Source organism: Peribacillus muralis (assembly GCF_001439925.1).
Taxonomy (GTDB): domain Bacteria; phylum Bacillota; class Bacilli; order Bacillales; family DSM-1321; genus Peribacillus; species Peribacillus muralis.
On record NZ_LMBV01000014.1, the window covers coordinates 1 to 57,671 of the forward strand.

Annotated in this window: 54 protein-coding genes and 1 pseudogene (1 of these 55 running past the window's edge); 14 read left to right on the forward strand and 41 right to left on the reverse strand. The window is 39.7% G+C overall.

The window, feature by feature from the left end:
• Positions 1–423 precede the first annotated feature (423 nt).
• Entirely contained in the window at positions 424–1,530 is a 1,107-nt protein-coding gene (mutY, locus tag ASU00_RS16150) for an A/G-specific adenine glycosylase (protein ID WP_057914511.1), read from the reverse strand.
• Positions 1,531–1,737: 207 nt separating this feature from the next.
• Here mutY and ASU00_RS16155 point away from each other — a divergent pair, with 207 nt between their 5' ends.
• Positions 1,738–2,715 (forward strand): metal-dependent hydrolase, encoded by a 978-nt coding sequence (locus ASU00_RS16155; RefSeq protein WP_057914512.1) that lies wholly within the window; start codon positions 1,738–1,740, stop codon positions 2,713–2,715.
• A 64-nt stretch (positions 2,716–2,779) separates the two neighbouring features.
• Here the strand turns inward: ASU00_RS16155 and ASU00_RS16160 are convergent, their stop codons facing one another.
• Positions 2,780–3,046, reverse strand: coding sequence for a YfhJ family protein (locus tag ASU00_RS16160; protein WP_057914513.1), 267 nt, complete (start codon positions 3,044–3,046; stop codon positions 2,780–2,782).
• A gap of 113 nt (positions 3,047–3,159) precedes the next feature.
• On the opposite strand from ASU00_RS16160, the gene ASU00_RS16165 reads away from it, so the two are divergent.
• A complete protein-coding gene (locus tag ASU00_RS16165) occupies positions 3,160–3,315 on the forward strand; it encodes a small, acid-soluble spore protein K (protein ID WP_057914514.1) in 156 nt (51 codons plus the stop codon).
• Positions 3,316–3,356: 41 nt separating this feature from the next.
• On the opposite strand, the gene ASU00_RS16170 is transcribed toward ASU00_RS16165, so the two are convergent.
• Both ASU00_RS16170 and recX read right to left on the reverse strand, forming a co-directional pair.
• Complete coding sequence (locus ASU00_RS16170) at positions 3,357–3,668, reverse strand: YfhH family protein (RefSeq protein ID WP_057914515.1); 312 nt, start codon at positions 3,666–3,668, stop codon at positions 3,357–3,359.
• A gap of 75 nt (positions 3,669–3,743) precedes the next feature.
• Positions 3,744–4,541: a recombination regulator RecX gene (gene recX, locus ASU00_RS16175; protein WP_057914516.1), complete on the reverse strand. Its 798-nt coding sequence runs from the start codon at positions 4,539–4,541 to the stop codon at positions 3,744–3,746.
• Between the two features lie 125 nt (positions 4,542–4,666).
• On the opposite strand from recX, the gene ASU00_RS16180 reads away from it, so the two are divergent.
• The 3 genes from ASU00_RS16180 (at position 4,667) to ASU00_RS16185 (ending at position 6,064) form a co-directional block, all read left to right on the forward strand.
• Positions 4,667–5,587 (forward strand): TIGR01777 family oxidoreductase, encoded by a 921-nt coding sequence (locus tag ASU00_RS16180; protein WP_057914609.1) that lies wholly within the window; start codon positions 4,667–4,669, stop codon positions 5,585–5,587.
• 54 nt (positions 5,588–5,641) lie between these two features.
• On the forward strand, positions 5,642–5,764 hold the full coding sequence (locus ASU00_RS24615; RefSeq protein ID WP_100533519.1) for a YfhE family protein: 123 nt from the start codon (positions 5,642–5,644) through the stop codon (positions 5,762–5,764).
• Positions 5,765–5,881: 117 nt separating this feature from the next.
• Positions 5,882–6,064, forward strand: a complete 183-nt coding sequence (locus tag ASU00_RS16185) for a YfhD family protein (RefSeq protein WP_057914517.1) — start codon at positions 5,882–5,884, stop codon at positions 6,062–6,064.
• Between the two features lie 360 nt (positions 6,065–6,424).
• On the opposite strand, the gene ASU00_RS16190 is transcribed toward ASU00_RS16185, so the two are convergent.
• The 6 genes from ASU00_RS16190 to ASU00_RS26835 all read right to left on the reverse strand — a co-directional run bounded on the left by ASU00_RS16190 (position 6,425) and on the right by ASU00_RS26835 (position 11,798).
• Positions 6,425–8,008, reverse strand: a complete 1,584-nt coding sequence (locus tag ASU00_RS16190; RefSeq protein WP_057914518.1) for a fatty acid--CoA ligase — start codon at positions 8,006–8,008, stop codon at positions 6,425–6,427.
• A gap of 117 nt (positions 8,009–8,125) precedes the next feature.
• On the reverse strand, positions 8,126–9,277 hold the full coding sequence (locus tag ASU00_RS16195; protein WP_057914519.1) for a thiolase family protein: 1,152 nt from the start codon (positions 9,275–9,277) through the stop codon (positions 8,126–8,128).
• Between the two features lie 30 nt (positions 9,278–9,307).
• Entirely contained in the window at positions 9,308–10,453 is a 1,146-nt protein-coding gene (locus ASU00_RS16200; protein ID WP_057914520.1) for an acyl-CoA dehydrogenase family protein, read from the reverse strand.
• A 100-nt stretch (positions 10,454–10,553) separates the two neighbouring features.
• Positions 10,554–11,321 carry a 3-hydroxyacyl-CoA dehydrogenase gene (locus tag ASU00_RS16205; protein WP_057914521.1) on the reverse strand — a complete coding sequence of 256 codons (768 nt, stop codon included), beginning with the start codon at positions 11,319–11,321 and terminating at the stop codon, positions 10,554–10,556.
• Between the two features lie 70 nt (positions 11,322–11,391).
• The gene (locus ASU00_RS26830) at positions 11,392–11,556 is read right to left on the reverse strand and encodes a hypothetical protein (protein ID WP_330219548.1); all 165 of its coding nucleotides are present in this window, start codon (positions 11,554–11,556) and stop codon (positions 11,392–11,394) included.
• Complete coding sequence (locus tag ASU00_RS26835) at positions 11,520–11,798, reverse strand: MerR family transcriptional regulator (RefSeq protein ID WP_330219549.1); 279 nt, start codon at positions 11,796–11,798, stop codon at positions 11,520–11,522. The genes ASU00_RS26830 and ASU00_RS26835 overlap by 37 nt, the downstream gene beginning before the upstream one ends.
• A gap of 169 nt (positions 11,799–11,967) precedes the next feature.
• On the opposite strand from ASU00_RS26835, the gene ASU00_RS26700 reads away from it, so the two are divergent.
• The 4 genes from ASU00_RS26700 to ASU00_RS16225 all read left to right on the forward strand — a co-directional run bounded on the left by ASU00_RS26700 (position 11,968) and on the right by ASU00_RS16225 (position 13,943).
• Positions 11,968–12,174, forward strand: coding sequence for a universal stress protein (locus ASU00_RS26700; protein WP_269085326.1), 207 nt, complete (start codon positions 11,968–11,970; stop codon positions 12,172–12,174).
• A 68-nt stretch (positions 12,175–12,242) separates the two neighbouring features.
• The gene (locus ASU00_RS26705; protein WP_269085328.1) at positions 12,243–12,392 is read left to right on the forward strand and encodes a universal stress protein; all 150 of its coding nucleotides are present in this window, start codon (positions 12,243–12,245) and stop codon (positions 12,390–12,392) included.
• 130 nt (positions 12,393–12,522) lie between these two features.
• Entirely contained in the window at positions 12,523–13,407 is an 885-nt protein-coding gene (gene cidR / locus ASU00_RS16220) for a cidABC operon transcriptional activator CidR (RefSeq protein ID WP_057914522.1), read from the forward strand.
• 167 nt (positions 13,408–13,574) lie between these two features.
• Positions 13,575–13,943, forward strand: a complete 369-nt coding sequence (locus tag ASU00_RS16225) for a hypothetical protein (protein ID WP_057914523.1) — start codon at positions 13,575–13,577, stop codon at positions 13,941–13,943.
• A gap of 61 nt (positions 13,944–14,004) precedes the next feature.
• On the opposite strand, the gene ASU00_RS16230 is transcribed toward ASU00_RS16225, so the two are convergent.
• The 6 genes from ASU00_RS16230 to ASU00_RS16255 form a co-directional block, all read right to left on the reverse strand.
• Positions 14,005–14,727, reverse strand: a complete 723-nt coding sequence (locus ASU00_RS16230; RefSeq protein ID WP_057914524.1) for an amino acid ABC transporter ATP-binding protein — start codon at positions 14,725–14,727, stop codon at positions 14,005–14,007.
• Positions 14,724–15,380: an amino acid ABC transporter permease gene (locus tag ASU00_RS16235; protein WP_057914525.1), complete on the reverse strand. Its 657-nt coding sequence runs from the start codon at positions 15,378–15,380 to the stop codon at positions 14,724–14,726. Before ASU00_RS16235 ends, ASU00_RS16230 begins: the two co-directional genes overlap by 4 nt.
• Positions 15,381–15,458: 78 nt before the next feature.
• On the reverse strand, positions 15,459–16,277 hold the full coding sequence (locus tag ASU00_RS16240; RefSeq protein ID WP_057914610.1) for a basic amino acid ABC transporter substrate-binding protein: 819 nt from the start codon (positions 16,275–16,277) through the stop codon (positions 15,459–15,461).
• A 333-nt stretch (positions 16,278–16,610) separates the two neighbouring features.
• The gene (locus ASU00_RS16245) at positions 16,611–17,630 is read right to left on the reverse strand and encodes an AI-2E family transporter (protein ID WP_057914526.1); all 1,020 of its coding nucleotides are present in this window, start codon (positions 17,628–17,630) and stop codon (positions 16,611–16,613) included.
• 178 nt (positions 17,631–17,808) lie between these two features.
• Positions 17,809–18,039 (reverse strand): excisionase family DNA-binding protein, encoded by a 231-nt coding sequence (locus ASU00_RS16250; protein WP_057914527.1) that lies wholly within the window; start codon positions 18,037–18,039, stop codon positions 17,809–17,811.
• 206 nt (positions 18,040–18,245) lie between these two features.
• A complete protein-coding gene (locus ASU00_RS16255; RefSeq protein WP_057914528.1) occupies positions 18,246–21,473 on the reverse strand; it encodes a family 43 glycosylhydrolase in 3,228 nt (1,075 codons plus the stop codon).
• A 438-nt stretch (positions 21,474–21,911) separates the two neighbouring features.
• Here ASU00_RS16255 and ASU00_RS16260 point away from each other — a divergent pair, with 438 nt between their 5' ends.
• Together ASU00_RS16260 and ASU00_RS16265 are read left to right on the forward strand one after the other, a co-directional pair.
• A complete protein-coding gene (locus ASU00_RS16260) occupies positions 21,912–22,832 on the forward strand; it encodes a glycine-rich domain-containing protein (protein WP_057914529.1) in 921 nt (306 codons plus the stop codon).
• 39 nt (positions 22,833–22,871) lie between these two features.
• Complete coding sequence (locus tag ASU00_RS16265; RefSeq protein ID WP_057914530.1) at positions 22,872–23,120, forward strand: hypothetical protein; 249 nt, start codon at positions 22,872–22,874, stop codon at positions 23,118–23,120.
• 415 nt (positions 23,121–23,535) lie between these two features.
• On the opposite strand, the gene ASU00_RS16270 is transcribed toward ASU00_RS16265, so the two are convergent.
• The 5 genes from ASU00_RS16270 to ASU00_RS16290 form a co-directional block, all read right to left on the reverse strand.
• Positions 23,536–27,498: a hypothetical protein gene (locus ASU00_RS16270; protein ID WP_057914531.1), complete on the reverse strand. Its 3,963-nt coding sequence runs from the start codon at positions 27,496–27,498 to the stop codon at positions 23,536–23,538.
• Positions 27,499–27,698: 200 nt separating this feature from the next.
• Entirely contained in the window at positions 27,699–28,895 is a 1,197-nt protein-coding gene (locus ASU00_RS16275) for an MFS transporter (RefSeq protein WP_057914532.1), read from the reverse strand.
• An 813-nt stretch (positions 28,896–29,708) separates the two neighbouring features.
• Positions 29,709–30,503 carry a DUF4097 family beta strand repeat-containing protein gene (locus ASU00_RS16280; protein ID WP_057914533.1) on the reverse strand — a complete coding sequence of 265 codons (795 nt, stop codon included), beginning with the start codon at positions 30,501–30,503 and terminating at the stop codon, positions 29,709–29,711.
• Positions 30,496–31,050 carry a DUF1700 domain-containing protein gene (locus ASU00_RS16285; RefSeq protein WP_057914534.1) on the reverse strand — a complete coding sequence of 185 codons (555 nt, stop codon included), beginning with the start codon at positions 31,048–31,050 and terminating at the stop codon, positions 30,496–30,498. Before ASU00_RS16285 ends, ASU00_RS16280 begins: the two co-directional genes overlap by 8 nt.
• Positions 31,043–31,369: a PadR family transcriptional regulator gene (locus ASU00_RS16290; RefSeq protein WP_057914535.1), complete on the reverse strand. Its 327-nt coding sequence runs from the start codon at positions 31,367–31,369 to the stop codon at positions 31,043–31,045. The genes ASU00_RS16285 and ASU00_RS16290 overlap by 8 nt, the downstream gene beginning before the upstream one ends.
• A 227-nt stretch (positions 31,370–31,596) precedes the next feature.
• Here ASU00_RS16290 and ASU00_RS16295 point away from each other — a divergent pair, with 227 nt between their 5' ends.
• Entirely contained in the window at positions 31,597–32,655 is a 1,059-nt protein-coding gene (locus ASU00_RS16295) for a DUF2157 domain-containing protein (RefSeq protein ID WP_057914536.1), read from the forward strand.
• Positions 32,648–33,184, forward strand: coding sequence for a GDYXXLXY domain-containing protein (locus ASU00_RS16300; protein WP_057914537.1), 537 nt, complete (start codon positions 32,648–32,650; stop codon positions 33,182–33,184). The genes ASU00_RS16295 and ASU00_RS16300 overlap by 8 nt, the downstream gene beginning before the upstream one ends.
• A gap of 86 nt (positions 33,185–33,270) precedes the next feature.
• Here the strand turns inward: ASU00_RS16300 and ASU00_RS16305 are convergent, their stop codons facing one another.
• The 9 genes and pseudogenes from ASU00_RS16305 to ASU00_RS16340 form a co-directional block, all read right to left on the reverse strand.
• Positions 33,271–33,753 (reverse strand): C40 family peptidase, encoded by a 483-nt coding sequence (locus ASU00_RS16305; protein WP_057914538.1) that lies wholly within the window; start codon positions 33,751–33,753, stop codon positions 33,271–33,273.
• A 182-nt stretch (positions 33,754–33,935) separates the two neighbouring features.
• Positions 33,936–34,208 carry a phage holin gene (locus ASU00_RS16310; RefSeq protein ID WP_057914539.1) on the reverse strand — a complete coding sequence of 91 codons (273 nt, stop codon included), beginning with the start codon at positions 34,206–34,208 and terminating at the stop codon, positions 33,936–33,938.
• Positions 34,209–34,445: 237 nt separating this feature from the next.
• Positions 34,446–35,138, reverse strand: coding sequence for an aspartate/glutamate racemase family protein (locus tag ASU00_RS16315; RefSeq protein ID WP_057914540.1), 693 nt, complete (start codon positions 35,136–35,138; stop codon positions 34,446–34,448).
• A gap of 39 nt (positions 35,139–35,177) precedes the next feature.
• Positions 35,178–35,282: pseudogene (locus ASU00_RS26300) on the reverse strand (metallothiol transferase FosB); the annotation flags it as partial.
• Positions 35,283–35,514: 232 nt separating this feature from the next.
• Positions 35,515–37,683 carry a malate synthase G gene (locus ASU00_RS16320; protein ID WP_057914541.1) on the reverse strand — a complete coding sequence of 723 codons (2,169 nt, stop codon included), beginning with the start codon at positions 37,681–37,683 and terminating at the stop codon, positions 35,515–35,517.
• Between the two features lie 620 nt (positions 37,684–38,303).
• Positions 38,304–39,608 carry a uracil/xanthine transporter gene (locus ASU00_RS16325; RefSeq protein WP_057914542.1) on the reverse strand — a complete coding sequence of 435 codons (1,305 nt, stop codon included), beginning with the start codon at positions 39,606–39,608 and terminating at the stop codon, positions 38,304–38,306.
• A 201-nt stretch (positions 39,609–39,809) separates the two neighbouring features.
• The gene (locus tag ASU00_RS16330) at positions 39,810–40,193 is read right to left on the reverse strand and encodes a cupin domain-containing protein (protein ID WP_236712756.1); all 384 of its coding nucleotides are present in this window, start codon (positions 40,191–40,193) and stop codon (positions 39,810–39,812) included.
• 129 nt (positions 40,194–40,322) lie between these two features.
• Positions 40,323–41,087, reverse strand: a complete 765-nt coding sequence (gene allE / locus ASU00_RS16335) for a (S)-ureidoglycine aminohydrolase (protein ID WP_057914543.1) — start codon at positions 41,085–41,087, stop codon at positions 40,323–40,325.
• 342 nt (positions 41,088–41,429) lie between these two features.
• Positions 41,430–42,803, reverse strand: coding sequence for an allantoinase (locus ASU00_RS16340; RefSeq protein ID WP_057914544.1), 1,374 nt, complete (start codon positions 42,801–42,803; stop codon positions 41,430–41,432).
• Between the two features lie 352 nt (positions 42,804–43,155).
• On the opposite strand from ASU00_RS16340, the gene ASU00_RS16345 reads away from it, so the two are divergent.
• On the forward strand, positions 43,156–44,811 hold the full coding sequence (locus tag ASU00_RS16345) for a PucR family transcriptional regulator (protein ID WP_057914545.1): 1,656 nt from the start codon (positions 43,156–43,158) through the stop codon (positions 44,809–44,811).
• Between the two features lie 158 nt (positions 44,812–44,969).
• Here ASU00_RS16345 and ASU00_RS16350 read toward each other — a convergent pair whose 3' ends face one another.
• The 11 genes from ASU00_RS16350 to ASU00_RS16400 form a co-directional block, all read right to left on the reverse strand.
• On the reverse strand, positions 44,970–46,217 hold the full coding sequence (locus ASU00_RS16350) for an allantoate amidohydrolase (protein ID WP_057914546.1): 1,248 nt from the start codon (positions 46,215–46,217) through the stop codon (positions 44,970–44,972).
• 143 nt (positions 46,218–46,360) lie between these two features.
• A complete protein-coding gene (locus ASU00_RS16355; RefSeq protein WP_057914547.1) occupies positions 46,361–47,299 on the reverse strand; it encodes a sugar phosphate isomerase/epimerase family protein in 939 nt (312 codons plus the stop codon).
• Positions 47,300–47,441: 142 nt separating this feature from the next.
• Positions 47,442–49,199 carry a thiamine pyrophosphate-binding protein gene (locus tag ASU00_RS16360; RefSeq protein WP_057914548.1) on the reverse strand — a complete coding sequence of 586 codons (1,758 nt, stop codon included), beginning with the start codon at positions 49,197–49,199 and terminating at the stop codon, positions 47,442–47,444.
• Entirely contained in the window at positions 49,200–50,654 is a 1,455-nt protein-coding gene (locus tag ASU00_RS16365; protein ID WP_057914549.1) for a four-carbon acid sugar kinase family protein, read from the reverse strand.
• 33 nt (positions 50,655–50,687) lie between these two features.
• The gene (locus ASU00_RS16370; RefSeq protein WP_057914550.1) at positions 50,688–51,635 is read right to left on the reverse strand and encodes a transketolase family protein; all 948 of its coding nucleotides are present in this window, start codon (positions 51,633–51,635) and stop codon (positions 50,688–50,690) included.
• Between the two features lies 1 nt (position 51,636).
• Positions 51,637–52,461 (reverse strand): transketolase, encoded by an 825-nt coding sequence (locus ASU00_RS16375; protein WP_057914551.1) that lies wholly within the window; start codon positions 52,459–52,461, stop codon positions 51,637–51,639.
• A gap of 235 nt (positions 52,462–52,696) precedes the next feature.
• Positions 52,697–53,452 carry an IclR family transcriptional regulator gene (locus tag ASU00_RS16380; RefSeq protein ID WP_057914552.1) on the reverse strand — a complete coding sequence of 252 codons (756 nt, stop codon included), beginning with the start codon at positions 53,450–53,452 and terminating at the stop codon, positions 52,697–52,699.
• A gap of 161 nt (positions 53,453–53,613) precedes the next feature.
• Entirely contained in the window at positions 53,614–54,996 is a 1,383-nt protein-coding gene (gene allB, locus ASU00_RS16385; RefSeq protein WP_057914553.1) for an allantoinase AllB, read from the reverse strand.
• 47 nt (positions 54,997–55,043) lie between these two features.
• Positions 55,044–56,486 carry an NCS1 family transporter gene (locus ASU00_RS16390; protein WP_057914554.1) on the reverse strand — a complete coding sequence of 481 codons (1,443 nt, stop codon included), beginning with the start codon at positions 56,484–56,486 and terminating at the stop codon, positions 55,044–55,046.
• A gap of 478 nt (positions 56,487–56,964) precedes the next feature.
• Complete coding sequence (gene tpx / locus ASU00_RS16395) at positions 56,965–57,495, reverse strand: thiol peroxidase (protein ID WP_057914555.1); 531 nt, start codon at positions 57,493–57,495, stop codon at positions 56,965–56,967.
• A gap of 118 nt (positions 57,496–57,613) precedes the next feature.
• Positions 57,614–57,671: the end of a class II fructose-bisphosphate aldolase gene (locus tag ASU00_RS16400; protein ID WP_057914556.1), read on the reverse strand. Its footprint extends 860 nt past the window's final position; the window shows 58 of its 918 coding nt (coding positions 861–918); its start codon lies off the right edge, out of view — the gene reads right to left on this strand; it ends in the stop codon at positions 57,614–57,616.

Genomic DNA, 57,671 nt, shown 5'->3' on the forward strand with positions numbered 1-57,671 from the left:
AGTATATAAAAAAATACCTGTATATAAAACACTCTTTTTCAAGTGTCCTAACTACAGGTACCAGTTTATTGCCGATATCCTCTTTTTTTTACGCAGGCTTTTTATAGAACATAATCACGATTGCACAAATCAAACCAGTACCTAAAAATGTTAACGCATAAACGGATGGAGACACGACCGTACCGAAAGATACTACGTTTTGCAGCGCTCCAGCATGGTTCCAAGCATTAACGACGTCTGGTTTATTGGCTTGTTTTTAAGAATCCAATCAGCATCATACTGCAAATATATAAAGCATGAATGAAGAATGATGCGACGAATGCTTGAATAACAATCTTCATGATTCCACCTCCCCGACACCCTAATATTACCATACAGTAAAGAATGTTTGGTAGGATGGAAAAAACGCCTTTATCCCATATGTTATTTTTCTTTATAGGCCTTCATCATCTTTTGATGGGAGACCGGAAAAGCAAACTCAGCCATCTCAGCTTCACTTACCCACTTGAGCTGGTTTTCCCGTAAGGTTTCTTCATCAATCGTTTCCTTGACCTCTCCGATATACGTATCCATTTTCCAAACGAGATGTGAAAAAACATGTTCTATTCGAACCAGTGATTGGGTGATTTCCGGTTTGACTCCATACATTTCTTGAAAGCGATTCTCGTAAAACTCCCGCTTGGGCTGAAGGGGTGCATGGTTCTCGAAATTCGGATACTCCCAAAGGTTTGCCAACAATCCTTCAGTTGCTCGCTTATGAATTAAAAATTCACCTTTGTCATTCGTTAAAACGGCAGCCACAATCGGGACATCCCGTGTTTTTTTCTTTTGGACTTTTACCGGCAGTTCGGACTGAACCCCGGATTCGAATGCAAGACAATGACTTTGAACGGGACAGAGCAGGCATGCAGGCTTTCCTGGGGTACAGATTAATGCGCCAAGCTCCATCAAGGCTTGATTGAAGGCAGAGGTATGGTCATGATCGATCAGCTTTCTGACGGCCGCTTCAAATGTTTTTCTCGTCTTCGGCTTTGCAATGTCTTCATATATCATTAATATACGGGATAATACGCGCATGACGTTTCCATCGACTGCTGGCTCCGGCTTACCGTAAGCAATGCTCAGGATTGCCCCGGCCGTATACGGGCCAACCCCCTTCAGTTTGGAGATCTCCCCTGGATGATCAGGCACGATTCCACTATAGGAAGCGCGCACTTCCTGTACCGCACTTTGCAGATTCCTTACACGCGAATAATATCCAAGCCCTTCCCATGCCTTCAAGATTTTCTCTTCATCCGCATCTGCAAAATCCTCAAGCGTGGGGAACCATTCCATAAACCGGTTGAAATAAGGAATCACCGTATCAACCCTCGTTTGCTGAAGCATGATTTCCGAAACCCAAACTCGGTATGGATCCTTATTTTCCCTCCATGGCAATTCCCGCTGTTCTTTCTGGAACCAGGAAACTAAATCTTGTTGAAAACCTTTGATATTGATTTTTTCTATTGTCGGGATCATTATTTCTTTCACATCAGTTCCTCCAAAGATGTTACAGTCTATTCAAAATTGGGAATACCTATAGTAGGCCATTCTTTTTTTACTATCATGTTCATATCCATTTAATTGTATAGGCTCATAAAAATAAGTCAAAATTATATTCATTTGATGGTTAATATATAAATACGGTATGATGAAAGAAGACCATTTTTTTCAAATTGTGGCAGGGAGGTTTGATTTTTGGATACAGGTACTCACTTTGTCATGGGAATTGCTCTTGGAGGTCTTGCCACATTAGATCCTGTCATTGCGCAGGACCCAGTCACTGCAAGTGCAGTCATAGCAGGTACGATATTGGGATCACAGGCACCAGATGTTGACACCGTCTTGAAATTAAGGAATAACGCTGTATATATACGCAACCATCGTGGAATCACACATTCCATTCCCGCTGTTTTACTTTGGCCATTGATAATCAGCGGTACGCTTTTCGCCATCATACCTGAAGCAAATTACCTTCATCTTTGGCTCTGGACCTTTTTAGCCGTGTTCCTTCATGTATTCGTAGACATATTCAATGCATATGGAACACAAGCTCTTAGGCCGATTTCATCAAAATGGGTAGCTTTAGGGGTCATCAATACATTCGATCCATTCATTTTTGGTATCCACGTTGCAGGGTTGATCTTATGGGGCTTCGGATTTCCCCCAGGCTATTTATTCCTCGTCATTTACGGGATACTCGTCATCTATTATGTCTCTCGGTTCAGGGAACAAGCTTTTATTAAGAGGGCCGTTAAACAGCAAATCCCTGGAGCGAGAAAAATCCTCTTATCACCGACGATGCGTTTTCACCGCTGGAAAATTGCGGTGATTACCGAAAAGAATTATTATGTGGCACGAGCCGATAATGGATATGTATCCATCCTGGATACATTCGATCGGGTGCCGTTGCCTGAAAGTGAAATTCTTGAAGCGGCCAAAAAGGATATTAACCTGGCAGCCTTTCTGTCCTTTTCTCCGGTTTACCGCTTTGAAATCGAACAGATAAAAAAATATTATGAAGTCCGCTTCATTGATTTACGGTACCGAAGCAATGGATATTACCCATTTGTGGCAGTCGTCCATCTAGACAGCGATTTAAATATCTTGAATTCGTATACCGGCTGGATCTTTAGCGAGGCGAAACTGCAAAAGAAATTGAATATCATTTTATAGCTGCGGCATAGGGAACATAGAAAAAAGGCTGATTCCAGGATGATAACCCTGGAATCAGCTTTTTTTAATGCAGCCGATTATGCTGATTTAATAAATGTTGATATTTAGGATTTTTTGCGATGAATTCGTGAAATTGTTCACCATAATTATCGATCCAGGTTCTTACGACGCGTGACGTCATTTCTTCCCCGGCATATTCATGTCCGGCTTTTGCATAGGTCGCTTCGAAATCCTCCCATAATAATTCCACCCAAGTCAAAGCTTGCTCATACGTGATGTGCTCATTTTTCTCAAGCAGTATCTTGGTTAATCTTTCATGGTAATCATTCATTAGAAACACCTCATTGCCAATATTTTTACAGAATCAACTATATGGTCCATTACCCATACTAGTCCTAAGCGGAAACGCTTCTTTCATTAAACTGATGCTTGGAGGAGAACAACTTGCGAAATAAACAAAAAGGATTTCCCAACCAAAACAATAATAAATTTCAAGGCGAGCCTCGTGCAAAAGCAAGATATGCTTCAAAGCGTGTAGATGGGAGCATTAATACACACCCTCAAGAACGAATGAAAGCTTCGAATGAGCGCTCGGATTAACGGTGATTTGGACAGGAATCGGGATCATTCCCGATTTCTGTTCATTTTAACATCGAAATCGGCAGCGCCTCTTCCTTCCCACTTCCTCCTAGGCGATAACCCCAGGCGAACACTCCATTCATATAATCAATTTTGAAATAGACACCTGGATCGCCATCAATCTGATATATTTCACCTTTTTTGAAATCATCTGGGTTAAGCAAATAGGCCTTCGCCATCGTCACTTTACGTTCCAATACAGAATATTCATTAACCATTCCCAATTGCTCAGCCTTTCTTGCTCTTTCAGTCAAAGCTGCAATTTCCTGCTGCAGCTCATAGGCCGACAATTTGCTGTATCTTACGTCGCTCATATATAGTGCTCCTTAAATGAAAAATTAATTTACTTCTATATTAAACAAAATTTCTTGTTTTGGCTATTGCTGTACTTATTCACTATCAGAATTGGATAGATATCGATCAATCAATTCTATTGGAAAACCTTTTCGATATAATGCCTGCTTCATTTTCTGATCATATTCGAAGCTTTCAAGGTTTTTATATCGACGCTCGAATTTCTGCGCATGATGGCATAGGGAATTCCATTGTTCATCTTCATCCTTTTCCACCGTCACATCCTCGAGGGCTTCGAGAATGACATCTCTTGGAAACCCTTTTCTTAATAAGGTTTGTTCAACTTTTTGCCTTAATGCCCGTTCCGAAATGTTTTTTTCCTTTTTAATCGATTTCCCGGCAAGTGTTCTTGCATGCTCTACCTGAAGATCAAAGGGGTATTCCTTCATGGCCTCGAAAACTAACTTTTCTTGTATTCCTTTTTCCTTTAACTCGAGCTTTAAGGTAGTCGGACCTTTATTGCCGCCATTCACATGTGTCCGTACATAAGCTTTGGCAAATTCGAGGTCGTCCAAATAGTTAAAGCTGTACAGCTTATATATCGCTTCTTTTATAATCGGCTCTTCTGTCTCCTTCTTTTTCAAGTAAAGGCGAATTTCCGATTCCGAACGCATCCGGTATGATAAATAATGAAGGGCATCCGTAAATGCCTTTTGGATTTCATCATGGAATTGTATTTCAGCTAGCAGCAGGTCATCAAGTGCCGTATCCTTTTTCAATTGAAATTTCAATAACACTTCTTCGTCCACGCTGAAGGCATATTTTTCGTCAACGAATATGTTATAACGATCTTTTCGTTTTTTTTGGGTTGTTATTTTTGTTATCTTTGGCATAAAACTCACCCCCACACCTACTTTACCCCTTTATCTGCCCCATTTCTATAAAAGCATGTCTAAAAATGAAAAAAGAACATCAGCATGGTAAAGTGAAGGGAAGACAGGGAAAGGGAGTGGTTTTCATGAAAATAGCGATTGCTGGTGGAAGCGGATTTGTCGGCACAGCCCTTATTGAGGAATTACTTAAAGAAAATCATGATTTATATATATTGACCCGTCATCCAGAAAAATACAAAAACCAGCCAAAGCTCCAATATATTGGCTGGTTAACCGAGAACGCAAAGCCCGAAGATCATTTGATTGGCCTTGATGCATTCATAAATCTTGCAGGGGAATCTTTAAACGACGGGCGTTGGACTCCTGAACGAAAACGGAGAATTGTCGAAAGCAGGGTTGATGCCTGCAAGGAAATGAACAGGATCCTTTCCTCTCTGACCAATAAGGTGTCTGTCATCGTCAACGCCAGTGCGATTGGATATTACGGGGTTTCTGATGAGGATACCTTTACCGAATCATCTGAATCGATTGGTGATGATTTCTTGGCGAGGACCGTAAAACTATGGGAAAAGGAAGCTGCTAAATCACAGCACTACAGCAACAGACTCGTCCTTACTAGATTTGGTGTTATTCTGGGCGAAAACGGAGGCGCATTGCCCATGATGGTCCTGCCTTATAAACTTTTCGGCGGAGGAAAGCTCGGCAAGGGGAATCAGTGGCTTTCCTGGATCCATCTTCAAGACGTGGTCCGGGCAATCTCCTTTTGCATCAATGATCAGAGTATGGAGGGACCGGTCAACTTCACCGCACCCACCCCCGTACAAATGGATGCATTCGGTAAAACGATAGGAGCTGTCATGCACCGGCCCCATTGGTTTCCTGTACCTCCATTCATCCTGAAAACCGTAATGGGTGAAATGAGCATTCTTGTGGTTGAAGGGCAAAATGTCATGCCCACGAAACTTAAAAGAGCAGGATTCACGTTTACCTTCCCAACCCTTAATGATGCTTTACAAGCTATCTTAAAAAAAGATAATCACGTATGAAAGTGTCTTTTTGGGAAAAAATAGGGATATTAAGGTGAAATGGAGCTGATTTACTTGTCCAAAAAACACGAAAAAGAAAAAAGTAACTTAACGAGCACCCAAGCCATTCTTTATGCACGGGAATTTAAAAATGCAGATCGTGCTGGCGGCTTTAATGAGAAAAGATCCCGCCGTTAACTTTGGGGTATTTTCCCGTACATTTTGATCGTTCGTTCGACACAAAATAAGCTGGAGATGATGAATTGAACTGCTGAAATCATCTCCAGCTTATTCTTTATTTTAGGGGGCGTAAACATGGGACGTAATAGCATACATCATAATCGAGACAAAAATAAACAAAAATTGCCACAGGTTCCTAAAAACCTAAAAAGTGACGGACTTGACGTAGAATATTCTTCCGAACTGGCTGATCAGGAAGACATCGAGGCACAAGCACGGGCAAATGCAGCCGATCGCAGGGCTCATAATCGCCGCTAATAAAAAAACAAGGGGCTGTATATAACAGCCCCTAACACGTTCTTATCCACACCGTTTATCCACATCATTGTTGATATTGTGGATATATTCAGAAAATACTGATAAACAATGGGTATTATGACTCGCTTTACCAACAAGAAAATAATGTTATTTATGGATAACTCTGTGGATAATGTGGATAAAAGCTATATCCCTCTGAGTGGTCAAGATTTCCATTGTGGATAACTTTTCTTTAACCTTCCATAAATTAACGGAAATACTATTTATCATTGAATATCCAGAAGAGTTTGTAAGGATTATTGGTCGTTCTGACAGTCGTTTTTTTTCTCTCACCTTGCACTAACCATTTCATAATCAACTTCAAAAATGGAGATTTCCCAAACCCTTATTATTGGTTTTTCCTTCCAGTTGTTTACGAAGCAGATATTTTTGTATCTTTCCACTTGCATTTCTCGGCAACTCTTCACAGAAAATGTACCTTCTTGGTCGCTTATATTTAGCCAGCGAATCACTGTTCTTACACCAATTTTCTAGTTCGAGCTCCGACAACACTGAACTTTTAGCTACGATAAAAGCCGTAACTGTTTCCCCCCATTTTTCATTTGGTTGACCTAGTACGGCACAGTCGAACACAAGTGGATGTCCATGAAGTATGTCCTCCACTTCCCTTGGGTACACATTTTCACCCCCGGAAATGACCATGTCGTCCACTCGATCCTTGACCCACAGGTATCCATCTTCATCCAGAAAGCCAATGTCACCAGAATGGTACCAGCCTTTGTAAAGTGCTTTTTCCGTCTCTGCATCTTTACGAAAATAGCCTTTCATGATACACGGACCCTTCACAAGAATCTCCCCAGTTTCCCCAGGTTTCAGAATATCGTCGGGCTCCGATGGCCCGTCATCATTTGGGCGGACTATAATGATTTCATGTTCCGGACAAGCCTTGCCGGCAGAGCCCGCTTTCCTTACTTGATCATCTTCCAGCAGAAGAGTAATCGCTGGCCCCATTTCGGTCATTCCATATGCCTGGATGAACTGGATTCCCAGTTTATCCTGACAAGCACGTACAAGCGATGGTGCCATTGGAGCCGCTCCATATAGCCCTAGCTTCAGGCTTTGGAATTTATACTCATCCAGATTTTCCTGAATGAGCATGTTCCACATTGTGGGCGCAGCGAATAACTTGGTAATCCCCTCTGATTCAAATAGCTCCAATACCTTTTTCGGATTGAACTGGTGAAGGATGACATTCATGGCTCCGACCTGTACACGTGGTAAAAAACAACAGTGCAGTTCGGCACAATGAAACATAGGTGCAGTGGTCAAACCGATATCAGAGCGGTCGTAATCTATGGCCTCAATTAAAATCGCTGCTTGTTTAACCATATCCTTATGCAGGTGTATAACCCCTTTTGGACGCCCAGTCGTCCCACTCGTATACATGATGGCATAAACATCATCTTCACTAACGTCCACTTCAGCTGGTTGGGATGAGCTGCTGGCCAATTTTTGGCGGTACCCTTTGGCATAACCTGGCACATCATCGTCAATGTACCAGAAACCCGTTTCCGGGAAACGCTTTTCAATGGCAGCTACAGCCGATTTCAATTCACGTTCGAATAAAACGACTTTTGGTTCTGCATCATTTAATATGAAGGCCAACTCTTCCGGCATTAGACGGAAGTTGATTGGATTAAAGATTGCGCCGATCTTTGCACAAGCAAAGAAGGCAGTGGCCAGCTCTTCATTATTGTAAAGATACGTTGAAACCCTGTCTCCTTTTCGAACGCCTTCAGCCTGAAGGGCAGAAGCCAATCGATTCACCTGGTCATTCCACTGAATATACGTGTAACGGATATTTCTTCTCACGTCATAGATAGCCTCTTTAATGGGGAATTTCTGAACGGTCTGATCAAAGATATTTTTAATCGTTACTGACATATCATTTCCTCCTCAACTAAGCCACCCCTAATTCAGTTTGGCGATGTAAGTCTGTGTCTCTTTTTCGGCTCATCCTTGCGTGCGAATGACCCAATGTTCTTGACCGCAGGCAGCGTTTCAATCCAATCTTTCAATGATGGTGGCATTCGCCATTCCATGTCCCTCACACATTGTTTGCAACCCATAGCGCCCGCCTGTCCTTTCTAGCTCATGGATCATGGATACCATGATTCGCGCACCGCTGCCCCCAAGAGGATGTCCCAGGGCGATTGCCCCGCCATTTGGATTGAGCTTCTTCGGGTCAGCCCCCGTTTCTTTCAGCCAAGCAATCGGAACAGGAGCAAAAGCTTCATTCACTTCAAAAATATCAATATCATCAATGGAAAGTCCCGCTTTTTCCAACGCTTTTTGTGTAGCGGGAATCGGTCCAGTCAGCATCAGTGTTGGATCTGAGCCGACAACGACCCTTGTATGCACCTTAAAGCGAGGTTTCAGTCCAAGTTCCTCGGCTTTACTGCGCTCCATCAATAATAAAGCGGCAGCGCCGTCACTGATCTGGCTTGAGTTTCCGGCATGGATTAGCCCATTTTCTTGAAACACGGGTTTCAACCCTGAGAGGACTTCCAAAGTAGTCCCACTCCTTGGACCCTGATCTTCGGTAACGCCCAGATGATTTCCTTCTTTATCGGTACCAGTAACGGAGATCATTTCACGGTCGAAATATCCTTCTTTCTGAGCTTGTATCGCTTTGCTATGGCTCTCAACGGAAAACTGATCGCATTCCTCCCGTGTAATCCCCCACTTCTCTGCGATCCGCTCAGCAGATATACCTTGGTTGATCACATCGTAGCTGTCTAAATACTTTTGACTGGTTACCGCCCCTTGGTAATTCGATCCCATAGGGACTCGGGACATATTTTCTACGCCACCGGCCACGACTACATCCATATCCCCCGACAATATGGCCTGACAAGCGAAATGAACCGCCTGTTGACTTGAGCCGCATTGACGATCGATCGTCGTTCCCGGCACCTCAATTGGATAACCGGCAATCAATGCAGCAACTCGAGCTATATCTCCGGCCTGCTCACCGGACTGTGAAACACATCCTAAAATGACGTCATCGACAAGGGCAGGATCGATATCAACCTTTGCAATTAGCATCTTCAATACTTCCCCTGCCAGATCATCCGGGCGAATGTCTTTCAAGACGCCGTTCCGTCTGCCGACTGGAGTGCGAATTCCTTCTACGATAACCACTTCGCGCATACAATCTCTCCCCTTCACATCCTGTTTTTATTAAAGACCCAGATTTTTAGCGATGATTTTCTTCATGATTTCATTTGTTCCCGCATAGATGCTAGCTACAGGAATGTCCCGATACCTTCTAGCAATCTTGTATTCCTCCATATACCCATACCCTCCATGGAGCTGCATGCATTCGCTGGATATTTTTCTAGCGGTCTCCGTCAATCGCCATTTCGCCATCGACACTTCTGTGACGACCTGTTCACCCGCCATATGGTCGGCAATCAATTGATCGAGGAAAGCACGGCCCATTTTAATTTCAGTTGCCATTTCGGCAATTTTAAATTGAGTGTTTTGAAATTGACTCACGGATTTCCCGAATGCTTCCCTGCTTTTCACATATTCAATCGTATCGTCAAGCATATCCTCTGATGCCGTTTGAGCACAAATTGCTACGACAAGGCGTTCCTGCTGCAATTTTTCCATTAAATATGTAAAACCCTTGCCTTCTTCACCAAGCAAATTTTCTTTTGGCACGAGGCAATCCTCAAAAATGAGTTCAGCTGTATCCTGACTGTGCAATCCAAGCTTCTTCAGTTTTCTCCCCCTGGAAAAACCCGGCGTTCCTCTTTCAACCACGACCAAGCTTACGCCTTTATGCTTCGGAACCGCATTAGGATCCGTTTTGCACGCCACGATCACTAGATCCGAATGAATGCCATTGGTGATGAACGTCTTTTGCCCATTTAATATGTAATGATCTCCATCCAAAATCGCCGTCGTCTTAATATTGGCCAAGTCAGAACCTGTTCCTGGCTCTGTCATGGCGATGGCCGTAATGATTTCCCCTGTTGTACATTTAGGAAGCCAGCGCTGTTTCTGCCACTCATTTCCGTAGGCTGCAATATACGGAACTGTAATGTCACTGTGGAGCCCGAAACCAATGAAACCAGAACCCACCCTTTCAAGTTCTTCATTAATTATGACCGCAAAGCCCCAATCCCCTCCGGAACCCCCATACTCTTCTTCAAGATCAGGACATAAAAAGCCCTGCTCCCCCATTTTCGTCCAAAATGACCGGGGAATGATTCGTTCTTCCTCCCAGCGTTCATAGTTTGGAATCGCTTCTTTCTCTAAAAACTTGCGGAATGACTTGCGGAATATCTCATGATCCTCATTTAAATATGGATGTTTCATCTCTATTATCTCCTTTGCATGCTTTATCCTTTTTCGCTTCATTTTGATAGGAAGGCTCTTTTTCAAGGGTAATAAGGATCTTCCTATCAATAAGAAATACTTATCTGGGTGACATCCGGATGGCCCCATCAAGCCTGATCGTTTCTCCATTCAGCATCGGATTCGTTATGATGCTTTCCGTAAGTTTTGCGTACTCCTCGGGATACCCGAGACGCGATGGAAATGGAACTGTTTTTCCTAAAGAATTCCTCGCTTCTTCAGGCAATGAGTCAAACATTGGTGTATGGAACAATCCCGGTGCTATCGATACGACACGGATTCCCTTGGTGGCAAGCTCTCTAGCAATCGGCAGGGTCATTCCAACAACTCCTCCCTTGGAGGCACTATAGGCAGCTTGTCCTATCTGTCCTTCAAAGGCAGCTACCGAAGCAGTATTGATGATGATCCCACGCTCTCCCTCATGGTTCGGCCCATTTTCAACCATTTTTTGGGCAGCAAGACGGATTACATTAAATGTTCCGACCAAATTGATTGTCACCACCTTTGAGAACGCTTCCAATTCATGAACACCTTTTCTGCCTATGACCTTCTGTGCAATTGCAATACCTGCACAATTAATCACCGCATTGATTTTTCCAAATTTCTCAACACCTTTTTCCAACGCTTTGCTTACACTTTCTTCACTTGTAACATCCGTTTTGACAAACAGCACTGAATCTCCCAATTCCTGCACCATTTTAACTCCATTTGCTTCCGAGAGATCAAGGATGACTGCCTTTCCACCTTTTTTAATGATATTTCTTACCGCCGCCGCGCCAAGACCTGAAGCCCCTCCTGTCACTGCTGCAATGGTTTCTTGAATATCCAAATCCTCACCTCATTTGCTTCGTCTAGAATATATATTCATCTTTTACCATCATCAAAACCTAATTTCGATATTAATTTTGCCGCCTGCCCAGGTTACCGTTTACCTTCAGGTCATGAAGATGAACGGTAAAGCCTTCGATCATCTGCTCAAAATCCTGTTTCAATTCATTCAGCTCTTTAATGCGCTCATTTATTTCATTTAATTTCCGTCCAGCCTTGTCAATCGTTTTTTCCAATTGCTTAATGCCTGTCCTGTCCTGTCCTTATCGAATAAGAGAACGATATCCTTTATTTCCACTAAGGAAAAACCATATTTCTTACCGCGCAAGATGATTTTGAGTTGTGCATACTCTTTTTTTCCATACACTCTTTTCCCTGATTCGGTACGCATTGGCTTTAGCATGCCTAGTTCCTCATAATATCGTAGCGTCCTTGTCGTCAATTCGAATTCTTTCGCTAACTCAGAAATGGTGTACATGTTAATACCACACTTTACATAGAAATATTTACCTTTATCTTAACATTGACGTTAACGTAACCTTCAACAAATATATCCAAAATTCATACTATGTGAAACTATATCGAAGATGCAATCCGATATACTAGGCGTATATCATTATAGAGAAGGTAGAAGGGAAGGATTAACCTTGCTTTGTTCAAAAATAGTAGTAGCTTATGATGAGTCTGAATTGGCACGTAAATCTTTAGAAAAAGCGATTGAGTTAGCGAAGCTTGATCCAGCTATAGAAGTCCAGGTGCTTCACGCTGTTACACTTCCGATCAAACCGAATATATACGGCAACGCCTTTCAGGAAGTGGAAGAATCGATGCGCAATTATGGCAATGAAGTGTAGGAAAAGCGGAAGCTCTATTATCGGAGGTCCCGAACGCTTCCCAAACATTTGTCGTCGAGGGCTCGGCCATCACGGCTTTATTGGAGCATGTGAATACCCATAATTGTGACCTTATCATCATGGGCAGCCGCGGATTAAGCGGATTCAAGGAATTTCTCGGCAGTGTGAGCCACTACATCGTTCAGCATTCTCCTGTGCCCGTCCTGTTAGTTAAATAAAAAGGGATGGATCAACATATAGTAAGAAGCTGGGTTCCGTTGGAATCCAGCTTTTTTGATCCGCTTGTTTTACAAACCCTTCACCTTACAGGTAAAATGAAAATACTTTTAGAGGATAACAGGTGACGCAATGGATATTAAACATTTGCAATACTTTATTGAAGTAACTAATTTTAATAATTTCACTCGGGCAGCCGATCATTTATACATTACCCAGCCAGCCATCAGCAAGATGATTAAAAATTTGGAAACCGAGCTAGGAGTCGAGCTTTTTGATCGTTCGCGCAAGCAATTGGTCCTTACCGATGCAGGCAGGGTTGTCCTAGAGCAGGCAAAGTTGATCGATAAAGCCTTTCGTAATTTGGAAACGGAAGTCGATAATTTATTAGGTTTGAAAAAGGGGCATATTCGCATCGGGTTGCCACCAATCATCGATGCTTCTTTCTTCCCCCAGATCCTTAGTCGTTTTCATGAGGAATATCCCCAGATTACCTTTCAATTAGTGGAGGATGGTTCAAAGAAAATTGAAGAATCAGTCCAAAAGGACCAATTGGATATAGGCGTGATAGTCCTGCCAACCAAGACCGCACTTTTTCATCATTTTTCCTTTTTAGAAGAAAACATCAACTTGATTGTACATCCTTCCCATCCATATGCCTGCAGGGAAGAAATCGATTTGGCCGAGCTGGAAAACGAGTCCTTCATCTTATTCAACAAAGATTACGTCCTGCGGGACTTAATCATATCTTCGTGCAATGAGGCGGGATTTACTCCACATATCGTCACGGAAAGCTCACGCTGGGATTTCATTGAAGAAATGGTTTATTGTAAACTTGGCATTGCCCTTTTACCAGAAAGTTTATGCCGCCACGATGAGCGTGTGCAGACAGTTAAGGTTAAAAAACCCTCCATTAACTGGAAGCTAGGATTCATTTGGAGCAAGGACCATTACCTTTCATACGCCGCAAAAGAATGGCTGAAATATACGACGGAAGCACTTACCAATAAGGAATGAATGCTTAAAGTGACCTATCCGTTGTAAGCCCTATCATAGATGCAAGTTATGGAAACGATAACATCTAACCATTTTACATGGCCTATCGCCCGGGGGTAGACTTGATAAGAGTTAAAAGCCGTTAATCCCACGGACCTCATATTTCTTAAGGAAGGAGTAAGATATATATGATTTTATCAAGTTTCGATGAGTTACAGGCAACCAAAGCCGCGCTGTGGAAGATTAAATATACATACCCCCATTTATTTAATAAATTGTTTCATGTCGTTGCCTTAACACGGGCCCTGCAATTTAAATATCATTTTATGGGCACATTACTCATGGATGAAAACCATAACGAATACACCCCTGAATTTGTTACGCCCTCCGTTACCGATTTATATAAAGAGGAAGTTCAAAAGCTAAAGGAAGATCCTAATTTCGAGATCTTACTTCAGATTTTCACCAAAAGTAAAAATATTGGGTACGCCAAAATCAGTATGCTTGTGCTCGGCCAAAGTCCTGAATCACTTTTAGGCGCTTCAACCATTAAATGAAAAACTTATTTTCCCCCAGAAAAACCATCCATTCAATGGACGGTTTTTCGGTTACTTTCACTTAGAGGACTTTACTTAAAAAGGCTTTAGTTCGCTCCTGTTGCGGACGATTAAAAATCTCACTGGGGATGTTTTCTTCAATGATGTATCCTTCATCCATGAATATTACCCGATCGCCAACTTCTTTTGCGAATCCCATTTCATGGGTCACAACCACCATCGTCATCCCCTCCCTTGCCAGTTGCTTCATTACCTCAAGCACTTCCCCAACCATTTCAGGATCAAGAGCCGAGGTCGGCTCGTCGAACAACATGATTTTCGGCTCCATCGCCAGCGCCCTGGCAATGGCCACACGCTGCTTCTGTCCCCCCGATAATGAATCGGGATAGGCATTCGCCTTCTCGGCAAGACCCACTTTTTTAAGAAGGTCGATCCCTTTTTGCGCTGCCTGCTCTTTGGAAACCTTGCGGACCTTCAATGGCGCCAGCATAATATTCTCGATAACGGTCTTATGTGGAAATAAGTTAAAATACTGAAAGACCATGCCAACTTCCGTTCGGACTTTATTTATATTGACCTTTTTGTCCGTCGTATCTAGGCCTTCAATGAAAATATGTCCTGCCGTAATCGTTTCCAATTGATTGATACACCGGAGAAACGTTGATTTACCCGATCCAGAAGGCCCAATTACCACAACCACTTCCTGTGGGGAAACGATTGCACTGACATGTTTCAATACTTCGTTATCCCCGAAGGATTTCTTTAGATTCTCGATCTTGATCATCCTGTTTTCAACCTTCTTTCGAGTCTATTTAATACGAAACTTAAAATGAGGGTCAGGAATAAATAAATGAAGGCACACGCAAGATACGGCTCCCAGACTTTAAAATACTGGCTTCCCATCGCTTTTCCCCAATACATTAACTCTGGAGCTGCAATGACACATAGTAAGGAGGAATCCTTTAATAACACGATGAACTCATTACCTAGAGGCGGTATCATCCTCTTGAAGGCTTGAGGCAATACCACATGGATCATCGTTTGGGTATGGGTCAATCCCAAGGAACGGGATCCTTCCATTTGCCCTTTATCAATGGATTGGATGCCCGCACGGAATATTTCCGCGATATATGCGGCTGCATTTAAAGACAACGCAATCACACCGGCGGCTACAGCATTCGTTTCCCCCGTGAATAAGGGCACGATCCCAAAATGAATCAAAAAGATTTGCACTAAAAGCGGGGTTCCGCGAAAAACCGTGACATAACAGTAAAAAGGGAATGCGAGCGCTTTATTTTGCATGATTTTTCCTAACCCGATCAATAAACCCAAAAAAGTTCCGATCAGGATCGATGAAACCGACAGCCCAATAGTAAGCAATGTACCTTTCAATAAGAAAGGAGCATATTCTACAATAATATCCCAGCGAAAACTCATTCCATTCCCCTCCTAAAGGCCAAAAAAACTGCGTAACTTCACACGTAAAGTTACGCAATCTTTTACTATCTACTTTTTTTATTGTTGTGCTTTCAATGTTTCCAAATCCGGATCAGTACCAAACCATTCTTTATATATTTCTGCATATTTCCCGTTCTCATAAACGGCATTCACCGCTTTATCGAACTCCGGTTTCAACTCACTGCCTTTTGGAAACATAAGGCCATAGAATTCCTCTTTGAAGGCTTTGCTATCTTCGACGACTTTCAGTTTCTGATCGGGGTTATTTTTCACATATTCCTCAACAACCGTATTATCAGCTACGACCGCTGCGGCTCCGCCTTTTAACAGTTCCTGGATTGCCAGGTTATTATTTTCGAATTTCTTAATGTTTTTATTGTTTTTTCCAAGGAGCTTCTCCACTGCAGCCTGTCCAGTTGTACCGGTCTGTACAGCAATGACCTTGCCTTTCAGCTCATTGCCTGACTTTATATCACTTTTCTCTGGAACGAGAATCTTGTTTGTTGATAAGAAATAAGGGACGGAAAAATCATACGTTTGTTTTCTTTCGTCATTCACTGTAATGGCAGAAACCGCGACATCCGCTCTTTTCGATTCGATTTCAACGAAAATCGGATCCCAGCCAATACTTTCCACTTTAGGTTCATAACCAGCTTCTTTGGCAACGGCCGTGATGAAATCGATATCGAACCCTACAACCTTATCGCCTTCAAGGAATTCAAATGGAGCATAATTGGCGTCCGTCACGATTCTGAGCGTTTTCCCATCTGACTCTTCTTCTTTACCAGCTGTCGAAACCTCTTTATCCTTGCCGCACCCCGTCAAGATGAGTAACAAAGATAACATGGCAAACATTAAAAAAGAAACCTTCTTCAACATAAATCCCCTTCTCTCTCGTAAACTCTCTTTTTTAAAAAACAGATAAATCTAACTTTAGAGAACATTCAGTATTTTCATTTAAAAGTATTATACGTTTATTTGTTTTTTTATGCAATAAGAAGTCAATAAATAACTTTCCTAAAATAAAATTTTATTCAATTAACTCAGTAAACTAAGTGCGCGAGTATACACTTAGAGGTAGACTCGCGATTTCGCCCCCTAAAAAGCAGGAATAGATATTATATTAAAAACTGATAGGACCCGCGTTTCAAAGCCTAAATAAAAAAAATAAGCAGCGGCCGATAGAGCTTGGCCGCTGCTTACAAGATTTTATGGTTCTTGCTCTTTCACCTCTTCTATATCTAGCATATCCAACAGGAAGATGAATATCGGTATCCCGATGATCAAGCCCCAGATCCCAAGGAAATGCTCGGAAAACAACAAGATGATGAAAGTGAAAAACGTTGGGAGATTTGTCTTTGCCGACATGAATTTCGGGTTCAAAATATAGCTTTCTATCGCATGGATTACAACGATCATGATCAACACCGCAATTACTTTCGGCATGCCGCCGATGCTATAGGCAATCATGCTAAGAGGAACGAGGGAAATGATGACCCCTGCTACCGGTATCAAACCGAGAAAGAATATCATGATCCCTAGACCGAGCAACTGCGGAAATCCAAGAATCCATAAGAATGTCACTGATAGCACTGCATTCGTAATGGCTATCAAGAACTGTACCTCAATTACTTTTCCGAATGAATTAACGAATTTAACGCCAAAGTGCCCCAAGTTTATAAAGAACGATTTAAATTTGGCCCGCTTGAATTTAGAAGTGAAGCGGATGATTTTATCTTTTTCCAATAAGAAGAATAGGCTAAGCAACATGGAAATGAAAATCTGAAATGCCAGTTTACCGAAATCGGATATATAAAGATAGAGTGTATTCATCTGTTTTTGAAGATCGAGCGGCGATTCCAGCTCGTTCATTATATCAATGGCATATTGAATGACCCTACTATCTGGTGGATGTTGAAAGAAGAAAACGATCTGCGTGACTAATTCCGTGAATTGGAGCGTAATGACCGGTAAATATTTGTAAAGAACGATGGCTAAACAGGATACGACAACGACATATAAAAAACTTATAACAACTTTAGAGTTTATATACATTACTTTATTAAGTCGAATCATGATAAATTGCTCCAGCCTCCCCATAAGGAAAGTGAAAACAAATGTGAATAACACAATATTTACCATACTTCCGATACTAACTAAAAAGAGGACCAACACAATTAATGTAATTAACCTAGAAAAACCTTCACTTTGTAAATACTCTTTTACCAATTACCTATCTCCTAACTACCATTCTGCCGTGATAATTCCTTCTACCTCTTATTTTACACGGAATGGAGGGATTCTACTACAATTACCTACCATTGACAACAAATTTTTTTGAATGATCAGTTAGTCCTATGCTAGCTACATGGATTAACTAAAAAAACACCTGCCAATTCGGCAAGTGCTAATCTTCATCCTTCACATCAATATCTTCTGGAATCGGTTCATTATAATAGTCGGCCAATTGTTTCTTATATTTCTCCATTTGTTCAAGATGTGTATTAAATTGCTCTTTAAATATCAAATGCTGCTCACCGTCATGAACGGTGCGAATTTTGTTTTGAGCGACCAAGCTTTCGATATAAGATTCCGGCATCGATAAATATTCCGCAGTCTCTTTTACTGTCAAGTACATGCCTTCACCCCTCTTCCTTCTAACTATACTAGATTGGACGCATTATTTGAAGGGCTGGCATTTTTCCCGTCCATAAAAAAGCTTGCAGCAAGCCTTGCTTATCTTATAAATCAGGAAAAGGGCGTTCCCAAATTGCATTAGGGAACACCCTCCAAAAAAACCATCAATCTGTCAAGTCTATTTCTCGTTTATCCTCGAATCGGATTTCATTTCCATGATAGTAGCAGCGCATTCGCATCTGCATTTAGATTTGCCTTCACATCATCATCAATATGCTTATCATTTTCTTTCTTGTTCAGTTGCTTCAGGAAATCTTTCATTTTCTTGATTGCTTGTTTGTCATGTCCTTTATCAAGTTCTTCCTTGGCCTGATCTAGATGTTTGCTTAATTGATTGGCTAATCGAGTATCGATTGCACTTTCATCTGCATATTTATCAACTAGCTTTTTAATTGATTCGATACTCGTTTTAACAACTATCTTCAAAGCGTTCGAGTTAACGGTATGACCATTCAAGCTAACCTTTACATAGATGATCGCCTTTCCTGGATCATGGGCAGTGATGACTCCTTTCCTTATCGATACAATTTCCTTGTTACTGCTCACATACTTAATAGTAGCTTCGCTTAAATCAGCTTCTTTCCCATCACTATATTTTCCACGAATCTTTAAGTCTGCCGTTTTGGCTCGGTACAGTTTTGTTTTATTTGCCTCTAAGGTAATCGTATCTAACTCTACAACCTTCACCTTATACGTATCCGTTATTTCTGGGTTACTTTCCAATGTGGCTTTTACAACCACCGTTCCCTTTTCCATAGCCGTTACAAGGCCTGTTTTGGATACACTAGCAACTTCTTCCCCTTTTTCCACCGACCACGCTACTGTCTTATCTGTCGCATTATCCGGCAAAACTTTTGCTGATAATTGAAGTGTTCCGCCTTTCGCAGTTATTTTTTTGGCTCCGTCTTTCCCGATGATTTCCAGCGAAACGGCAGCCGACGGTTTTTGAATGGTTACAGTGCTAGATACTTCATGACCATCAATGGTTGCTTTAATAATGGCTTTTCCTACTGCTTTCCCTGTTACCATTCCCATAGAATTCACCACTGCAACATCTGTATTGGTGGATTTCCATTCAATTGAATTTGTATGGTTCGCTGGCTTTACCAAAGCTTTGAATTGATATGTCTCTCCTACGTTCACGATTGCACTCGGCTCCAGAGTAACACTCGTTACAGGCACTGTTGGGGCAATTGGATTTGGTACATCTGCCTTATACATCGATAAATAGTCAATATTCACATTACCGATGCTACCATTATCGATTCGATAACTGATTACGTTTTTGCCTGCTTTTAAAGCTAAGCGTTCGGAACCTGTAAACCATTCCTCCCAGCTGATTGCCGTTTTATCTGGTGTAATGGTTTTTACTTGGATTCCATTTACATATACGTTTACTTTTGCTCTTGCAGGCAATTGCGTCCTCGGTCTATCTGTCGATTCCCCATCCACCTGCATGCCATAGGCATATCTCACACCAACGATATAATCACCGGCTGCTTCTGCATTTACAACGAAGCTTGCTTCAGCCCCCGTTTTTTTCGGCAGGTTGATATAACCTGTTCCTTGATAATTTGCATGGCTATTTTCTCTTTTAATATCACCATAGTGAATCCCATCTTCCGCTTGATATATATCTCCTTGCCCTAAATCACCGGAAGGAAGTTTTTGCCACTCGAAAGGAGAAACAGGTTGGCCAAAATTCGGTGTTCCATCTTCATTCCAAGTGAATTTCTTAATATTCACTTGGCGCCATCCGTTAACTCCAGTATCTTTATATACGCGTGAGTGATACATCATCCAATCCTCCAATCCATCTGCGGATTTTACGAAGGCTGCCCTGCCAGGACTCGATACATCACGGGTGGATACGAAAACATCATTTGTACGCGTCCAAGAATTCGGGTTTAAGATATCCCCATCTGTATTCGTGAAATAAGATAACCGATAATCATTTCCTGCAAAATTACCTTCTGACATGGTGATAAACACTTTTCCGTCTTTCTGTAATACACGAGGACCTTCACCGCCGCCACCTGGTAAAAAGGAGCGATCTGCTGTAATCGTATAAGGGTTATCCATCGGGGCGATGGCCGGCCCGATTGGTTCTCCTGAACCTAAGGTGCCCCATACAGCATATAGCTGTCCATTATAGTCAAATACCGTTAAGTCGTTTGCTTGTTTATTCTCACCATTTTCACCTAGATATAGAGCACCTTTATCCACATATTCTCCTTGCGGATCATCCGTGACCGATTCCAAAACATTTCCCATATGCTTGTAACCGTATTCTTTTAAATCAGCACAGTAATATATATACCATTTCCCATCAAAGAAGAAGATTTCCGGAGCAAAAATACGCGTTTCTGTTCCCTCGGAATCGAATACCATCACCTTTTCCCCTTGGTCTGTCAGGGTACGCGATTTGGAAACATACACCTTATTGTTAGAGTCCAAGTTACTAGAAGATACGAAGTAATAAAATCCGTCTTTATAAGTCACAAACGGATCCTGCCCTTGATACAATGGGTTATTGAATTTGTCAGAAACAGAAGAACTTGTAACGCCCATTTCTTTCATGAAATCGGAACGAGCAGTCGAAACGGTCTTGGTCTCCACCATCAGTAATTCTGCCTTATCTCGATCACTGACCTCTTGATCATCAACCGTGTTAAGCAGTCCTTCGGCCGTTTTTTTCGTTGCCACCAAGTTATTTAAAGCACTTTCTTTTACTTTGTCTGAAAAATTCTCCAACAAATAATCTACCTTTTGAATTTCTGCTGTCAGCTCACCTTTTTTTGTCGAAATGACTTTCTCTATTGGCATGAATAGTGCAGATTCCGGAACGACTTCTTTCACTTGACTTGCACTTTCCCATTTCATCCGAAGCCAAGAACCGCCCCATCCTTGTAAGTATTCAACTTTGATATCATAATGTTTTCCCGCTTCCAAGGATATTGGCGTACTCACTTGTTCTTTATCCCATTCCTGCTTCCAAAAATCGATAATCAACTCTCCATTGACCCACAGCCTGAATCCATCATCGCCTTCCATGGAGAAGGTATAGTCCTCGGTAAATTCCGGTACTATCGTACCTGTAAAACGAGCAGTATTAAAATCTGGTGTTCCTGAAAATTCATTAAAAATGTCGATGAAAGAATCACCATTTAAATTTGCAACCGACCTTTCCCCTCGTTTATCATCGAACTTGAATACACTAATATCATTTCGATCATCAGGATTTTGTTCGACTTTAAAAAATTCACCCAGCATTCCGTGACCATCCATGGTTGGATCTGCAGCACTAACATTCGGTATGTAAAAGGTGCTTGCAAAAAGGATGACAACCAAGAATATTCCTAACATCCTGTTCATATGAATCCTCCTATTTTCATCCCGAGTAGGGAAGTTGGTAGTTTTCTCAAACCTTAAGTTTTGGTTATATCCTATATTTAAAAATCCTTTTGACAAAAACGACAAGCACTTTCCCTATGAACACATTAGATGTATACCTCATTAATACCTCCCGTCATTTACTTAATATAAGAAAACTCTTTAGATGTCTGACTTTCTTCATCATACAAATAATAAAAAAATTTGTATTTATAATAAAACGGACATTTTTGTAATTTTCAGTTTTATATGAATGTGATAATTCTTTATATAAATATGATCGGCATCATCCTCATTGAACGCTTCTCCGCCCATTCACTATCGTGCTGATAATTCGCTGTAATATCTTACAATCCCTTCCAATACGATATAAGATACTAATAAAGCAATCTAGTGGTAGATTTTAGAGGAGTGGACAAAATGACCTTTTTATATGTCGTATTTGCTGCAATTATTGGGGCCTTTCTCGTCACAATTGTAAAACGGCAAAGTGAGCCGGCCAAATTAGAACGCTATCAAAAAGAATTCCGGCAGTTACATGAGGAAACTTTAGATGTAGACGCATCCGAAATCGTTGCCGATACATTGATTGAAAAACTTAACAAGGCATTGGATTACAATTATATGAAAAGAGTCAATACTGAATACAGACTAACGCATCCCAGGGATTCACAAGAAAAGGTCAATCAAGTATGGCGTGAATTGAAGCGCTATTTAATTATGGCCGGCGTATTTGGAAAGGTTGAAATGTTTAATTCAACCATCGATGAGCTATGGCATATCATGCTGAGTCATAAACAAGATTATGAACAGTTTTGCCAAACTTTCATCGGCATGTCCATCTTGCACCATCCCCACCTACAGCCCGTTTTCAAGCCGGAAGAACGGACTCTTTTTGATTTTTACTATGTACAGCTATTTACGGTGGATTCCATCTCGATTCAAACATGGGGCAAGTTCTTCAAACATGATAAAGGGCAAACGTTTCTTCACGATTTTGAAACGATGGAGCTCGAGCAGCTTAAAGCGAAATATATGCGAAAACCGACAAGCAAACACCCGGAAATTACCTTTGAACATTTCACCTCCCACTTTAAAGGAAATCGCCCCCTGGCAAAAATGAATGGGCGGAAAATCTACAATCAGACGGACTACGCCGCTCCCGCCTATTTCACGTATGTCAGCACGGATGATATCGACAAAGATTTCACAGACATTTTCGGTAAAGATCACAACGCAGCCTCGACTCACTCCCATCATGGCGGGGACCATAGCAGCAGCCATGACAGCACGTCCGACTCATCTTCCAGCTGCTCCTCATGCAGCTCATGCTCGTCTTAAGCACAAATGATCAATTATTTTAAGGGAGTTACGACTGATATGGTGGATATTGAGATACGAAAATTCAGACCAGTTTTTGTATATGCAAATTTGGAAAACAAGAAAAGATTAGTACAAGGTTTAACTGAAGATAGAGATAGATTAATTACAGAATTAAATAATTATAGTAATGCCCTTTCTCCATTTTTAATTAATGTGTTGCAATCTAATATAGACCAGTGGAATATTGAAATTTATGATTGGCAAGAGGAAATAAACAAAATGGAAGAAGATAAGAAGCGCGTCTAAGCACTCTCTGTTTGTAGATGATGAATGAGGTGCCGTGCGACTTCGTTTAGGAATACGTGTCCAATGATGGCACCCCACGTGGAAAACAACGGGCAATGTACAAATTCTCCAAACTTTCGGCAATCAGCCTTCTATCTTAGTAGTCACCCAGAGTGGATCGAATCCGAAGGCAAAAAACTAGTCGAGCGCTCTATTCGCGAGTAAAACAAGCAAATTGGCGAGTAAAGTGCTCAAACTCGCGAGTAAACCGCCCAAATTCGCGAGTAAAGCAGCGAAACTCGCGAGTAAGGTACTTAATCAAACAGGCTCAAGGACCGCCTCTGGATAAGGGAGCACCTGCAGTGCAATGAAACGTGCTTAATACAATAAAAAGGCTTGGAATATCCAAGCCTTTTTACTTTGCCACTTTTCTTCATTAATTCCAGCGATTGAACCAATCCTTGATCCTTTGTTTATTTTTCTCAAGCACCTCCTTCGATGTCCGGTTGTCTTTTTGTTTTTTCCATTCAAAGAAAGACGCTATCCCGATTAGCAGCCCTCCGCCAATAATCAAGTACAGCCACCACGGCATCTCGCTCCACATCGAAGTGGTATTGCTATAAATATTGAATAAAATGGTACCCGTTCCGGCGATGAAATAAGATTTGTATTTCATCATGAATCCAATCAGCATCGCTACCAACGATACCGTTCCGATAATGAGCGCATCATATAATGTGTTGCTCGCCATCGCATCAAGAATCAAGTCTAAAAACAAGAGAAAGACAATGCCACTCTCGATATACTGTGTGGATTTGCCTTTAATGAAAATTTTCCTCAGCAGAATGGTGCTGACGAAGAATAGCGGCAAAATGTCTGCCTCTTTTTCAAGGACGGCAGGTATCGTGAATTGATTAGCGATGACCCAATACGGATAGAGACTGAACAATATCGCTGCAGCCAAAGTAATCTTTCTTTCGATGTTTCCTATTGTCGTACTTCTTATGATGATGAAATAGGCCGGAATTAGAACGGCTGACATGACTTCCAAAATGACCTGTTCTGATTCCCCCATCAAAACATCCAAATTCATGGCTAGAAGAAATAGCAGGCCGTAGATTCGATAAAAATCCACTGAAATTCCTGCTTTGCCCTTATTCAGCAGGCTCTTGAAATATTTTCGACTTAGGATCACCATCAAGACCGTACAAGCAAATAAGACTGTTATACCAACAATAGGCAGTAACGAATCCGCATATTGGAAGATGGTCCAATATGGATACAAACCAAGAATTCCCGTCAGCCCAATATAGATGCTCCTTTCTCTTTTATCCTTTGTGAACCGTCCCATCAGGATGACGTAGCCTGGCAAAAGGAGGGAAACAAAAATCGCTAATTCCTCTAAATTGAGATCCCTCCTGAAAACTTCAAAATTCATGGAACACACATATAAAAAGCCAAATATCCGATAATAATCAATCCAACCAACCGTTCCCTCTTGTTTGAACATCCCTTTGAAATATCGACTGCTGACAAGCACCATCACTGCCGTACAAACAAGCAGGAAGATAAGCGCCATAACAATAGGCAATGTGTGTACATACATATTGTAGAAGATGAAGCACAGGCTTAAAGGGACTGCAACATAGTTGTGCCAAATTCCTTTCATAAGGAGATACGAGGCAAGCACGAACTGTACAGTCAGCAGACCAACCCAGGCAACTTCCCAGTTAGGCGGAAAATCGCGGATTGCCGTTTCCAAAATGGATATGCTCATTGTCAAAAGGATGAACGGTATAAGGTAATACTCAATGATTTTTTTCCAGCGTTCATTGGATGCAGCCCACATAATCGTTATGATTGCACCGGTTATCATCAAGCATATGGAGGCGATGAATACGATTTTCTCCACGTTTTCCAAAAATAAATGAACCTGTAGGAAAAGGACGGAAAAACCTAAATACGTATAGACGTATTTTTCCCACTTCCCTTGTGTACGCAATGCACTAACAAGATAAATCAATAGCTGACCAACAAAAAGGATTGGTGCGCTTTCCGTTTGGATGATGAGAAAGTAGCCAACTGGAATTGCAGCTAAATTGACCAGATGGCTGGCGTATACGAAGTACAGTCTCCCATGTTTCGAATATTTGCCTAACACCTCTCCTATCAGGAAGAAGACAAACGGGCCGAACAAGACGAAAGCAAGCTTCATGACCATCGAATCAAAATCAAAAACTTCGTAAAGTGATGCATATAGGGCGGCACTTGTAAGCACGACAGGCAACCAGAATATTGGTTTCCGCTGGATATGAACCGACCAACTGTTTATTGCAACAGCCGCAGCAATCACTCCGCTTGCCTTCAATGGTTGCAGCGCATCGAAAGGAATCCATAGAAAAGCAAGTAAGGAAAGGAATTGGCCGCTATAGCAAAAAACAGGGAAGAAATCCCGACATTTCTTTCTGAACGCATAAGCGCAAGCGATACAAATAAGTGAAACGGCCATTAAATAGAGACTCACCGGGATATTTGACCGGACCCAAGAACCACTTTCCAGCAAATATGGATAGAAAGAAACGAAAGCCAGGATGAGTGTGCTTGGAAATCCGTAAATGGCATTTTCCTTCATGTGCTTGGCATTGTCTTGTAAATATGTGATGAAAAAAAGACCAGATATCGTCGCAAGCAATAGACTTACCGCTAGCCAATCTCTTTCGTTAAATTTACTCGTAAGGACCATGAATACGATTATGGAGGAGATATGCACGATGCTACTTTTGAACAGGCTGTATCTTGGGTGATGATTATATAAATAAAGGCCAAGATATTGAATCACCTGAAGAACAAAAACCAGATTTAAAACGGCTGAATAAGAGATTGGCAAGGCAAAGAATAGATAGACGAAAGCCAAATTGAATACCACGACCGTCGGGTAAGTGAACCGTGTATTCCTCGATTGAAGCGATACATAGGCGAGCTGTACGGCAACAATTAGGAGTGCGATGAAAAGTTGTGCATACTTTTCCTGATACACCATCGCATTTATATAGATAAAAACGATTCCTGTCTCAATCAAACTAGTATACAAGAAGTTCTTGGACAGCTTAGTTCTTTTCACGTTAGCGAGATATTTCGATAGTGCAGTAAACATGATAGGAACAAATGCAAAAGCAATGACCATGAATTCACTTAAAAAAGAATTATAGATAAAATGGATAGATCCGTACGTGAAAAGAGCGCTAAAAGCCATTTCATGATATTTCTTGTCGAATATGACGGCAAAAATGAAAAACGATATAGAAAAGAGAATCAGCGTTAACGAATATGTAAGGCTGCTTGCAAATAACGTCAAAATCACGAATGCTTCGACAATGACCTTAAACTGAAGGAATTGAAAAATATATGGTTTGAATAACGTTAAATGTTCTTGATCATTTAATCTCCGGACATTCAATAATACGATTACATTTAGAACACCGACTACCAAAAACATCCATTCAAGACTAGGCGTTATAAATGCTATACCGAAATAGCACGTAATGCCTGACGTAAATATCGAAATGAAAATGAATATTTTTGATTTAAAATAGTCAGCAACCTTTACATATATGGCTAAGCAGAGCAATCCCCCAAGGAACCCCAGAAGTCCCTGCCCTCCCCCATTAAGTGAAAGATACTCTCCAAAGATCTGATAATAGGAAGCTGATAAAATCGTAATCGGAATAAATAAACTAGCAAGCGTCAGGAATGCAAACGCCGTCTGTTTAATTTTCAGCCTTGAAGCAATGAAAGCCATTCCCATAAAAATGACGGATACCATACCAATGAAGAAAACTTTCAGGAGCGCATTTAAATTTCCCCAAGTGGAAGTTGCCAAGATCATTCCGCCTAACAGAAGCAATATCACCCCTGTGAATAGGACGACCGAAATATTCCGCTCCCTAATTTGTTCAGGTGTTTTCTTTGGTTTTACCGGTTGTGGCGGTTTATCAAGCTTAATTTCCGGCTTTAATTCTGGGGTATTCGCCAGTTCAAGACTCACGGATGCTGATCCGATTGGCACTTCCTCGTGCTTCCTGTCGTTCATTATTGGTTCGGCCGCTCCACTTGCTTCTTGTAATTCCCATGAAGCCTTTTCTTCAATCAAGCTTTCTTGAACCTTCTCGATCTGATTCTCACCCAGGATCTTTTCTGGTTCAATCAGCGATTGCTCATGTTCATGTTTTAAGCGTTTTTGTTCATAAAGTTCCTGTTGGTAATGCCGATCGTATACCCCGCTAATCCGAATATATTCTGATTTAGGAATGAGCCGCCTTTCCCTTAAAGCATCCAGCTCTTCTTGGAAAATGCGCTTCCTTTTTTCCAATGTCACTTCTTCGCTTGAAGAATCATTCATCTAGGATTCACCGTCCTTCACTAAGACCTTTAATCATCGTATGTATATGCCCCTTACGATAATAACAAATTTTTACCATTTTTAAAATATTCAGGATGATACTTGTTAAAGCGAACGGATTAAAAAAAGGATGACTTCACTTGAAGTCATCCAGAACTGTAGGCAAACTCGATAATCCCGTTCCTTTTCACTGCAGGAGCTTACTGGGAGTTCAGCTTATTCTCGCTTCTGATAATCAATAAATAAACGATCATGGAGATGAAAATCGAGATCGCTGCTGTAATATAGATACTCCTATAGCCAAACAGAAAGCCTATCTGTCCAAACACGATGGCTCCTATGCCCACTCCAAGATCAAAAAACGAAAAGTACGTTGCATTCGCCATCGCCTTCCGATTGGGTGCCGTTTTTTCTATTGACCAAGCCTGCAGTGCCGGCTGAACGGAACCAAACCCAAATCCATATAGTACTGCCGCCAGATAAAGGACAGCTTCACTTGGCATCCATGCTAAAAGCAGCATCCCAGCCATTATGAGAACTGTTGAAGGTAAAAAGATTGCCCGATGCCCCCTTCGGTCATATAAACGGCCTGAGAATAATCTCGTGACCATAAGGGCCATTGCATACACGAGAAAATACCACTGGATTCCAGCTACACCTTTTTCCGCTGTATAAAGGGGAAGAAAGGTTGCGATTCCACCAAATGTGACGGATATGAAGAAAATGAGCAAAGATGGCTGGATCGCACTTTTTTCATAAACATCAAACCTTTTGGCTGCCACCGCCGTTGCAGGATCTCTTTCCACTTTTTGATATCGAATAAGTGATGCTGCAACGATGGCCAATAAACCTAGTAACGAACAGATCAGGAACAACTCCTGAAATGGTAAAACCGTAGCGAGGAAAAGTCCCAGAGATGGACCGAAGGCTAATGCTAAGTTTCCCGATAAACCATAATACCCCATCCCTTCACCACGTCGTTTCGCAGGGATTATATCAGAAGCGATCGTCCCTGAGGCGGTTGATGAAAATCCCCACCCTACTCCCTGCACAATCCGCATCATGAATAATAAGCCTATGCCCCCCATGAAACCAAAGGAGCCAACCGACAATGCGAAAATGGCTAGACCAACAACAAAAACGATGCGTCTCCCCTTTGTCTCCAATAATCTGCCGGCAATGGGCCGAACAAGCAGGGCGGAAAAAGTGAAAATGCCAAGCACAGCCCCCACAAGGCGATCGTCCCCGCCAAGCTGTTCAACAAACAGCGGGAGGGTTGGCATCGTCATTTGAAATCCCATGAAAATGCAGAGGTTTGCCAAACAAATCATGATAAAGTCCCGTGTCCAGATCTCACCAGTACCTCTTACCCGTTCATCCGCCAGACTTTCCCTCATATCCCTTCACCTTCTAATTAAATAGTCATTGCCAGTTTACTAAAACTGGTTGCAAGAAGCCAATGATTTATTTCGTGTAACTAAATATATATATATATAAGCCCAATATGACAAAGATTTCGTTTTGCCCCTTCAGCAGCTGAAAAACATGGGCAATATCCAGAAAGCTCTCTGGATATGATGTGTGTTTCGAGAAAATTCACGCATGAATTCCAATGATCCTTAAACTATTTTATAATGTAAGTAACAAACTTTTAGGGGAGAGTGTACATGAAACTCCTATTAAACATGATTCTGGGTTTAAGTATAAGTGCAGGGTTATTCCTTCTCTTACTATTTGGCTTTGAAGATTCGGGCCCGTTCTTCATTATTGTGATACTGATTGGTTGTATCTTAGGCATGCAAATCACGATATATCAGATTATGAAAAAAATAAAGTAGGGGGAAAAATCAGTAATCGCCCTATTTTCCTCAGAAAACGAACAGCATCTTTTATGTCGCACCGGACTTCAAAGCTTCTACATCAAAGTAATCTAGCTGGTCATCATGGTCTATACGATTCCCTTTTACGGTTATCCCTTATCCTCGATGGCAGGTTAATGTTTGAAAAGGAATATCATTACCTATACGCAGATGCCGCCCTTGCCTTTGCAGTTCCCTTCATTCACGTCACCCTGCATCTACGAATATTGGCTCCGTCTTTCGTTCTTTCTTAAAACCGGCATTACCATAAGCCAAAGTCTATTCAGGAAGGTAAACGTGGGCATCGTTAAAAAGCCGACCTCATTTTGGCCGGCTTTTTAGCTTTCAGTATTATTTCTTTATTTCGATTTTGCCGTTATCCGTTTCCAATTTCACTAAGTTTTCACCTTTGCCAATGACAGTACTGCCCTCGTACTTACCAAGGATATCAATCTTTCCGTTATCTACTGAAACATCGAACGTTGTATTGGTCGGTTCAGTTTCCGTTTTGATCATGATTTTACCGTTATCACTTTCGAGGTCGATCATCCTATCCAAGTCTTTTGTGATCAGCACGATTTGACCATTATTTGAGGAGCCGACCAGGTTTCCTTCTACATGATCGAGCTCCACCGCTCCATTCGAAGAATTCACTTCTACTTTTTTCGCAAGTATCTCACTTAATTCAATTCGGCCATTTTCTGATATCACTTTCACATGTTCACTTTTCAAATCCGATATTTGCACTTTTCCATTATCGGATTTGACCACAAAGGATTTATACGCTCTCTCAGGTACATAAACCTTTAGATGTAGTGATTGATTATGAAAACCAAAGCTAAAGTTAAGCTGTTTTTTCAATTTCACCGTTAGCTGCTTACCTTCCACATCTGCAGAGAAATCCAACTTGGAAATATCCACGCCTTTTGAAACCAGCTCTACCTTGGTTTCCTTAGCCTGCGTTGGAAGAATCTCGACGGTACCATTGTCAGCGTCGATGTTTATGTCCGTCACGACATCCGAAATCGTTTTTTCCTCTGTCGCCGCTTTCTGATTCGTCACTTGAGAAAACGTAAATGCACTTCCTATCACTCCGACCAATAACAGTCCGAGTGCAAGGATCGATAATTTTTTAACATTAATCATTTTTCAAACCGCCTTTCACAAGGGAAGCGTTGAATTTCAAATAACGTATGAACCCTTTCGTTAATGCTCTCGTAGCGACAAACATCCCCATGGCCATGAAAATACCGATCCCGCATAGTCCCAATGCGAAGAACAAATCAAATAATTGAAAGCTGCTCACTATAAGGTTGAGCAGTGCGAATACCGGAGCAAGAATGAATGCTATCGCCGATGCCCAGCCTGCAATCACGACTCCAACCAGTGCTATAAAAGGCCCCAATACAATCACCAGATTAAAAAATCCCAAGCCAATGACGGCCCAAACGGCCCTCATTACATTACCGGCAGAGGTCGTTTGTTCGACTTGGCCGAGATGATAGGATGCCAGCAGTTCCTTGGCAATCTGTTTAGGACTCCCAAGCGATGTGGATATTTCCTGATCCGTTTTTCCTTGTTCCATCCCTATTGCGAAATACTCTTCGTAGTCTTGCAGGATATCCTGACGTTCCTCTAATGAAAGCCGTGTTAAAGAGGCATTCAACTGGTTTAAAAACTGTTCTTTATTCATTGGCACACACACCCTCCTTGATTAATTGATTGACCCCATCGGAAAATTCATTCCATTCCGTCAACAACTCGTGAAGGTATTCCCGGCCTTTGTCTGTTAGCTTATAATACTTACGCGGAGGGCCTTCCGTCGATTCTTGCAAATAAGTCGTGAAATACTCTTCCTTGGTCAACCGCCTTAATAGTGGATATACGGATCCTTCCGATATCTCGATCCGATCTGAAATTCTCTGTACAAGCTCATAGCCGTAGCGATCCTGCTTTTCCAATAAAACGAGAACACACAGCTCCAGAACTCCCTTTTTAAATTGTACATTCATAGCCCCATCACTCCTCATTTAGGAATCTTAAGGTATAGTTCAATAAACAGTACTGAACATCAAACAATACATCTTATGTAAATAATTTATCATATAGTACTGTTCATTGCAAGGTACTGTTTTTTGTTATATTCATTTCATTGAGGGTATAAGGAAATTATGAACATCTATTCGAGGGTGAGAGGGAATACATTGTATAATAGTAATAAGTGGAAGGGGGAATTATTTTGGTCAATAAAGAAATTACGAAGAAGCAATTCGATTTTTTAAAGACTGAGTTCAATTACCTTGAAAAAGGAGGAGTCATCTCCGAGCAGGAAAAAGAGAGGATGTTAAGTTCCTATGCTGTAAAAGGGAATATGAGCTTCATCACCATTCTCCTATCCATCGGGGCATTGCTATTAGGTTTGGGCGTATTGACCTTCGTAGCCAGTAACTGGATGTATTTAAGCAAAGCCGTGAAATTCTTACTTATCATTGCCTGCTTGATTGGCGTGAACTTTGCTGGTGTGAAATGGCAGGTTCGCTTTCCGAAGACAGCAAGAAGCCTTCATTATGTAGGTATTTTAATTTTTGGTTCAGGGATTTTCCTAATTGAACAAATGTTCAATATAATCATCAATTTCAATAGTTCCTTCTTACTGTGGGCCATCGGAACGGTATTCATCAGCTACTACTTAAAGGATGTTTTCATCCTCCTTTTTACTACGTTCCTGCTGTTCATTTATATTAACGGAAGTATTTTCCTTGATGAAACATCATATCCGATAGCCATCATTTTGTTTTTACCGGCTTTATACATCTTATTGAAAAAATTCGATTACGCTAAGTATCCGGCCTTTTTCATTAACGCATTAGCGATCAATACCGTCGCCTTATTTCTGATGGAATTCGTGCCTAAGCTAAATACGGAAAACTCGAATACGATCGTCCTTTCCATCCTGTTTGTGCTTGGGATCCTGTTGGCTTATGTCCCAGTTACACCTAAATTACAAAACGTCATCCACCTCCAAGGGCATCTCTTACATGGTATTACAGCACTTTTCCTTACCTTTGAGTTTTCAATCTGGTTTCCTTTAGCTTATTTTATTTTTCTGTTATATCTCATTCTAAGAGGCAGTTTGACGAGCATCGTGATTATATGCGCGTTGATCTTCAGATACTATCTAGATTCCTTTGATTTTTTGCCAAAATCGCTTACATTCATCATTGGCGGCATCATGCTTATCGGGTTTGGCTTCTTCTTTGAAAATCAACGAAAAAAAGGAGGCGATCTCCATGGTTAATTCAGCATTCCGGCCATTCATCGTTTTTTCCATACCGGTCCTGATTCTATTAATTCTGGCCTTTCCTCCATTCTTGACAACAATGATGGGAGATGAAATCAAAATCAAAACTACTCCCGTCGATCCGACAGACTTATTTCGCGGCAGCTATGTAGCTCTCGATTATGAAATTGAAACGGTTCAGCCTTCCCAGATCGCCGACTCGATCAAATCCGAATTCAAAACAACAAATATGGGCGATTATAAAAAGGTCTATGTGAGCTTGAAACAAAACGAAAACGGACTATATGTAGTCGATTCTGTCACGAAAGAGGAACCGAGCGAAGGCATGTACTTAAAAGGGGAATTGGAGGTCCCTTATGAACTGAAAAACGCTAAAACCGTTCATATCAGATACGGCCTCGACAATTATTTCGCATCAGAGGAAAAGGCAAAGGAAATGGAGTCCAATGCATTGACTAGTCCTTCAATGGCGGTAATAAAGGTTCGCAATGGCCATGTTGTCTTAACCGATATTATCATAGAATGAATTCCTTCCCGATACGAAAGGAAAAAGAGCATCGGACTTTTTTCCGATGCTCCTTTTACTGGTGGTAAATCAATCATGATACATTGTTACTGCTTGATAACCCTTTTTGCCCCGATATATTTTTCCTTCCAATACGTATCGCTCATTTTGACTTCCTTTACTCCTTTGGAGGTAGCTCCGACAAATGTGCCATTTCCATAATAGATTCCGACAAAACTAACCTGCCCTTTCTTACCCGTGGCAAAGAAAACCAAATCTCCTGCTTTTAAGTCTTTTTGTTGTATGGTTTTACCTGTTTTATATTGATCGCGGCTTGTTCTCGGAATCTTCAATTCTGTCACTGCATTTTTATATACATACTGAGTCAGACCGCTTGCATCGAACCCTTTTGGTGTCGTCCCCCCATATTTATAAGAGCTTCCCACCTGCTTCTTTGCCATGGCGGCAACTTCATCACCATAATTGATGGATGCTGAAGCATTGGCAGGGCTTAATATGAATGCGCTCAATAAAGCCAATAGTAAAGCGATGGCTGCAAGCCATCTTGTAACGGGTAAACGATAACTCATCTTTTTTCCTCCCCAAACTGAAAATGAAACACAATTTTAAATGTATGCCACATATCGGTTTTCATACCGAAATTCATTTATCATTCGACCAAAAAGTAAAAACCAGCTAATACCGTCGTGTAACTAAACGGTGTTAGCTGGTTTTTTACTATTTTTTCAGTTCAATAAAAAATCAAGATCACTTATTTGGGTTCCTCGTAACTTTGAGCAGCTTCGCTGTCGCTCAGACCTTTCGTTGTATGATCGATCACACCGCCGATTCCAAAGAACGTAAGCGCTATGAAGTTGATGATGCCCAGAGCCCCGTTCAATGCATCATCAGAAATGGTAAAGCCGATTGGATGAATGAAATTGTTTATGAACGCCGCAACCATTTGCGCCGATAATAAAAGCCCAGGAAGGAGTACAGTGAATATAAACGTCGGATTCTTAAGGCGCACTTTCCAGTTGATCATTGCCATGCCTCCCTATCTATCATATTCAGTCCTTTCATTGAAAAAAGATACGGACTTGCTATATAGTATGCGTCTTGTCCTTTTTCCGTTACGTATTTCTATGAATTAATAACCGGTCTAGTTTCCATACCTAAAGAAAGGTCCACCATAGGATGGACCTTCATAATCAAAAAACATAGATTTTAAAAAAACGGTAGAGCGGGACTTGTTAGTTTCTTATTGTTATTCATGATCACTTCATTTTTCTAATGACATATTAACGGAATCAATGGCATGTATGACAGCCGTATCAAATAACGGCATTTCTGAATCCTCTGGTTTTACTAGCAATCCAATTTCCGTACAGCCTAGTATTATTCCTTCCGCTCCATCATCAATTAACCTCTTGATGACCTTTTTGTAATAATTCCTTGATGATTGCTGGATTTTCCCTAAACATAATTCTTCATAAATGACATTATTGATTACTTTTCTATCCCCATCATTGGGTACCAAAACCTTAATACCATTAGACTCAATCCGCGTTTTATAAAAGTCTTGTTCCATCGTATATGTAGTGCCAAGTAAACCAACTGTACTGATATTGGACTGTTGAATTTGTTTTGCTGTTGAATCAGCTATGTGTAAAATTGGCAAACTGACTTTTTTTTCAATATATCCAATCACTTTATGCATCGTATTGGTACAAATTACAATCATTTCGGCACCTGCCTTTTCCAAAGACAGAGCTGCATCGCCTAATAATTCACCGGAGGTTTTCCAATCCCCGTTAGCTTGATAGCGTTCGATTTCTTCAAAATCCACGCTATATAAAATGCACTTCGCTGAATGCAATCCACCCAGTTTGGCTTTTATTTCTTCGTTAATGATTCGATAATATTCTAAAGATGACTCCCAGCTCATGCCGCCAATTAGGCCAATTGTCTTCATGAAAATTCCCCTTTTCAGTGATGATAGCTTACTAGGTAGCTAAAAGTAATCTATTCTATTTCGTAAAGTACCTGTATGATGATCAACTAGATCAGTGATATAAATAGATTTCTTATCATTTTCATCTCTTGGACGTCCTGACAAGGTGGGTATTGAATAGCTTTACTATCTCGTACATGTACTTTGGAAGGTAATTTGGAATACACAAATTTAATATAGCATGAAAGATTTTAGGAGTTCATTGGGTATTGTCGGCAAACTTAACGAACCAATGAATACCTTAATCATTTTTTCTAGCGAAAAAACCATCCGTTAATAAAGAAACAGAATTTGATATCAAGGCAGCCTGATTGGTCTGAATGTCATAAGCAAGCACTTATCGCCACAGCTTATTTTCCTTCGCTTCGATGCGTCGTCTATGCAGGATAGGCTCAGTATACCCACTTGGTTGGTTATAGCCTTCAAATACTAGATCGCATGCCGCTTGAAACGCCACTGAGTTGTCGTAATCTTCAGCGATACAGTGATATGCTGAATCTCCAGTGTTTTGTTCATCCACTACTTTAGCCATTCGTTGTAAGGTCTCCAAAACCTGTCCTTTTGTACAAATTCCGTGGTGAAGCCAGTTAGCCATATGCTGACTCGAAATTCTTAGTGTAGCACGGTCTTCCATCAACCCTACATTGTCGATATCTGGTACTTTAGAACAACCTATTCCTTGCTCTACCCAACGTACAACATATCCGAGGATACCTTGAGCATTATTATCCAGCTCTTGCTGGATGTCTTCCGGACTCCAGTCGGGGTTTTGAGCCACTGGGATTTCTAAAATATCATCACGTAAATTCACTGGATTTTTTTTCAACTCATCTTGTACCTTTTTTACATCCACTTGATGATAATGAAGAGCATGCAATGTCGCTGCAGTTGGTGAAGGCACCCATGCTGTATTCGCCCCTGCTTTCAGATGGCCGATCTTTTGCGTTAGCATTTCCGCCATCCTATCAGGTATTGCCCACATTCCTTTACCAATTTGGGCTCGACCTTGAAAGCCGGTTGCTAGACCTACATTGACATTCGATTTTTCATAACCTTGCAGCCATTTTGATCCTTTCATGTTACTTTTAAGAATCATAGGTCCGGCTTCCATGGACGTATGAATTTCGTCTCCCGTTCGATCCAAGAACCCGGTATTAATAAATGCCACTCTTTCTTTAACTTGCCGGATACATGCTTTCAAGTTTAATGAAGTTCGTCGTTCTTCGTCCATAACACCAATTTTCAGTGTATTTCGCTGTAGACCAAGCATGTCTTCCACTCGATCAAAGAGTTCATTGGCAAATGCCACCTCTTCGGATCCATGCATTTTTGGCTTAACGATATAAACCGATCCTTTAGATGAATTTTGATATTTACCATTTCCCAACAAGGAATGTTTGGCAAGTAAACTAGTCATCACTGTATCCATAATCCCTTCAGGAATCTCCTCACCATTTGCATCCAGGACTGCGTTTGTGGTCATTAAGTGTCCCACGTTACGGACAAACATAAGTGAACGACCGGGCAAAGAGAGTTCTTCTCCATCTGGTGCTCTGTATAAACGATCCGGGTTCATTGTACGTGTCATCATTTTATTATCCTTTTTGAAAGTTACAGTCAGATCACCTTTCATAAGACCTAACCAATTTCTATATACGAGGACTTTATCATCAGCATCCACTGCGGCAACAGAATCCTCACAATCCATTATTGTCGTAAGAGTAGATTCCATTAGAATGTCCTTAACACCGGCTTGGTCTATTTTACCGATCGGATGACTTCGATCAATCTGAATTTCAAAATGCAAACCATTATTTTTTAATAATATAGCCGATGGCTTTTCGCGTTCCCCTTGATTGCCAACTAGCTTATAGTCTTCTACTAAACTCGTAATTTTTCCATTTCTAAGTGAAACAGCTAATTTCCCATCTTCTACTGCATAGTTCACAGCGTCTTTATGTGAATAATCCTTTAAAGGAGCTGCTTGATCAAGAAAGTCCTTTGCAAATGATATGACTTCTCCACCGCGTACTTCATCATAGCTCCCTTCTCGAAGTCCTTTTTCACTAATAACATCCGTTCCATAAAGGGCATCATAAAGGCTTCCCCACCTTGCATTTGAAGCATTAATCGCATAACGAGCATTATCAACCGGGACAACTAGCTGTGGCCCAGCTTGAAAGGCTATTTCATCATCTACCCCTTCTGTCGTAATTTGAAAGTCTTCTCCTTCAGGTTCGAGATAGCCAATTTCTTGTAAAAATGATTTATATTCAGCAAAATTAATCTCTTTATTTTCTCTATGATATGTATTGATTTTAGTTTGAATTTCAACACGACGAGTTAACAATTTTTTGTTTTTTGGGGACATGTCATGCAACAACTTTTCAAAATCAGCCCAAAATTGTTCCCTATCCAGTTTGCTTCCAGGTAGCCCCTCTTTATTGATAAATTCAAAAAGTACTGTAGCCACTTGAAGATTGCCTATTTTCACATATTGTTCCATAGTTTCTTCCTCCTAAAAAAATAAGGCTGTTTTCGCATACTTCGTTGCTATTCCTCAAGTAATGCGGTGTGCTTGATTTCCCCACCAATTTACTTATGCTATAGTCATTGTTCAAAAATACGCGATTAATCAACTTGCATATACTTATAAATTGACAGGTTTTTTTCAAGTTGTGTTTCTATAATGAGTTTTAATTTTCAATCTTCATTTTGAACTTTGCTCTTGAAACGTATGTATCCTTATTTACGTACAGCACTTTAATTATTTCATTTCTTCACTTGAAATTTCAAAGAAACTGCCCTAAAAGCATATCCGGGTTAGCCCCACTTTCAATAACCGATACAAGTGGTAATCTAAAAATCCATAAAATTGCTGGTTCTCCCGTGGTCCCGCAAATAACATGAGTATCTGCATCTATATTAATCACAAGTTTTCATTTATTGTTTTTCTTCTTATAAATCAATTTCTTGAAAGTGATCAATGCCGTCAACAGATGTTACAGAGTAAACAATATATGAACTCTTTTTATTTTCCCTCGTAAAATGATATCCGATTTTTTTCTTTTTAGACTCGTCACTTTTTGTTGTTGCTTATCTATTCATATTCAATAGTTAAATCGGTTACTGCCCGACCTCCAGGTTATTTGATAGTTTATTCCAATTAATGAATTTTTCCAAAAGAATCGATATGATGACACCCATGATGAGACCATTTGTAATGAAAGGCTGTAAGAGGACAGGAATATCGCCGAATAATGCGGGCGGGATATTCATAATGCTAACACCAATCAGGACTGGCCCCGCTAAACGGAGTATCGTTTCAGAGTTAAACAATGTTCCTTTTAGGCTATTTAATGCTGTCCCAAACAGTTGAAGATATGCGACAAATAAAACAGCATTACCTATTGTTAGTGGTATAGTCCCGAAGAATTTCCCTAATGGAGGAATAACTCCAAGGAGAATGAACAAGAATCCGCTGATGATAAATGGCTGTCGTTTAAATAACTTGGTACTTTCTAAAAACCCTATTGTAGATGTAAACGGTGTAAAAGGGACCAACCCAAAAATTGAAGTGATAGACGCAAAAATACCGGTTATAAAAATAGATCTCCTGTACTGACTATGTTCCACCTTTTCCTTGTATACATCTGCAACAGCTTGTATAGAAGCGAAAGAATTCGTTAAGTTCAGAAGAACCGCAAAAAAAGAGACAAAAATAATACCAATCTCCAAGTTTGGAGTTCCAAGGGGAAAGAAAGTGACTGCCATACCTGAAGAGCTAGTTGTCGGAAGATCTGAAGGGAAAATAATTCGATATAATGACCATCCTGCGATAATTCCGATTAGGATGGAGAAATTGCCCAGTATTTTTCCTCCTTTAATTTTTAAAAAGCCCACGAAGATGACAATCAAGATTGAAAATAAACTGACAGGGAGATCAATCGTTCCACTTTCGGTTATTTTAAACATCCCTTTGAAGAAAATAAAGATAAGCTGAAAGGTTAGCAAAAATATATAAACACTTATCACCATCGGCTTAATAACTTTCTGTATGATATAAACCAGATTAAATGCCGCAAGCAGAACGGTTACAGCCCCAGCCAGCAAAACACCGGTTGTAATTCCCCCTCCAACGGTTGCAAAATCCAATCCAAGTGCAGATGCAGAGATGCCCATATTTAACATCAGACCCCACATTAGCCCTGAATGGCTATCCAATAATGGATAACGATGCCCAATCCAGGCCTGCAGGATACAGGCTATCCCTGTAAAGATAAAGGAGAATCTTATCGTCATTTCAATTGTTTCTGTAGGAAGATGGAATGCCGCTCCTACAGAAATTGGTACGACGACCGTATTGGCAAAAATAAAAAAAAGCCACTGTAAAGAGGACAATAATGTTACAGTAACTGCTTGCTGTGTCATCTTAATCATCACCATTTCCGATTTCTAAATTTTCATTTGCGAGTTTTCATGAAATCCGTAGTTTTTTTTGTACCAATCCCAAATCTCCTCTTTTGATAAATAATATAAGCGAAGCGCTGTCTTCAATACAATCGCTTCGCCTTAATCACTTTTGTTTTTTGAAGGTAGTGAACTGCCGTTGTTTATTAATCTTAGTTTTTTTTAATATCTTGTTATATCCATAGGCAATGTTCCTGCAGCAATGCCTACAAACATGAAACGACTATTTCCTGTATTACGCATACCATGTATTTGATTAGGCTTGGCCAATACTACCATTCCTTTGCTGATCGTAATCTCATTCTCTAGATCCGGAAAGTATGTTCCTTCCCCCTCAATGCAAACCCAAATATCATCAACATTCGAATGAGAATGTAAATATACTTCCTGCTCAGGTTCAAGACACCAAACGGCCCCAACGGTTTTATCCGTTTCATAGAAATAATTTTTTTGTGGTGCATTAGGATCAAATTTTGCTATTTTATCGATTTCAAAAACTCTTTCCTCTATTATCGACTTTTTGTTCAACATTATATTCTGTTCCATATCTTAGCACCTCTTTTATAATTAATCGTTTGGAATTATTGTTATTGAATCTCCATATCATACAAATTCTGCCCGCATTAAATCTCTTGAAGTTGGCATCTACGCATTCATTCTAAGTTGCGTAACCTTTTATAAGGATGCATCACGATTACAATCTTTAGAGTAAACATATGTTAAACTTTCTCTACCTACCGCATAGGCTGCTTGATGTACATATGGCCCCATAAAAATGTAATCTCCTTTCTTTACAGGAACCCACTGATTATCCAGATTATACAGCCCTTCTCCCGACAGTAAGTAGGCGCCATGTTCTTGCACATGTGTTTCGATGAACGGATGACATGCAGCAGGTTCAAACGAAAGAATATGAAAATTCATATCAAAATCTATATCGGCAGGTAAAAGATCTTTAAGATGGACATTATGCATATCATCATAAATCCTAAATTCAATTTTGTTCGCATGGTCTGAATAAACCCATGGCTTCCGTCCCTCGAGAGGACGATACTTTTGCTTATAAAGAAATAGTTTAGAATCCCCATCCAATTGGTTTTCTAAATACATCTTTGTTCCTGGCGGACAGTATAAATATCCGCTTTCATCGAGGATAAACTCTTGTTCATCTGCAGAAGCTTTTATTTTCCCTTCAATAACATAGACAAAGGTCTCTACATCTTCTTGTCCGCCAAACCCCTCGCTGTTCCTTCCGTCCTTTTGCATGGTCACGACGTAATCGACAAAGCTTGCTCCTAGCTTTGGAGAACCCAGAATGGAAATGATGCAATTCTCAAATCCTGGAACAACATTATTAACCAATCCTTCAGGTGCAATTAAAGCATATTTACCGTGTTCGATTATTGATCTGCTTGATAATAAATCTTTAGGAAAACCCATCTTTTAAACTCCCCTTTTAATCGTATTGTTTGTGAGCTAATTCATTTGTCACCCATCAACGCTTTAACTGTGAGCCAATATAAGCAGGCCCTTAGTATTCTGGTAGCTTATGGCTAAATGCGATTTAAAAATATGTGACTCAAGATGTGCCTCGTTCCAAGCATAGATTAACTTACCATTGAAACTCCTTTCCAAATAAAATTAGATTTTAGTTAGAAACGATTAAGTCTCTTATATAAATGTTAAACGCTTTCATTTAATTAGTCTTCATGCCTAATCGATAAAAACGATATATATATTTGTCTATTTTAGATAAAACACAGTCTTCTTATTTCCTCATCTTTACGTAATCAGGTTCTGATTCCTTACAGGATTCCTTTGCTTTGTGGTAATGTTTCCATTTTCAAAAACAACAGCTCCATTGACGATCGTTGTCGTTACTTGCCCTTTGAATGTCCTGCCAACATACGGCGACTGCTGATGGCGGTAGAACAAATCTTCCTTTTTCAGCTCAAAGCTTTTGTTCAGGTTAACTATTGCCAGATCAGCGTCGCTATCAACAGCTATTATCCCTTTATGGGGATAAAGGCCAAATAACTTAGCTGGATTCGTTGACGTTAATTCAACAATCTTCCCCAGCGGAAGATTACGGTTAAAATGCCCCTCCGTCAGCATAATATTGAGCGTAGATTGGGCACCGGAAATACCGCCCCAAGCACTGAAAAAGTCTTCATTCATTACTTCTTTCATAGCTGCAGGTGCTGGTGAATGGTCGGATGCTATGACGTCAATTTCACCGTTTGCTATAGCTTTCCATAATTCTTCTACTTCCTTCTCATCACGCAGTGGAGGGCAGCATTTTGCCAATCCGCCTTTTTCTTCCAAGTCTTTTAATGTCAAGGATAAGTAATGAGGGCATGTTTCTACCGTAATATCCAGGCCTCTTTGCTTTGCCTCATTAATGACTTCCACTACTTTCCGGCTGCTTGCATGAACAATATGCAGTTTACAACCTGTAGCCTCAGCATATGTAATAATTCTTCTTACCGCTTCGATTTCAGAAATTATCGGTCTTGATTCGACGAAGTCCTTTGCTGTCGTCTTATTTTGTCTTTGTTTTTCCAGTGCAAGCTGATCACAAATGACTGTACTTTCAGCATGAACGGCTAAAAGTGAACCTACAGAGGCAATTTCTCTCATCCCTTTAAAAATCGTCATATCATCAACATGATTGAAATCAATAATTCCGCTCGGTGACATAAAAGCTTTAAATCCAATTACTCCATTTTCATCAAGTTCCTTAATATTCTCAATATTTTCGGGTACAAGTCCACCCCAAAAGCGGAAATTGACTATCGATTTTTCTTCGGAGCAAGCTCTCTTCAATGCCAAAGATTCTTTATTGATCGTTGGTGGTGTACTGTTCAATGGCATATCAAAATAAGTTGTCACCCCACCTGCGGCTAAACTTCTGCTACCAGTTTGAATCCCTTCCCACTCCGTTCTTCCTGGCTCGTTGAAATGAACATGAGTATCAATTAATCCTGGGAGGATATGCTGCCCTTCAGCATTAATTTCTCTCGTTGCAGTAGCATCAATATTTTTGCCGATAGACACTTCTTTAATTTTACCTTCCTTAATTGCGATATCTCCTTGAACAATCGAATCCACCATTACAAGATTTCCATTTCTTATAATCAGATCATATGTAGCCATAGCTTCATTCCTTTCTATTAATTAATATTTTTACGTCCAACCTTGATGAAATCGTAAACTATTAAAAACAAGATGGATCATTTTGAGATCTTAAAATTGTATGCGCTTCCAAACATTGATATAGTCAGTAAATATAATAAAGCCCTGAGAAAAATGGTATGTAAAAAATATATTGAAAACAGTTTCATTACCTCTCAATACTCTATACAATTGATTATATGCGCATTAATTTACAAAATCATTATGCAGTGTAAACAACTTCCATTTAAATTTTTGTACAAATTTAACAACATTCTTTTGCTGCACTATATATAAATCAAAACTTACAAAATGTAGAATTAGAAGGTGTATGATGAAAAAGGTAGAAGATTTATTTATTGTTGATGTGTTTCGAGAAGCCAAAATTATTGCTGGACATGCCGGACTTAAAAGGGAAGTAGCCTCAATTGAGATCTCAGAAACACCAGATGCAATAAATTTTTTGGCTGAAAACTCCCTCTTATTGACAACAGGATACGCTTATAAAGACGATCCACATGCATTATGCAAGCTCATTTACCAGATTAATGAACGTCCATGTGCAGGGATTGCTATTAAACTTAAAAGATTCATTGATAAAATACCACCTGATGTAATCGAATTAGCAGATTCCTTAAAATTTCCAATCATCCAAATTCCAGAAACATTAACATTAGGTGCGGTTGCTCATCAATTATTAAGCTTTATATGGGATAACCAAATTGAAGAGTTATTTTATGCGATGCATGTTCACAAGGAATTTACCAATATGATGATAAAAGGCTACAGTCTGAATTCTTTAATTAAAAATCTTGGTTCCTTGTTAAAATGTCCTGTTCTCCTACTTGATCCTATTGGTGATGTGGCATCTTTTTCTCATCATTTTCATACAGGAAATATGAAAACCGTTATGAAAAATGTTCAGGAGCACATTAAAAATGATATAGAAACATACCTTGAACAAAACGAATTCACAATCGACATCGAAAATACAGACATTTCCATAAAAATATTCCGGGTGAAAACAATGCGCCCCTATCCATATTTACTAGTTATTCTTCATCCTGAGAAGCTTTCATACCCTTCTTCCCAGTTAGCTATAGAGCAAGCATCAACAGTCATTTCATTCACTTTACTTAAAAACGAGGCCATTAGAGAAAACAGTCGTTTGTTAGAAAATAACTTTTTTGCTTCCCTCGTTGATGGAAAGATTTCTAATAAACAAGAAATCATTCACAGGGGAAAACAGCATGGCCTAATCGACAATATGAAATACGTATGTATTGTATGTAAGATTGATGATGATAAACAAAACGCTTTACAGAAAAGTGCAGAAATAATGAATAGATTATATGACTATTTATACAAATTTTTACATAAGTCATTTTTAAAAATAGATACTAACAACATCGTTTTTATGAAAGATGGTTATTTTGTTATTTTGATGCAATTTCCTCTGAATAGTAATGATTCAATTAAAAGCTTAATAGAAGAAAGGTTGGTGGAATTCCAGAATGAGGCTCATTTAAATCTGAAAATTCCGTTATCATTTGGTGTAGGTAATTTTTTTAATGACCTTACCCATATCCATCTTACATACGAAGAGGCTGTGGAAGCATGGACACATGGATCTGAACTGTTCCAAAATAAATTTATAAATTTTTACGAATCCAAGCACCTAATCGAACTGATTCGGTTAATTCCCGAAAAAGATTCAAAAAAGTTTTATGAAAATACTTTACGTTCTTTATCCTATCCGAAAAATAAAGATGAAAAAGACTTAGTTAATACTTTATTGGTATATTTGGATAATAATTGTGAACTTGCGATTACATCCAGGAAACTGTTTGTTCACCGTAATACCGTTAAATATCGAATTGCCAAATGTGAGGACATATTAAATTATTCGGTCCATGATTCAAAAAACTCACTTCATTTACGTATAGCTTTACTCATGTGTGCAATTTTCACAGATAACAATGATCAATAAGTGATTGTAATTTATACTAAAGCAGGTATTGACCTAAGCTAGGCTTCCCTTGGAAACAATGAAAAAACTCGTGATCCGATACAGTCGGATCACGAGTTTTTATTGTACGTTCTCTCGTAGTGGGTAGTTTTATATTCTATAGAAAATCTTATATGTGCTCAATGTAGTTTTGCTATTTTAATTACAGCAGAGTAAAGAACTCTAGCCCCAACACCCATATCTTCTAGAGTAACGAATTCCTCAGGGTGATGACTAAGTCCTTCTTTACAACGAACGAAAATCATGGCAACATTCGTTACATCCGCCATGGCCATCGCATCATGCCCAGCACCGCTTACAAGACTGATGGCGCTTCCATCCTGTTCGACTATGGATTCTTCGATAACTGTAATCAATTGTTCATTACAGTATACTGGTTCGGCTTCCATGACTTGTATAAACTGAATTTGGAGTCCTCTAGCTTTTGCTACTCTTTCGCTTTCGGTTAATATCGCATCAATAGCTTTTTTCTTACGATCAACATTTAAATCACGGATATCCAGCGTCCCTGTTACAAGGCCGGGTATTACATTACTAGCACCAGGACTTACAGTAAGTTTACCAACAGTGGCTACTAATGGTTCATTTTTGATAGCGATGTTCTCAATGTATGAAATGAGATCACTAGCACCTAAAAGGGCATCTTGTCTAAGGGCAACAGGAACTGTCCCTGCATGTCCAGGTTTCCCGATAATTTCAAAATAAAATCTTGTAGCACCAGCTATCCCACGAACTATTCCCACAGGTTCATTCTCCCTCTCGAGCACAGGCCCCTGTTCGATATGAAGTTCTAAATAAGCGAGAAGTTCTTCTGGAGTACGACTGGCATTATTATAAGCATATGGGTCAGCAATACCAATTCCTTTCAACGCTTCAGCAATTGTTATGCCTTGTTCATCTGCTCTTTCTAAATCTTCAGCAGTAAAAGTTCCTGCAATCGCTTTACTCCCGAGGAAAGTTGAGTGAAACCTTACCCCTTCCTCATCACAAAAACCAACCACTTCGATTGGATTGTCTAATATAATGCCATTGTCCTTAAGAGTTTGAACAACTTCTATTCCAGTTATAACACCTAATATACCGTCATATTTACCTGCTTCAATCACGCTATCCAAATGAGAACCAATCATTAAAACTGAAGCTGCAGGATCTTTCCCTTCATAACGTCCGATTATATTGTTAAGGGCATCTTTTCTTACTTTCATCCCAGCTGCTTTCATCCACTCTTCAACTAGTCTTTCTGCTTTTAAACTTTCCGCTGTGAAAGGTAGTCTTGTTACACCAACAGATGTAGATGAACAAGTAGCAAGTTCTTCGATTCTAGTGCTGATTCTTATAGCATCAACATCCTTCTGAAGTTTAACCAATCGATCACTTCCTTGCCAATTTGATTTATAAAATATTGGGTGTCTATTACAAAATCCTGTTATTTTAGTTAATAAGCTAATCAATCTTTAGATTAAAAGTGACAAGCAAAAGCGCTTGTCACTATTCATTGCATATGGATAGACTAACCAACTAAACGGCCTTTTTTAGAATGCACTAACGACCATGCATCAATGAGAGTACGTTTTGATTGTGCAATTACAATATCTGATGATTCTGTACCTACAGGTTTCACTTCAAAAGCAACCATATTCTTATTGCCTTCACCGATATAACCAATTTCTAATAAAGTTCGTAAATACTCCGCTAATTCCGAAACATCGACTTCACTTCCAGGATAACCGAAACGTGGATGCTGATCACCGTAAGCAGGATCAGAAGTATCTTTAATATAGCAATTTCCGATATGAGCATGATTAATATAATCACGAGCAACGGTTAAAGCATCATAAGATGTTTCACGTTGCATTGGTAAATGACTTAAGTCAAGCATTAAACCGAAGGTAGGATCCACTTTGCGAACCTCTTTTGCAACTTCAACAGCAAGTGTATTCGAACCGATTAGACATTTTTTATCAGTCTCATCATCAAATGTTTCAAGTGAAAGTACTAAATCACCTTTAGATTTTGCATAATCACATAATTCCTTTATAGAATTCGTTAGTAATTGTAATGCAACATCTTGCTGAGTATCTGGTTTAGCCCCACTCAAGAAGCCCAATTTAGCGGCATTTAATTCGTAAGCTTGATCAATTCCACCCTTAACTAAATCGATGGCCCTTCTACGCTCAGTTTCATCAAAAGAGTTAAGGTTTCCTTTGTTTCTTAACAGAATGGGTTGGGCACCAAATCCGACAGTCATTCCACCAGATTGTAAAATTTGAGTAGCGTCTTTACGATCTTCAGGATTGTTAATGGATGTAATTTCTATTCCAGAGAAAAAATCATCTTGTACAATCTTCTTGATTGTTTCAACAGTTGGACCATCTCCACCCATTGTTTCCGGATAAGCCATAAAGTGAACAATTCCGACTTTCATAGAATTATGAAGATTTGCTGACATTGTTTCGCCGATTTTTCGGCTTCCCTCCTTTAATTAACCAATTATCTAAGTACAGTCAATACTGCTTTTCAATTAATATGTTTTTTGAAGCAATAGGTTATATCCCATTGCTTCAAAAAAATCACTCCAACCATAATGTTCATTATTTAGAATAATCAATTTTTTCGGAGTATTTGAATCCATTTAGTGCACCGTTGTTAGAGAATTCGCATGCGTTCTTAGGATCTGGATCGACGATGACTTCGATTATATATGGTTTGCCTGAGTCAACTGCACGTTGTAGAGCTGGTTTGATATCATCATAATGTGTAACAAGCTCACCACGAACACCCATACCTTCAGCGGTTTTAACAAAGTCGATTCCTCGCTCTTCATTATCACATAATTCATTTTTATAAATTAAGTCTGTAGAAATTTGGCGTTCATTATAGAACCAGTTTTGTTGTTGTCTAATTAATCCCATTAATGAGTTATTCATACAGAAAATAATTACCGGAATATCATGTTTTGCAGCTGTAGCGATATCTTGTAATGACATCCCTAAGCTTCCATCACCAAGGATGTTTACACTTTGTCTTTCAGGAAATGCAAGCTTCGCTGCCATTGCTGCACCAAGGCCCCAACCCATTGTCCCTGCGCCACCCGTTAATAAGTATGTTCTTGGTACATACGTTTCAAATAATTGAGAGGACCAGATTTGGCTGATACCGCAGTCATGTGATACGAAGGCATCGCGATCCAGGAATTCACGAAGTTCGCGCAATGCACGCTCTTGCCTGATTGGAAGTGTTGTGTAATCAGTTTTACGAGCCCATTTCTTACGCTCTTCAGTTAAGTTAACTCTAGAACCTACTTCGGCAGTTGCAGCTACATGAGCGCCAAGTGCTTTATGGGCTTCTGCAAGTTTAACCATGAATGTTTTAACATCAGAAACGATACCTAGAATCGTTGGTACAACTTTACCAATTTCCTTATTATCAAGATTCACGTGGATAATTTTCTTACCGTTTTGCGTGAATACCGATACATTACCAGTCGATCGGTCAGCAAAACGTCCGGCAAGATTGATTACTAAGTCAGCTTCGACAATTGTTTTGTTACCGAATGGAGTATCAAGCATTGTTCCCATACGTCCAGCGAATAAAGGGTGATCGTTAGGGAATGTATCCATTCCCATGCCAGAAGTTACTACAGGGATTTGCAGTTCTTCAGCTAATGCTTTTAATTCATTGGTAGCGTTTGCAATGTTGACCCCTCCACCAGAAAGTAAGACCGGTCTTTTAGCGTCTTTTAATAATTCTAATGTTTTCTCGATATCAGCGTCAGACGCTTGTGGTAAGTTATCGACTGGAGTAGAACCGATAAGCTCATCCAGGTCAACTTCTATTTCAACTTTTTGTTGATCGACTGGTAAATCCAGAAGAACCGGTCCTTTTCTCCCAGTAGTAGCTGTTACCCATGCTTCATGGATAAATTCAGCAGCTTTCGAACCGTCAGTTAAACGGTATGCAGCTTTCGTTACAGGCTTTGCCATTTCAACGATAGGCGCTTCTTGGAATTGCATGGTTCCAATTAAACTATTTTTTTGTTGACCAGTAATTGCTATCATTGGAATTGAATCCATCCATGCACCGTAAAGACCTGTTAAGAAGTTAGTTCCACCAGGACCTGATGTGGCAGCACATACACCTACTTCACCCGTTGCTCTTGAATAACCGTCAGCCATGAAAGCACCCGTTTGCTCGTGACGGACTATATATGATTCAATTTTAGTTAATTCTTTTACTGCATCATAGAAGGGTAAAATTGCAGCTCCCGGTACACCGTAAACATGCTTCACTCCTCTTTTTTCCAAATATAAGGCAATTAATTCAGCAGCTGTCATTTTTTGTTTAGCCATTTATATCTCTCCCTTTTGATCCTTTTTTATATTTTCAAAGATTTGTGCAATCGAATCTTTATCCCCAACATTGCCAGGAAATACGATATAAGGTGTATTTTTAAACTTAGCTTCACTTCCGGTTAACCATACTGGAACACCGGCGATTGCTTGCCCTAAAATTTTTGCACGTTTTATTTCCAAGCCCTCAGTTGCCACATCACTAGAAGTTATGCCGCCTTTTGCAATGATGAATTTCGGTTTAACTTTTAATGATCGAATAACTTGAACTAAAGAACTTGAAATGGTTTGACTAATTCTTAAATTTTCTTCCTTATCTTTTGCACTAATTAAATCCCTACTTGTATATACAAGCGTATCGCGATTAGAAGAAATATTATGATCTACCAATTGACATACTCGTGTTAGCTCTTGGGTTCTTGTTTCTTTATTTAGAACTTTCACAACATTGATTTCGATTTGTTCAATCGGGTTTTTATTCATCAGTTCCTTAATTTGTTCCGTAGTTTTATTCGTGTGAGAACCTACTATAATAAATCCACCATTGTTTTGGTTTTCATCATTTGAAACAATCTCATTAGCTGATAAATATGGACGATCCTGAATTCCTGCAATCGATTTTACAATAGAAGCTGCAGTTCTAAACAAGAATTGCTTGCCAGCATCGATGGCTTTAAGGACAGCTAATGATACGATGTCTAAATCATAATAAGATTTGGCATTTACTATAATAGGGGTATTATTGTTAGCAGATAGTAAAATCTCATAAACTTTATCAATGCCACCATTATGGATATCTTCAAGTGAAATGATCAAAGCTGAATCTGATGATATGCTTCCATTTGTCTTCTCTTCAATCCATTTCGGCAAATTAGCCGTATTGAAACCGAAAACGGAATCATTCGCAAATTCTGTTTCATTTACTGGGACAAGCTGACCATCCATACCTAAATAATGAATATTATCTATAGTGTAACGATGTGCTTCAAAAAAAGCCGGTATGATTAAATGACCTGATATTTGTACATCTGCAGTTTTTAACAATTCATCTTGGAGCACATCAATTTCTAGTGGATAATGCCCTCTTAATGTTGAGTCACTTCTACTGATGATTGAATAATTAATACCCATTTCCTTAGTAACGTCAACAATGTTTTGGACAATCTCCCTATTGATGTTTTCCGTTTTTTCAGCATTATAACTTCTTGTGTTCGTTAAAATATAAAGTACACTTCTCTCATCAGATAATCCTTTTTTAATCCAGTCTTTTCCCCAGTCCGTGATGACAAAAATATCATGTACCGTTTGGACACCAGTTGGATCATCATCTAAAACGATAAACTTATGTTTTGTTTCTTTTAAATGAGCCCTGATTTTAGCACGAAGGCTATCATCCGATTTAGAGAAGAGGTTTAAAGTATCCGTTAAACTTAGATATTGGGTTACGTTTGACAAAAACCCTCCCCCTTTCATTATCTGATAATGTGATTAGTTAGTAACTCTATGCCCTAATAATTCATTTGTAGTAGAAACAATTCGGTGTGCTCTTAATTCAAAGAGATCAAGTAATTCATCCATTTTCCCAGAAACTCCAAAACGGTCATTTGTACCGATTCTTCTTAATTTAGCTGGTTGGTCTTCTGATAATACTTCAGCAACAGCACTGCCCAATCCACCTATAATTGAATGCTCTTCAACTGTGATAACATGTTTCGTTTTCGCAGCAGATGCAATAATGGCTTCTTTATCGATAGGTTTAATTGTATGGATGTGTAAAAGTTCAGCACTTATACCTTGCTTTTCCAATTCACCTACTGCTTTTAGTGCTTCATCAAGCATTATCCCAGTACTGATGATTGTAATATCAGATCCTTCACGGTATTTAATTGCTTTACCTATTTTGAATGGTTCTTCTTTTTTTGTAACGATCGGTACCGGTAATTTGCCAACACGCAGGTAAATGGGTCCGTCATGGTAATAAGCCGCTTCCACTGCTTTTTCCATTTCAACCGCATCAGCTGGAACGATTACAGTCATACGTGGAAGTGAGCGCATCAAGGAAATATCTTCTAGCGGTAGATGTGTTGCACCTTCTTGAGCAGCTGATGTACCAGCGTTATGACCGACAATTTTCACATTGTTATTTGAATAACATACAGAAATTCTCATTTGATCAAATGCGCGCCCAGTAAGGAAGTTTGCATAAGCATTCGCAAACGGAACTTTACCCGCTACTGCCATACCAGCTGCAGTACCTACTAAATCACATTCAGAAATACCGATGTTGAAAAAGCGGTCTGGAAATCTATTTTTATATAAATTTGTCATATTCGATTTTGCGCAGTCCGCGTCAAGTACTACTAAATTGTCATGTTTTTCTCCAAGTCTGATTAGTGCATCAGCAAAGCCTTTACGTGGTGCTTCTAGATTTGCCATCTTAAGCCAACTCCTTTAAAGCGATTTCTAATTGCTCATCATTCGGAGCCAATCCATGCCAATCATGCGTATCTTCCATAAATGAAACTCCCTTGCCTTTAACCGTATGAGCTAGAATTGCAGTAGGTCTGCCTTTAGTCCGTTTAGCTTCTTTATACGCTTCATTAACTGCATTAATATCATGACCATCAATTTCAACAACGTGCCAACCGAAAGCCCTGAATTTATCTCCAAGATTTTTAACACCTTTTACATTTTCAACGAAATCATCAAGTTGAATTTTGTTCCAGTCGATAATCGCACATACGTTATCAAGATTGTAATGTGCACTCGTCATCGCTGCTTCCCATACTTGACCTTCTTGTAATTCTCCATCACCGATCATGCAATATGCTCTTCTATTGCTACCATCCAGTTTTGCAGTTAAACCAACACCATTTGCAACTGATAATCCTTGACCAAGTGAACCTGAAGATATGTCTACACCTGGAATATGCTCTCCGCATGGATGTCCATGTAACCTACCGTCAACATCCCTGAATGTCATTAGCTCTTCAACTGGGAAGAAACCTTTTTCAGCTAATACTGAATAAAATACAGGGGTACAATGCCCCTTTGATAGGAAGAAACAATCTCGTTCTTGCCAATCTGGATTTTTAGGATCAACATTCATGTGCTCAAAAAATAGTACGGACATAAGTTCAGTAGCTGATAAAGAACCACCGGGATGACCGCTTCCAGCATGATTCGTCATTTTAACTATGTGCCGGCGAATTGTTTTCGTTAAATTATCATAAAATTTGCTTTTCTCTTTAGAAAAAACCACTAATAGTCCTCCTTTTAGTCTCGTAATAAGCAACGCTGTTTCATTAAATAACTAAAAAAATAATAATGTGTATTTGTTGCTTATCAACTAACCTTGTTTCTTATTTTGATATTATCACCGTTTTTTGAATATTTCAAGTATTTTCGTCATTAAATTCCTTAAAAGTTTTTTCGCATGGAATCAATAAATTTCAAAAAAAAGAACTGGTCTTAAACCAATTCTTTTTTCACATTATTTAATTGCCTGTGTAACCAAGCCTTTTGGAAATTTTGTTACCAATATCCATAATAATTGGCTTAATTTCAGTTAATCTTTCTTCAGTCATTCGGATGCTGGGTCCTGATATACTGACCGCAGCAGTGATTTTCTTCTGGTGATCAAAAATCGGCGCTGCAATACAGGAAATTCCCGGTTCATTTTCTTCAACTTCCCTACCAATACCTTCGTTCCTTATTTTTCCCAATTCTTTAAAAAAAGAATCTTTATCTATAATCGTTTGTTCAGTATGTTTTGGTAAACCATGCTTGTCAATTATATCTACAATCTCATTTAATGGCAGATGGGCCAAGATTACCTTCCCAACTGCCGTACAATGCATTGGGGCCCTTCTTCCTACTTGTGAATGTGTTCTAAGGGTTTCACTCCCCTCAAGCTTTTCAATATAGATTACCTCTCCTTGATCGTATACGGTCAAGTGAATCACTTCATTAATATGTGATTCTAACTCTTCCAAAAAAGGTTTAGCTTGAGTTCTCAAGTCAATAGATTCAAGCAGCATCGAACTTAATTCTAAATATTTATAGCCTAATCTATATTTTTTAGTTTCAGGATTTTGTTCGATGAATCCATGATCTACAAGAGTACTTAATAATCTGAATATGGAGCTTTTATTTAAGTCCAGGTTAGAGGCCAGCTCAGTTACCCCAATCCCTTCTTTCCGCTTGCTTACTAATGATATAATTGTTAACGCCCTATCTACTGACTTAACCATTTACATTAACCTCCGATTAAATCCTATATTACTGATCTGTTACTTTATCTTAACACAAGAGCAATCCTCAGACATAATAGCATTCAAAAAATAAAGCAAAAAGAAGGTATGACATCAAGAGCAGCTTAAGTGCCCTTAAGGTCTACCTTCTTTACAGTTCTTTATGCTTGTACGAAACTATTTTTTGCCGAAATGAATTTCCCTATTGGTTCACTTACAATCCCTTTCTCAAAATCAAACACTAGTTGTCCCCTTACAAACGTTTGTGTCACTCGACAGTTAATCTTTCTGCCAACATAAGGGCTTTGTTGATGACGGTAATACAAATCTTCTGACTTAACAGTGTACGATTTATTTGGATCAAGGAGAATGATATCGGCGTCATAGGAAACTTTAATGCTTCCTTTATTTCTTAAGTTAAATATTTCTGCAGGCTTTGTCGCAATCATCTTTGAAAAATCATTTACGGAGACCCCACGATTCTTAACGGCCTCGTCAAACATTAAATCAACATTATTTTGGCAGCCACTAATCCCTCCCCACACTTCAAACATATTATTTGTTTTGCTCTGCTTCATTTCTGGAGGGCAAGGGGAATGGTCCGACGTCAGGATATCAATTTTCCCTTCCTTAAGAGCTTCCCATAATTTTTCTTGTTCTGTTTTAGAACGAAGCGGTGGCGCGCATTTTGCAATAGGTCCTATCTTTTGAAAGGTTTCCGTATTTAACGTGAAATAGTGAGGACACGATTCTATCGTAACCTCTTGGCCTTGTTTACGTGCTTTAAGGATTTCCTCAACAGCCTCTGCACTGCTAATATGAACAAAATGTAATGTACATCCAGTCTCTTTACTTAATAATAAAGCACGTTTTACAGCATCAACCTCAGTGAAAATCGGGCGGGACTCTACATAATCTCTTGCTGTTGTCTTTCCTTGTTTTTTCTTTTCAATTGCTAGTTTATCAGTAAGGTCTGCATTCTCAGCATGTATCGATAAAACATGTCCCAATTCCGATAGTTTTTTCATACCTTGATATAGCGTAAAGTCATCAACATTTTTAAAATCTCCAATTTCCTCACTACCACATGTAGCCATAAAACATTTGAAAGCCACAACACCTTCATTAGAAAGATCTTCTAAATCTGCGAGATTATCAGGAACTAATCCACCATACAAAGCATAATCAACATACGCCTTATTTTCAGCAGATTTTAATTTTAATTGCAATGAACTTTTTGTAGTCGTTGCCGGCAATGCGTTTAGAGGCATATCAACAAATGATGTTGTCCCCCCTGCAGCTAGTGCTTGAGTTCCTGTTACAAACCCCTCCCACTCGGTTCTTCCTGGCTCGCAAATATGGACATGGGCATCGATCATCCCAGGCATGACATATTGATGGGAAGCATCTATGGTTTCAGCGGATTCCCCAACTATTTCTTTTGAAATTTCTGAAATTTTACCATTAAGTATGCCGATATCTAGCTGTTCTACTGTATTTTCCATTACTACATTCCCATTCTTTATAACTAAATCAAACTTCATTTTTCCAACTCCTTGGTTTTTTAAAATTTTCTGTCTATTGACATTACTCAACTACCCTGTTTTGTTTCATCCTCAGCATGCATCCCTAAATGTACCTTTTCGAAAATAGTGCCCTTTTTGAATTTAGAACCTTTAAATGCAAATTTCATCAAAAGCAAATAGGCAATCCCCCCCACAACAACACCGATAATCCATGCCAGCTCCACTTTCATAAAGGCTGCGCCGGCCCCGATGAGCAATGCAAGCATCGCTGCCGGATTATAGCCGGAAAATGGCCCGTCTTCCTTATACAAATCGGCAACATTTACTTTTTGCTTTCTTAATATATAGTATTCGATTAATAAGATAGAAACAATCGGACCTAAAAATGCGGAATATATAAGAATGAAAATACCAAGTCCCTTTGCCGAAGAATCCTGTACAAGGACCCAAGGGAATGAGCAAGATGCAAGCAGTCCGGTTATGATAACTGCAGGTTTGTATTTCATTTTTGTAAGCAATGTAATAACATAGGTTGGCGGGATAATATTGGCAACCATGTTTACGGCAACCGCACCTATAACAATGAATGCGGATACAAAGAGTGTAATATAAGAGTTATCCACAACGACCGCAAAAGCTTTCACAGGATTGGTGATGCCGGTTGCCGAAGCAAGCATTCCACCGATTGCAAGTGTCAAGCCGTACGCTATTAAAATAGGCAGAAAGTACAAAAATCCGCGTTTTGTGTCGCTAATACCAGACTTTAGCTCTCTTGAATAGTCCGCTGCACTTAAAAAAATAGCCGCATAATTTCCCATAAACATCATTATGAAGGCAAAGAAGGGCAAGCCCCATGAACCTTCTGCATGAACCCATTTTTCTGTAATAACATCGCTGTAGGATGTTAGAAGAACACCAAATACATAGAGAAGAGCTAATACAATAACAATCGAAGCAACCGTTTCCACCCATTTAATGGCATGGAATCCATACAGCGAAAGCGCAATTTGCACGATTTGTAGCACTACAAAGCAAATGGCAACATTATCAAACGCACCGCCCGTAGATATCTTAGCAATTTCATTTAAGGCAGTACCGCCAATCCAGCCCTGAAAGCCGTACCAAACGATGGCGGGAATACCTCGCATGAGTGATGATATGACGGAGCCTTTCAGTCCAAAGGACATTCTAAGCTGCACAACATATGGTATTCCCGTTCTGTATCCAAGTCTATCATTTAAAGCAAAAACAGTTGAAATGATACCAATTGCTATGATGGCTGCGGCAAAAGTCTGAAAGATGTTTAACGTAGCTATTCCTGCTACCATCATACTAGCTCCAAGCGTCATATTACCAAGATTAACACCGTCTCCAACCCACATGAAAATATAGTTTGACGGACTTACCGTCCTACCTTCCTCCGTTTTCGGTTTAAGTGATTCATCCACACCCGTATCATGTTGGATCTGCGTTTCTTGTGGAACGTAACTTTCTAAATTTGTAGACATGATACACCCAACCCCTTTTCTATTATTTATCGCATTTTTCATAATTGGTTTACCAGTTAGGTCATAGATGTTTACCAATAAACTAGAATACAATCTTTCTTCTGCATGTCATTTTCTGTTCTTCATACACAGGAATTAAAATTATAATTTGTATGGCAACTTGCTTTGATAAAAGTAGCATTTCCCACCATATGATAGATTGTTTGATCGTGATTATGTTGTCTATTAAGCAACAACGTTCCTAAGAAGATGAAAAAAAAACAGCATGTCAACTACGTTAAATTTGAAATTAAATTAGCTGTGCTGTAGCACCTCCTTAAGAACCCCCGTGGGTAAGCGCTTTCATAAGTGTTAATTTACATGTCAAAGACGATAATCGTAATTCTTCATTAAAATGAAGCTTTCAATTTCACTAAGCCTTAAGATTAAATAAAAAAAATATGCCTCCTTTAAACAGAGTGTATATTGTTTACTTATATCACTTTTTAACTTTTAGCAATGACTGAATTGCTTTTATGGCTGCTTCATAGTTAGGATGTTCCGTAATTTCCGGAACGTATTCAACATACTGTACAACATCTTTTTCATCTACAACGAATACTGCACGGCATTCTAGACGATGTTCCTTTATATATGTGCCATAAGCTGTTCCAAATGACATCCTAAAATGATCTGAAAGAGTTTTTGCTTGTTCTATTCCTGCAGCTCCACACCATCTTTTTTGTGCAAATGGAAGGTCTACACTAATTGTTAACACTTCTACATCATTTCCTAGATTGCTGGCTACTTCGTAAAATTTCCGTGTTTGTGCGTCACAAACTCCTGTATCAAGAGAGGGAACACATGAAATAAGGCGAACTTTCCCTTTCGAATCTTCAAGTGTAACTTTTGAGAGGTCGTTTGCTAATACTTCAAAATTCGGTGCTTTATCACCAAAACGAATTTCAGTCCCAATCAATGTAACTGATTCGCCACCAAAGGTTACTATACTTGATCTTTCTTCAGACATATTATTTTCCTCCTATTTCCTTAGTGATTCTTCTAAAAAGAAGATTATCTTCCAAGTATTATAACAATCTATTTTGTCATTAAAGGGATACAGTTCCAAGTCGATATACTATTCCTTTTTAAACAAAGTAAGAAGCGCTATCGCTACTTATTAAAAAGTTTTCAATTTTTTCTTTT

Bases quoted from the DNA above. Each gene is read 5' to 3' on its own strand.
- ASU00_RS16195 (WP_057914519.1), bottom strand. From the start codon at position 9,277: ATGCGCGAAGTGGTTATCGTAGAAGGAATTCGCACTCCAGTCGGCAGA.
- ASU00_RS16380 (WP_057914552.1), bottom strand. From the start codon at position 53,452: ATGGTTAAGTCAGTAGATAGGGCGTTAACAATTATATCATTAGTAAGC.
- ASU00_RS16225 (WP_057914523.1), top strand. From the start codon at position 13,575: ATGATTTTATCAAGTTTCGATGAGTTACAGGCAACCAAAGCCGCGCTG.
- allB (WP_057914553.1), bottom strand. From the start codon at position 54,996: ATGAAGTTTGATTTAGTTATAAAGAATGGGAATGTAGTAATGGAAAAT.
- ASU00_RS16250 (WP_057914527.1), bottom strand. From the start codon at position 18,039: ATGTACTTGACAGTAAAAGAGACTGCGGAATATTTATCGATGCCGGAA.
- ASU00_RS16180 (WP_057914609.1), top strand. From the start codon at position 4,667: ATGAAAATAGCGATTGCTGGTGGAAGCGGATTTGTCGGCACAGCCCTT.
- ASU00_RS16280 (WP_057914533.1), bottom strand. From the start codon at position 30,503: ATGATTAATGTTAAAAAATTATCGATCCTTGCACTCGGACTGTTATTG.
- ASU00_RS16255 (WP_057914528.1), bottom strand. From the start codon at position 21,473: ATGAACAGGATGTTAGGAATATTCTTGGTTGTCATCCTTTTTGCAAGC.
- ASU00_RS16275 (WP_057914532.1), bottom strand. From the start codon at position 28,895: ATGAGGGAAAGTCTGGCGGATGAACGGGTAAGAGGTACTGGTGAGATC.
- ASU00_RS16235 (WP_057914525.1), bottom strand. From the start codon at position 15,380: ATGAGTTTTCGCTGGGATATTATTGTAGAATATGCTCCTTTCTTATTG.
- ASU00_RS16370 (WP_057914550.1), bottom strand. From the start codon at position 51,635: ATGGCAAATCTAGAAGCACCACGTAAAGGCTTTGCTGATGCACTAATC.
- ASU00_RS16340 (WP_057914544.1), bottom strand. From the start codon at position 42,803: ATGGCTACATATGATCTGATTATAAGAAATGGAAATCTTGTAATGGTG.
- cidR (WP_057914522.1), top strand. From the start codon at position 12,523: ATGGATATTAAACATTTGCAATACTTTATTGAAGTAACTAATTTTAAT.
- ASU00_RS16160 (WP_057914513.1), bottom strand. From the start codon at position 3,046: ATGAATGATTACCATGAAAGATTAACCAAGATACTGCTTGAGAAAAAT.
- ASU00_RS16190 (WP_057914518.1), bottom strand. From the start codon at position 8,008: ATGTCAGTAACGATTAAAAATATCTTTGATCAGACCGTTCAGAAATTC.
- ASU00_RS26835 (WP_330219549.1), bottom strand. From the start codon at position 11,798: ATGTACACCATTTCTGAGTTAGCGAAAGAATTCGAATTGACGACAAGG.
- ASU00_RS16260 (WP_057914529.1), top strand. From the start codon at position 21,912: ATGACCTTTTTATATGTCGTATTTGCTGCAATTATTGGGGCCTTTCTC.
- ASU00_RS16320 (WP_057914541.1), bottom strand. From the start codon at position 37,683: ATGGAACAATATGTGAAAATAGGCAATCTTCAAGTGGCTACAGTACTT.
- ASU00_RS16230 (WP_057914524.1), bottom strand. From the start codon at position 14,727: ATGATCAAGATCGAGAATCTAAAGAAATCCTTCGGGGATAACGAAGTA.
- allE (WP_057914543.1), bottom strand. From the start codon at position 41,087: ATGGGTTTTCCTAAAGATTTATTATCAAGCAGATCAATAATCGAACAC.
- ASU00_RS16305 (WP_057914538.1), bottom strand. From the start codon at position 33,753: ATGAGTTATCGTTTACCCGTTACAAGATGGCTTGCAGCCATCGCTTTA.
- ASU00_RS16300 (WP_057914537.1), top strand. From the start codon at position 32,648: ATGGTTAATTCAGCATTCCGGCCATTCATCGTTTTTTCCATACCGGTC.
- ASU00_RS16290 (WP_057914535.1), bottom strand. From the start codon at position 31,369: ATGAATGTACAATTTAAAAAGGGAGTTCTGGAGCTGTGTGTTCTCGTT.
- ASU00_RS16345 (WP_057914545.1), top strand. From the start codon at position 43,156: ATGAAAAAGGTAGAAGATTTATTTATTGTTGATGTGTTTCGAGAAGCC.
- ASU00_RS16330 (WP_236712756.1), bottom strand. From the start codon at position 40,193: ATGGAACAGAATATAATGTTGAACAAAAAGTCGATAATAGAGGAAAGA.
- ASU00_RS16310 (WP_057914539.1), bottom strand. From the start codon at position 34,208: ATGATCAACTGGAAAGTGCGCCTTAAGAATCCGACGTTTATATTCACT.
- ASU00_RS16270 (WP_057914531.1), bottom strand. From the start codon at position 27,498: ATGAATGATTCTTCAAGCGAAGAAGTGACATTGGAAAAAAGGAAGCGC.
- ASU00_RS16285 (WP_057914534.1), bottom strand. From the start codon at position 31,050: ATGAATAAAGAACAGTTTTTAAACCAGTTGAATGCCTCTTTAACACGG.
- ASU00_RS16355 (WP_057914547.1), bottom strand. From the start codon at position 47,299: ATGTCAGCAAATCTTCATAATTCTATGAAAGTCGGAATTGTTCACTTT.
- recX (WP_057914516.1), bottom strand. From the start codon at position 4,541: ATGCCAAAGATAACAAAAATAACAACCCAAAAAAAACGAAAAGATCGT.
- ASU00_RS16200 (WP_057914520.1), bottom strand. From the start codon at position 10,453: ATGAAACATCCATATTTAAATGAGGATCATGAGATATTCCGCAAGTCA.
- ASU00_RS16390 (WP_057914554.1), bottom strand. From the start codon at position 56,486: ATGTCTACAAATTTAGAAAGTTACGTTCCACAAGAAACGCAGATCCAA.
- ASU00_RS16265 (WP_057914530.1), top strand. From the start codon at position 22,872: ATGGTGGATATTGAGATACGAAAATTCAGACCAGTTTTTGTATATGCA.
- ASU00_RS16170 (WP_057914515.1), bottom strand. From the start codon at position 3,668: ATGAGCGACGTAAGATACAGCAAATTGTCGGCCTATGAGCTGCAGCAG.
- ASU00_RS16185 (WP_057914517.1), top strand. From the start codon at position 5,882: ATGGGACGTAATAGCATACATCATAATCGAGACAAAAATAAACAAAAA.
- tpx (WP_057914555.1), bottom strand. From the start codon at position 57,495: ATGTCTGAAGAAAGATCAAGTATAGTAACCTTTGGTGGCGAATCAGTT.
- ASU00_RS16315 (WP_057914540.1), bottom strand. From the start codon at position 35,138: ATGAAGACAATTGGCCTAATTGGCGGCATGAGCTGGGAGTCATCTTTA.
- ASU00_RS16360 (WP_057914548.1), bottom strand. From the start codon at position 49,199: ATGGCTAAACAAAAAATGACAGCTGCTGAATTAATTGCCTTATATTTG.
- ASU00_RS16325 (WP_057914542.1), bottom strand. From the start codon at position 39,608: ATGACACAGCAAGCAGTTACTGTAACATTATTGTCCTCTTTACAGTGG.